This is a genomic window from Micromonospora sp. NPDC005298, from assembly GCF_040607375.1.
GTDB lineage: Bacteria > Actinomycetota > Actinomycetes > Mycobacteriales > Micromonosporaceae > Micromonospora.
Map to the genome: position 1 here is coordinate 1 of NZ_JBEXGP010000009.1, position 57,671 is coordinate 57,671.

Annotated in this window: 41 protein-coding genes (1 of these 41 running past the window's edge); 22 read left to right on the plus strand and 19 right to left on the minus strand. The window is 70.1% G+C overall.

The genetic code is table 11. The annotated features are described in order from the left end of the window. The coding region (locus tag ABZS77_RS16010) for a bifunctional 3'-5' exonuclease/DNA polymerase (RefSeq protein ID WP_354823123.1) at positions 1 to 1,367 on the plus strand (1,367 nt) is incomplete at its 5' end. 217 nt (positions 1,368 to 1,584) lie between these two features. Beyond that, on the plus strand, positions 1,585 to 2,178 hold the full coding sequence (locus ABZS77_RS16015; RefSeq protein ID WP_354823330.1) for an NTP transferase domain-containing protein: 594 nt from the start codon (positions 1,585 to 1,587) through the stop codon (positions 2,176 to 2,178). A 119-nt stretch (positions 2,179 to 2,297) separates the two neighbouring features. On the opposite strand, the gene ABZS77_RS16020 is transcribed toward ABZS77_RS16015, so the two are convergent. The 12 genes from ABZS77_RS16020 to ABZS77_RS16075 all read right to left on the minus strand — a co-directional run bounded on the left by ABZS77_RS16020 (position 2,298) and on the right by ABZS77_RS16075 (position 19,690). Beyond that, positions 2,298 to 3,707, minus strand: coding sequence for a GH1 family beta-glucosidase (locus ABZS77_RS16020; RefSeq protein WP_354823125.1), 1,410 nt, complete (start codon positions 3,705 to 3,707; stop codon positions 2,298 to 2,300). Further along, on the minus strand, positions 3,704 to 5,935 hold the full coding sequence (yicI, locus tag ABZS77_RS16025; protein WP_354823127.1) for an alpha-xylosidase: 2,232 nt from the start codon (positions 5,933 to 5,935) through the stop codon (positions 3,704 to 3,706). The genes ABZS77_RS16020 and yicI overlap by 4 nt, the downstream gene beginning before the upstream one ends. After that, a complete protein-coding gene (locus ABZS77_RS16030) occupies positions 5,932 to 6,804 on the minus strand; it encodes a carbohydrate ABC transporter permease (RefSeq protein ID WP_354823129.1) in 873 nt (290 codons plus the stop codon). The genes yicI and ABZS77_RS16030 overlap by 4 nt, the downstream gene beginning before the upstream one ends. A gap of 10 nt (positions 6,805 to 6,814) precedes the next feature. After that, positions 6,815 to 7,783, minus strand: a complete 969-nt coding sequence (locus tag ABZS77_RS16035) for a sugar ABC transporter permease (protein WP_354823131.1) — start codon at positions 7,781 to 7,783, stop codon at positions 6,815 to 6,817. A gap of 67 nt (positions 7,784 to 7,850) precedes the next feature. Next, positions 7,851 to 9,155 (minus strand): extracellular solute-binding protein, encoded by a 1,305-nt coding sequence (locus ABZS77_RS16040; RefSeq protein ID WP_354823133.1) that lies wholly within the window; start codon positions 9,153 to 9,155, stop codon positions 7,851 to 7,853. A gap of 78 nt (positions 9,156 to 9,233) precedes the next feature. After that, a complete protein-coding gene (locus ABZS77_RS16045) occupies positions 9,234 to 10,265 on the minus strand; it encodes a LacI family DNA-binding transcriptional regulator (RefSeq protein ID WP_354823332.1) in 1,032 nt (343 codons plus the stop codon). Positions 10,266 to 10,903: 638 nt separating this feature from the next. Then, the gene (locus ABZS77_RS16050) at positions 10,904 to 11,812 is read right to left on the minus strand and encodes an amidohydrolase family protein (RefSeq protein WP_354823135.1); all 909 of its coding nucleotides are present in this window, start codon (positions 11,810 to 11,812) and stop codon (positions 10,904 to 10,906) included. Further along, positions 11,809 to 12,618: a metal-dependent hydrolase gene (locus ABZS77_RS16055; protein ID WP_354823137.1), complete on the minus strand. Its 810-nt coding sequence runs from the start codon at positions 12,616 to 12,618 to the stop codon at positions 11,809 to 11,811. Before ABZS77_RS16055 ends, ABZS77_RS16050 begins: the two co-directional genes overlap by 4 nt. Before the next feature lie 103 nt (positions 12,619 to 12,721). Continuing rightward, positions 12,722 to 14,341 (minus strand): protein kinase, encoded by a 1,620-nt coding sequence (locus tag ABZS77_RS16060; RefSeq protein WP_354823139.1) that lies wholly within the window; start codon positions 14,339 to 14,341, stop codon positions 12,722 to 12,724. A 119-nt stretch (positions 14,342 to 14,460) separates the two neighbouring features. Further along, complete coding sequence (locus ABZS77_RS16065; RefSeq protein WP_354823141.1) at positions 14,461 to 16,191, minus strand: protein kinase; 1,731 nt, start codon at positions 16,189 to 16,191, stop codon at positions 14,461 to 14,463. A gap of 86 nt (positions 16,192 to 16,277) precedes the next feature. After that, positions 16,278 to 17,609: a glycosyltransferase family 4 protein gene (locus tag ABZS77_RS16070; RefSeq protein ID WP_354823143.1), complete on the minus strand. Its 1,332-nt coding sequence runs from the start codon at positions 17,607 to 17,609 to the stop codon at positions 16,278 to 16,280. Between the two features lie 137 nt (positions 17,610 to 17,746). Continuing rightward, entirely contained in the window at positions 17,747 to 19,690 is a 1,944-nt protein-coding gene (locus ABZS77_RS16075; protein WP_354823145.1) for an amylo-alpha-1,6-glucosidase, read from the minus strand. A 42-nt stretch (positions 19,691 to 19,732) separates the two neighbouring features. On the opposite strand from ABZS77_RS16075, the gene ABZS77_RS16080 reads away from it, so the two are divergent. From ABZS77_RS16080 to ABZS77_RS16105, 6 genes are all read left to right on the plus strand, one after another. Next, a complete protein-coding gene (locus tag ABZS77_RS16080; protein ID WP_354823147.1) occupies positions 19,733 to 22,441 on the plus strand; it encodes a glucosidase in 2,709 nt (902 codons plus the stop codon). A gap of 147 nt (positions 22,442 to 22,588) precedes the next feature. Further along, complete coding sequence (locus ABZS77_RS16085; protein WP_354823149.1) at positions 22,589 to 24,424, plus strand: BTAD domain-containing putative transcriptional regulator; 1,836 nt, start codon at positions 22,589 to 22,591, stop codon at positions 24,422 to 24,424. A gap of 275 nt (positions 24,425 to 24,699) precedes the next feature. Continuing rightward, entirely contained in the window at positions 24,700 to 33,294 is an 8,595-nt protein-coding gene (locus tag ABZS77_RS16090; RefSeq protein ID WP_354823151.1) for a DNRLRE domain-containing protein, read from the plus strand. A 97-nt stretch (positions 33,295 to 33,391) separates the two neighbouring features. Further along, positions 33,392 to 34,615 (plus strand): hypothetical protein, encoded by a 1,224-nt coding sequence (locus tag ABZS77_RS16095; protein ID WP_354823153.1) that lies wholly within the window; start codon positions 33,392 to 33,394, stop codon positions 34,613 to 34,615. A gap of 93 nt (positions 34,616 to 34,708) precedes the next feature. Then, positions 34,709 to 35,284 carry a hypothetical protein gene (locus ABZS77_RS16100; RefSeq protein WP_354823155.1) on the plus strand — a complete coding sequence of 192 codons (576 nt, stop codon included), beginning with the start codon at positions 34,709 to 34,711 and terminating at the stop codon, positions 35,282 to 35,284. A gap of 304 nt (positions 35,285 to 35,588) precedes the next feature. Then, entirely contained in the window at positions 35,589 to 36,734 is a 1,146-nt protein-coding gene (locus ABZS77_RS16105; protein ID WP_354823157.1) for a hypothetical protein, read from the plus strand. Here ABZS77_RS16105 and ABZS77_RS16110 read toward each other — a convergent pair whose 3' ends face one another. Further along, positions 36,735 to 37,118 carry a DoxX family protein gene (locus ABZS77_RS16110; protein WP_354823159.1) on the minus strand — a complete coding sequence of 128 codons (384 nt, stop codon included), beginning with the start codon at positions 37,116 to 37,118 and terminating at the stop codon, positions 36,735 to 36,737. Between the two features lie 158 nt (positions 37,119 to 37,276). Here ABZS77_RS16110 and ABZS77_RS16115 point away from each other — a divergent pair, with 158 nt between their 5' ends. The 5 genes from ABZS77_RS16115 to ABZS77_RS16135 all read left to right on the plus strand — a co-directional run bounded on the left by ABZS77_RS16115 (position 37,277) and on the right by ABZS77_RS16135 (position 44,509). Next, positions 37,277 to 38,158, plus strand: a complete 882-nt coding sequence (locus ABZS77_RS16115; protein ID WP_354823161.1) for an RNA polymerase sigma-70 factor — start codon at positions 37,277 to 37,279, stop codon at positions 38,156 to 38,158. A gap of 165 nt (positions 38,159 to 38,323) precedes the next feature. Continuing rightward, a complete protein-coding gene (locus tag ABZS77_RS16120) occupies positions 38,324 to 41,854 on the plus strand; it encodes a DUF4062 domain-containing protein (protein WP_354823163.1) in 3,531 nt (1,176 codons plus the stop codon). Positions 41,855 to 41,950: 96 nt separating this feature from the next. Continuing rightward, the gene (locus ABZS77_RS16125) at positions 41,951 to 42,574 is read left to right on the plus strand and encodes a TetR/AcrR family transcriptional regulator (RefSeq protein ID WP_354823165.1); all 624 of its coding nucleotides are present in this window, start codon (positions 41,951 to 41,953) and stop codon (positions 42,572 to 42,574) included. A 39-nt stretch (positions 42,575 to 42,613) separates the two neighbouring features. After that, positions 42,614 to 43,324 (plus strand): HAD family hydrolase, encoded by a 711-nt coding sequence (locus ABZS77_RS16130; protein WP_354823167.1) that lies wholly within the window; start codon positions 42,614 to 42,616, stop codon positions 43,322 to 43,324. 399 nt (positions 43,325 to 43,723) lie between these two features. Continuing rightward, positions 43,724 to 44,509 (plus strand): L,D-transpeptidase family protein, encoded by a 786-nt coding sequence (locus ABZS77_RS16135; protein ID WP_354823169.1) that lies wholly within the window; start codon positions 43,724 to 43,726, stop codon positions 44,507 to 44,509. Positions 44,510 to 44,535: 26 nt separating this feature from the next. Here ABZS77_RS16135 and ABZS77_RS16140 read toward each other — a convergent pair whose 3' ends face one another. From ABZS77_RS16140 to ABZS77_RS16150, 3 genes are all read right to left on the minus strand, one after another. Then, complete coding sequence (locus ABZS77_RS16140) at positions 44,536 to 44,811, minus strand: hypothetical protein (RefSeq protein WP_354823171.1); 276 nt, start codon at positions 44,809 to 44,811, stop codon at positions 44,536 to 44,538. A 47-nt stretch (positions 44,812 to 44,858) separates the two neighbouring features. Then, on the minus strand, positions 44,859 to 45,290 hold the full coding sequence (locus ABZS77_RS16145; protein ID WP_354823173.1) for a hypothetical protein: 432 nt from the start codon (positions 45,288 to 45,290) through the stop codon (positions 44,859 to 44,861). A 186-nt stretch (positions 45,291 to 45,476) separates the two neighbouring features. Then, positions 45,477 to 46,181: a VOC family protein gene (locus ABZS77_RS16150; RefSeq protein ID WP_354823175.1), complete on the minus strand. Its 705-nt coding sequence runs from the start codon at positions 46,179 to 46,181 to the stop codon at positions 45,477 to 45,479. Positions 46,182 to 46,280: 99 nt separating this feature from the next. On the opposite strand from ABZS77_RS16150, the gene ABZS77_RS16155 reads away from it, so the two are divergent. Together ABZS77_RS16155 and ABZS77_RS16160 are read left to right on the plus strand one after the other, a co-directional pair. Further along, the gene (locus ABZS77_RS16155; RefSeq protein WP_354823177.1) at positions 46,281 to 46,622 is read left to right on the plus strand and encodes a PadR family transcriptional regulator; all 342 of its coding nucleotides are present in this window, start codon (positions 46,281 to 46,283) and stop codon (positions 46,620 to 46,622) included. Further along, entirely contained in the window at positions 46,619 to 47,692 is a 1,074-nt protein-coding gene (locus ABZS77_RS16160) for a hypothetical protein (RefSeq protein WP_354823179.1), read from the plus strand. The genes ABZS77_RS16155 and ABZS77_RS16160 overlap by 4 nt, the downstream gene beginning before the upstream one ends. A gap of 102 nt (positions 47,693 to 47,794) precedes the next feature. Here ABZS77_RS16160 and ABZS77_RS16165 read toward each other — a convergent pair whose 3' ends face one another. After that, a complete protein-coding gene (locus ABZS77_RS16165) occupies positions 47,795 to 47,977 on the minus strand; it encodes a DUF397 domain-containing protein (RefSeq protein ID WP_354823334.1) in 183 nt (60 codons plus the stop codon). Further along, positions 47,971 to 48,714 (minus strand): DUF5753 domain-containing protein, encoded by a 744-nt coding sequence (locus tag ABZS77_RS16170; protein WP_354823181.1) that lies wholly within the window; start codon positions 48,712 to 48,714, stop codon positions 47,971 to 47,973. The genes ABZS77_RS16165 and ABZS77_RS16170 overlap by 7 nt, the downstream gene beginning before the upstream one ends. A 131-nt stretch (positions 48,715 to 48,845) precedes the next feature. On the opposite strand from ABZS77_RS16170, the gene ABZS77_RS16175 reads away from it, so the two are divergent. From ABZS77_RS16175 to malQ, 5 genes are all read left to right on the plus strand, one after another. Beyond that, complete coding sequence (locus tag ABZS77_RS16175; protein ID WP_354823183.1) at positions 48,846 to 50,132, plus strand: ABC transporter substrate-binding protein; 1,287 nt, start codon at positions 48,846 to 48,848, stop codon at positions 50,130 to 50,132. Beyond that, positions 50,129 to 51,115, plus strand: a complete 987-nt coding sequence (locus tag ABZS77_RS16180; protein ID WP_354823185.1) for a sugar ABC transporter permease — start codon at positions 50,129 to 50,131, stop codon at positions 51,113 to 51,115. Before ABZS77_RS16175 ends, ABZS77_RS16180 begins: the two co-directional genes overlap by 4 nt. 1 nt (position 51,116) lies before the next feature. Continuing rightward, the gene (locus ABZS77_RS16185; RefSeq protein ID WP_354823187.1) at positions 51,117 to 51,953 is read left to right on the plus strand and encodes a carbohydrate ABC transporter permease; all 837 of its coding nucleotides are present in this window, start codon (positions 51,117 to 51,119) and stop codon (positions 51,951 to 51,953) included. Positions 51,954 to 51,963: 10 nt separating this feature from the next. Further along, positions 51,964 to 53,172: a sn-glycerol-3-phosphate ABC transporter ATP-binding protein UgpC gene (gene ugpC / locus ABZS77_RS16190; protein ID WP_354823189.1), complete on the plus strand. Its 1,209-nt coding sequence runs from the start codon at positions 51,964 to 51,966 to the stop codon at positions 53,170 to 53,172. A gap of 149 nt (positions 53,173 to 53,321) precedes the next feature. Continuing rightward, positions 53,322 to 55,292, plus strand: a complete 1,971-nt coding sequence (malQ, locus tag ABZS77_RS16195) for a 4-alpha-glucanotransferase (RefSeq protein ID WP_354823191.1) — start codon at positions 53,322 to 53,324, stop codon at positions 55,290 to 55,292. Between the two features lie 9 nt (positions 55,293 to 55,301). Here malQ and ABZS77_RS16200 read toward each other — a convergent pair whose 3' ends face one another. Continuing rightward, positions 55,302 to 56,411: a winged helix DNA-binding domain-containing protein gene (locus ABZS77_RS16200; protein ID WP_354823193.1), complete on the minus strand. Its 1,110-nt coding sequence runs from the start codon at positions 56,409 to 56,411 to the stop codon at positions 55,302 to 55,304. A 140-nt stretch (positions 56,412 to 56,551) separates the two neighbouring features. On the opposite strand from ABZS77_RS16200, the gene ABZS77_RS16205 reads away from it, so the two are divergent. Further along, entirely contained in the window at positions 56,552 to 56,944 is a 393-nt protein-coding gene (locus ABZS77_RS16205) for a hypothetical protein (RefSeq protein WP_354823195.1), read from the plus strand. Positions 56,945 to 57,203: 259 nt separating this feature from the next. Further along, positions 57,204 to 57,671, plus strand: partial view of a TetR/AcrR family transcriptional regulator gene (locus tag ABZS77_RS16210; RefSeq protein ID WP_354823197.1) — the 5' portion only. 123 nt of this gene lie beyond the right edge of the window; the window shows 468 of its 591 coding nt (coding positions 1-468); it begins with the start codon at positions 57,204 to 57,206; its stop codon lies off the right edge, out of view.

Consider the following 57,671-nt stretch of genomic DNA (forward strand, 5'->3'; position numbering starts at 1 on the left):
CCCGGCAGCTCCCACCAGGTGCCCAGTCGTGGATGGTCCGTGTCACTGGTGTGGACGAGCTCTTCGACACCCTGCCCGGCCCGCCGGGCCCGGGCATCGAGGCACTGACCCAGGTGTACGCCGACCAGCTCTCCCGGGTCGCCGCGACCGAGCACCCGGGTCGGTTCCGGCTGCTGGTGGCCGCCGAGTCGGCCGGTGCGTTGATCGCGGCGGAGATGGGTGTCGCCGGGCTGCCCTGGCGGGCCGAGGTGCACGACGCGATCCTCGCCGAGCTGCTGGGTGAGCCGTCTCCGGTGGGTGGGCCGCCGCGCCGGCTGGCCGAGCTGGCGTCCCGGATCGCCGACGCGTTCGGTGTGCGCCGGTTGCACGCCGACTCTCCGGCGGAGCTGTTGAAGGCGTTCGCCCGGGTCGGCGTGGAGCTGCCCAACACAAGGGCCTGGGTGCTGCGCGGGGTGGATCACCCGGCGGTGCCGCTGGTGCTCGAATACAAGGAGCTGTACCGGATCTGGACGGCGCACGGCTGGTCCTGGCGCGAGCAGTGGGTGCGCGACGGGCGGTTCCAGCCGGAGTACGTGCCGGGCGGGGTGGTCTCCGGCCGTTGGGCGACCCGTGGTGGCGGTGCGTTGCAGATTCCGAAGGTGATCCGCCGGGCGGTGGTGGCCGACCCGGGCTGGCGGCTGGTGGTCGCCGACGCCGGCCAGTTGGAGCCGCGCGTGTTGGCGGCGGTCTCCGGCGACGCCCGACTGGCGGCGGCGGGCGGTGCCGGCGATCTGTACGCCGCGCTCGCCCGGGACTCCTTCGGTGGTGACCGGGCGCGGGCCAAGGTGGCACTGCTCGGCGCGATGTACGGGCAGACCGGCGGGGAGGCGGTGCCCGCGTTGGCGGTGTTGAAGCGCAGCTATCCGACCGCGTTCGGCTTCGTCGAGGCGGCGGCACGTACCGGTGAGGCGGGTGGGTTGGTGCGGTCCTGGCTGGGGCGTACGTGCCCGCCGGGCGCGGTCGGGTTCGGTGACCCCGACGACGCGCCACTCGACCCGGACGCGGCGGCCGATCCGCGCGGGCCCCGGGCGCGGGCCGCCCGGTCGAGAGGGCGGTTCACCCGCAACTTCGTCATCCAGGCCACCGCCGCGGAGTGGGCGTCGACGTTGCTGGCGACACTGCGCGCGGAGTTGGCCGGCAGCGCCGCCGAGCTGGTCTTCTTCCAGCACGACGAGGTGATCGTGCACGCCCCGGCGGGGGAGGCCGCCGACGTCGCCGAAGCGGTCGGTCGGGCGGGGGAGCGGGCGTCGGCGCTGCTGTTCGGTGCCACACCTGTGCGTTTTCCGCTGGATCTGTCGATCGTCGACTGTTACGCCGACGCGGCCTGACCCGTCGTCCGCCAGCGTCCCGCGATGCCGTGGCCGGGGTCGTCCTGACCGCCGGCGCAGGTCGCGGTCCGGGCTCCGATGCGTAACGGTTGCACTATTTCTCCTTTTCGCCCCGCCACCCGCGAGCCGCCGTCCTCGTTGCAGTGTCCGTAGGAGGGGCCGACCGGTCACGGTCGGTTCCGTGCTGGAGGGGGCGCAGCTGAACCGGATCGCAGCAATGATCATCGCCGCAGGCGGGGGACGACGGATCGGTGGTCCCGAGGCCCTGCTGCACCAGGGGGAGAAGCCCCTGGTCAACCAGATGATCGACACGATGACCGAGGCGGGCTGCGAGCAGATCGTGGTCGTGCTGGGGGCCGCCGCCGATCAGGTCCGGGAAACCGCCGACCTGGGCAAGGCCACCGTTGTGATCAACAAGGCGTGGGGCACCGGGGTCGGTTCGTCCATCCGGGCCGGCCTGGCCGCCATGGACGACGAGGGGATCGAGGCGGTGGTGGTGGTACCTGTCGACATGCCGGGTCTGACCGCCGCGGCGGTCCGCCGGGTCGCCGCGCTGCCGTACCCGGACGTGCTGGTCTGCGCCACCTACGACGGGCTGCGCGGCTACCCGATGCTGTTCGGCCGTCGGCACTGGCCCGGCATCGCCACGCTGGCCAGCGCCGACGTGGGCGCCCGCCCGTACCTGCTGGCGCACAAGGACCAGATCGTCGACATCGCCTGCGACTCGGTGGCCGACGGCAGCCGCGTCGACACCCCCGAGTTGATGGCCCTGTACGGCCTGACCGTCCCACCCCAACGCGTCGGGGTCTGACACCGCGCCGATCTTGCTGTCGCCGATCCGCGTGGAATGCCCCGTATGTCGGCGCAGAAAGTGCACGATCGCGTGAGGGGTGGCGGGGCCGGGCAGCCTTGCGGGCTGCCCGGCCGGGGTTACTCCGTGGGGTTGTCCAGCTCGCCGGTGGCGGCTAGGTGCTGGTACCAGTGGGCGCTGTCCTTCCAGGTGCGGACCTGGGTGTCGTAGTCGACGCGGATGATCCCGAAGCGGCGGTCGTAGCCGTAGCCCCACTCGAAGTTGTCCAGCAGCGACCAGACGAAGTAGCCACGGACGTCCGCGCCCTGCGCCCGGGCGTCGGCCATCGCGCCGATGTGCCGGCGCAGGTAGTCGATCCGCCGGTCGTCGTGGATCCGGCCGTCGGCCGACACCACGTCGTCGAAGGCCGCGCCGTTCTCGGTGATCATCATCGGCTGGCTCGGGTACTCGTGGCGCAGGCGCAGCAGCAGCTCGGTCAGCGCCGGCGGGTCGATGTTCCACCCCATCGCCGTGTACGGGCCGGGCTGCGGCAGGAAGTCGACGTGCTCGGCGGCCACCCACGGCGTCGACGCGGAGGCGCCGTGCCCGTCGGCGTCGGAGCGGGCCGACACCCCGTCCCAGGCGCGGACGAGGGTGCTGGAGTAGTAGTTCACCCCGAGCACGTCCAGCGGCACCGCGATCACCTTCTCGTCGCCCTCGCGGACGAACGACCAGTCGGTCACCGAGGCGGTGTCGGCGAGCAGGTCGGCCGGGTACTCCCCGTCCAGCATCGGGCCGAGGAACGCCCGGTTGGCCAGGGCGTCGATCCGCCGTACCGCGTCACGGTCGGCCTCGGAGTCCGACGCGGGCCGGATGACGTGCAGGTTCAGCGTCACCGACAGCTCGGCGGCCGGCGCCATCTCCCGCACCACCCGCCCGGCCAGGCCGTGGGCGAGGTTGAGGTGGTGCACCGCGGCCAGGGCCGCCGCCGGTTCGGTCCGGCCCGGCGCGTGTACGCCGGAGGCGTAGCCCAGGTACGCGGAGCACCAGGGCTCGTTGAGCGTGGTCCAGGTGTGCACCCGGTCGCCCAGCGCGCCGACGATGCCGGCCGCGTACTCCCGGAAGCGCAGCGCCGTGTCCCGGGACGCCCAGCCGCCCGCGTCCTCCAACTCCTGCGGCAGGTCCCAGTGGTACATGGTGGCGACCGGGCGGACGCCCCGCTCCAGCAGCCCGTCCACGAGGCGGGAGTAGAAGTCGATGCCGGCCTGGTTGAACCGGCCCGACCCGCCCGGCTGCACCCGGGGCCAGGAGACGGAGAACCGGTACGCGCCCAGACCCAGCTCGGCGATGTGGTCCAGGTCCTGCTGCCACCGGTGGTAGTGGTCGGCGGCCACGTCGCCGGTGTCGCCGTTCAGGGTCCGCCCCGGTGTGTGGCTGTAGGTGTCCCAGATGGATGGGCCACGGCCGTCCTCGGTCGCGGCGCCCTCGATCTGGTAAGCGGCGGTCGCCGACCCCCACAGGAAGCTCTCCGGGAAGTGGTGTTGCGTCATCGTTCCGTCCCCTGGATCTCGCAGATGTAGCCCGTCGAGGTCCCGGCGACCAGTTCGGCGCTGGCCGTGACGCCGTCGTAGCGCACCTCGAACTCGGCGCCCGGACCGTGCCCGGGTGACGGTACCCGTACCCGGGTCCGCTGCCCTCGTGCCGGTGCGTAGAGCCGCAGCCGTACGTCGTCGGCCCACTCGTAGTCCGGTCGGTCGGTGCGGGAGCCGAACGGGATGACCGCACCGGGGCGGGCGAGCACCGGCAGGCTGTCGTACCCGTGTTTCTCGGTCACCCACGCCGGTCCGGTGAGCTGCGCGCCGGTGGTCAGGTGCGTCCAGGTGCCGGCGGGCACGTAGAAGGTGACCTCCCCGTCGGCGCTGAGCACCGGCGCGACCAGCACGTCGGAGCCGAGCATGTACTGCCGGTCCAGGTACGCCGTGGCCGGGTCGTCCGGGAACTCCACGATCATTGGTCGCATCATCGGCGTACCGTCGCGGTGCGCCTCCTGTGCGGCGGCGGCGAGGTACGGCATCAGGCTGAGCTTGAGCCGGGTGAACTGCCGCAGCACGTCGACGGCCTCGTCGTCGAACTCCCACGGCACCCGGTACGAGCCGGAGCCGTGCAGCCGCGAATGCGAGGAGAGCAGCCCGAACGCGACCCACCGCTTGAACACGGCCGGGTCGGGGGTGCCCTCGAAACCGCCGATGTCGTGGCTCCAGTAGCCGAAACCGGACGCCGCCAGGGACAGCCCGCCCCGCAGCGACTCGGCCATGGCGACGAACGTCGACTCGCAGTCGCCGCCCCAGTGCACCGGGAACTGCTGCCCGCCGGCGGTGGCCGAGCGGGCGAACAGCACCGCCTCGCCCTCGCCCCGTTCGGTCTCCAGCAGGTCGAAGACCGCCTTGTTGTAGAGGTACGAGTAGTAGTTGTGCATCCGCTGCGGGTCCGAGCCGTCGTGCCACACCACGTCGGTCGGGATGCGCTCGCCGAAGTCGGTCTTGAAACAGTCGACGCCCATGTCCAGCAGCGCCTTGAGCTTGCCGGTGAACCAGCGCACCGCGTCCGGGTTGGTGAAGTCGACGAGCGCCATGCCGGCCTGCCACCTGTCCCACTGCCAGACCGAACCGTCGGGGTTGCGGACCAGGTAGCCGGCCTCGCGGCCCTCCTCGAACAGGTAGGACCGCTGGGCGATGTACGGGTTGATCCAGACGCACACCTTGAGGTCGCGTTCGTGCAGCCGGCGCAGCATCCCCTCCGGGTCGGGGAAGGTCGCCGGATCCCAGACGAAGTCCACCCAGTGGAACTGGCGCATCCAGAAGCAGTCGAAGTGGAACACCGACAGCGGCAGCCCGCGCTCGGCCATCCCGTCGACGAACTCGGTCACCGTCTTCTCGTCGTACGAGGTGGTGAACGACGTGGACAGCCACAGTCCGTACGACCAGGCGGGCACCCGGGCGGGCCGGCCGGTCAGCGCCGTGTAGCGACGCAGCACGTCCTTCGGGGTGGGCCCGTCGATGACGTAGTAGGTGAGGGTCTGGCCCTCGACGCTGAACTGGGTCTGGGCGACGACCTCCGAGCCGACCTCGAACGACACGTGCTCCGGGTGGTCGACGAACACCCCGTATCCGGCGCTGCTGAGGTAGAACGGCACGTTCTTGTACGCCTGCTCACTGGCCGTGCCGCCGTCGGCGTTCCAGATGTCGACGGTCTGGCCGTTCTTGACGAACGGGCCGAAGCGCTCGCCCAGCCCGTACACCGTCTCGCCGACGCCGAGCGCGAGCCGCTCGTGGACGTGCCGCCGGCCCTCGGCGTCGGTGACGACGCCGACGCTGCGCTCGGTGGACGCGGTGATGAGCCGGTCGCCGTGCAGGAACTCGACCCGCCAGCCGTCGACGAGCGCGACCCGGGCGGTGAGGTCACCGGTGGTCAACGTCGCGCTGAGACCGGTGATGTCGACGGTGACCGGGTGCGCGTCGCCGGTCGTCAACCCGAAGTGCGGCTCGCGGGGCAGCCCGCCGGTGTGGTGGGCGATGGTGACGCCGACGACGCCGGGGGCGGGGGTGAAGAACCGGACGGTGACGACGGGCCGGTTGAGGGTGTCGCCGCGTCCGGTGATCCGACCGGTCGGCGCGAAGACGGTGAACCCGCGCTCGTCCGGCTCGATCGACTCGACGGCGCCGGGTCGCAGGACACTGACACCGGGGCGCAGTTGCCAGTACCCGTCGGTGAACTTCACTTCTCGGCTCCTGCCGTGATGCCGCGCGCGAGGGTGCGCTGGAAGATGAGGAAGAAGAGGACGGCCGGCACCAGGCTGATCAGCGAGCCGGCGTTCGTGGTCGGAGCGTCCATCAGGCGGTCACCCTGCAACGACGCGAGCGCGACCGGGATGGTCTGCGTCTGGTTGTCGATGAGCATGACCAGCGGGATGAGGAACTCGTTCCAGGTCCAGATGAAGAAGAAGATGAGCAGGACGGCGAGGGTGGGTCGCAGGTTGGGGAAGACCACCCGCCACAGCACCGTCCACTTGCCGGCGCCGTCGAGCGCGGCGGCCTCCAGCAGCGAGCGCGGGAACGTCCCCATGACCGAGGCCAGCAGGTACGTGCCGAACGCGCTCTGGATCACGGTGAAGATGATGATCACCGAGAGTTGGGTGTTGTAGAGGCCGATCTCCTTCGCCACGTAGTACAGCGGGTAGATCAGCGCCTCCTGCGGCAGCATGTTGGCCAGCAGGAACAGCCCGACGATCCAGAGCCGGCCACGGACCCGTCCGATGCCCAGCGCGTACGCGTTGAGCAGGGAGACGGCCACGCCGAGCACCGCCACGGACCCGGCGATGAGCGTCGAGTTCCACAGCTTGAGCGGGAAGTTCACGGTGGTCCAGTACGTGCGCAGACCCCTGGTGTAGAACTCGGTCGGCCAGCTCAGCGGCCCGCCCGACGAGTAGTCACCTGGCGACTTGAACGCGTTGAGCAGCATGAACGCGAACGGCACCAGCATGACGAGCGCGCCGACGGTGACCAGGGCGAGCACCACCCAGCGGCTCGCGCCACGGCGGTGCCGGTCGCGGACGGGCCGACGGGCCGGCGCCGGGGCTTTGGTGATCATGACGGCCATCTCACAACCCCCGGTCGCGGCGCTCGCTGCGGGCCTGCATCCAGATGAAGAGCACGGCAACCACGACGATGATCACCGTGAGCACGGTGGAGATCGCGGAGCCGTAGCCGACCTGGAGCTTCTTGAAGAACGTGTAGTAGGCGAAGTAGGACGGCACGTTTGTCGCGTTGTCCGGGCCGCCCCGGGTCAGGGCGAAGATCGGCCCGAACACCTTCAGCGCCGCGATGGTGCAGGTCAGGGCCACCACGAAGGTCTCCGGCCGGATCTGCGGCAGCGTGATGGCCCGGAACCGGTGCAGCCAGTTCGCGCCGTCGACCTCGGCCGCCTCGTACAGCTCGGGGTCGACCCGCTGCAACGCCGCCATGAAGACGACCACCGGGTAGCCGATCTGCACCCAGATCATCACCGCCATCACGGCCGGCAGCGCGGTGCCCGGGTCGCCGAGCCAGTCGTGGCGCAGCGCACCCAGACCGACCGCGTCGAGCAGGCTGTTGAACGCGCCGTCGGGGCGCAGGATCCAACCCCAGACGATGCCGGCCACCACGACGGGCAGCACCTGCGGGAGGTAGAACGCGGCACGCAGCGCGGCGGCCGTGCGCGGCCTGAATCGGCGGCCGATGACGTCGAAGAGCACGGCGGCGAGCAGCAGCCCGAGCACCGTGGGCACCACGACCATCGCGACGATCATCGCGACTGTGTTGCGGAACGACGCCCAGAACACGTCGTCGTGCAGCAACTGCTGGTAGTTGTCCAGGCCCACGAACGTCGGGTCGCCGATCCCCGACCACTTGGTCAACGACAGGTAACCGGTGCCGACCAGCGGCGCGCCGATGACCAGGACGAACAGCACCGCTCCGGGGAGCAGGTAGAGCCAGTACGCCGCGTCGCGGCCGCGCGGCCGGCGGCGGGGTACGGGCGGGGTGGGGTTCGCCGCCGCGGGTGTGGCGGCGACGGTCTCGGAGACTGCCATGGAAGATCCTTCCCGGCGGGGCGGGCGGGCGTGCCGGTCGTACCGGTCACGCCCGCCGCTCGCCGTCTCACTTGCCGGTGATCTCCTTGACGCCGTCGGCGTACGGCTTGGCGATCGTGTCGAGCACCTGGTCCGGGGCCTTGGACCCGTTGATCAGGCCCTGGAAGCCGCTGACCAGCACGTCGTAGTAGCCGGGCACCGGCCAGTCCGGGTAGAAGGCCAGGCCGTCCTGCTTGCTGACCGTGTTGAAGTCCTCGATCAGCTTGCGGTCCTTCGGGTCGGTGATCTTCGCGGGGTCACCGGCCACCGGAACACCACCGTTGTTGCCGATCAGGTCCTGGATCTCCGGACGCAGGGTGATGTCGATGAAGTCGTACGCCAGGCTCTTGGCCTTGCTGTTCGCCGGGACCACCCAGATGTTGCCCGACGAGCCGGCGTGCAGGTTGTTGCCCGGGAAGAGGAACGTGTCCCAGTTGGCCTTCATCTCGGCCTTGAACCGGCCGTACCACCAACTGCCCGAGACGATCATCGGCGTCTTGCCGGCGATGAACGCGGTGCCCATGTCCTCGGCCTTGAGGCTCGCCGAGTCCTTGGCGACGTAGCCCTTCCTCACCCAGTCGGCGAAGGTGTCCGCGCCGTACTTGAGCGGGTCGGCCTTGAAGTCGACCGGGTTCTTGTAGAGCTGGTAGTTGTCGACGAACTGCCGGTCGGCCTTGGACAGGGCCAGCTGGTAGAAGAGCTGCCCGGCCGGGTACTCGGCGCCGGCCATGCCCAGCGGGGTGACGCCCTTGCCGACGAACGTGTCCATCGCGGCGGTCATCTCCGCCATGCTCGTCGGCACCTTGACGCCGTTGCGCTCGAACAGGTCCTTGTTGTAGTAGACCGTGACGTACTCGCCGTAGTTCGGCACACCGAACCAGTTGCCCGAACCCATGACGCCCTTGTCGCTGTACCGGGCGGTGGTCTGCAGGCTGGGGCTGAGCTTGCCGGCCCAGCCGCGCTTGTCGGCCTCGGCGCTCAGATCGGTGAGCAGGCCCTGGGAGGACAGCAGGCCGGCGGTGGCGTTGCCCTTGTTGTACTCCATGATGTCCGGGCCCTCGGACGAGTTGATGATCATGCCGGCGTTCTGCTGGATCTGCTCGAACGCCTTGCGCTCGAAGCGCACCTCGACGCCCGGGTGCTCCGCCTTGAAGATCTCGATGGCCCGGTTCCAGCCGACCCCCATGGCGCTGTTCTCGCTCTCGTAGTGCCAGAGCTTGAGGGTCTTGGCCCCGCTGTCGTCCTCGCTGTCACCACCGCCGCACGCGGCCACGGCGGTCGTCGCGGTCGCCGCCAGGGCGATCGCGGCGACGATCCGGCGGAATCGCTGCATTGCTATCCTCCTCGTTGAGTATCTAGCGGTACCTCGATGAGGCCCGTCGTCGCGTTGCAGCGCGGCGGCGGGCTGTTTTCACTTGTCGGCCCCCATGAGCTGGCGGGTCCGTGGTGCGGCGGTCGAACCCCGGATCTCCAGCGCACACGGCAGCAGTTGCTGATGGCGCGCGCCGCCCGGGCCGTCCAGGTGGCGCAGCAGCGCCTCGATCGCGATCCGCCCCAGCGCCGAACCGGGGGACGTCATCGCCGTCAGCGCCGGAGTGGCCAGCTCCGCGACCTGCGGCGACGTGACCATCGAGACGAGCGAGACGTCGTCGGGCACCGACAGCCCACGGCCCGTCAACTCGCCGAGAATGCCGAAGATCGCTGTCTCGTTCATGGCCAGCACGGCGGTCAGCTCCGGGGCCTGCGCGAACGCGGCAGCCAGCGCGGCCCGCCCGCCCGCGGCGCTGTCCTCGGCGGCGATCATCACCGGCTCCAGGCCGTGGTCGGCCATCGCCGAGACGAAAGCGTCCCGGGTACGCAGCGCGGGACCGTAGCCGGTGGCCAGCGTCGCGGCCGAATGGTTGACGTAGACGATCCGTCGATGCCCCAGGCCGACCAGGTGCGCGACCGCCTCCCGCACGGTCTGCTCGAAGTCGATGTCGACGTACGAGAGCTCGCTGGTGTCGCCGGTGCGCCCGATCAGGACCAGCGGCACCTCCGCCTCCTGGAGCACGGTGACCCGCTCGTCGGCGAGCTGCACCTCCATCAGCACGACACCGTCGAGCATCCGCTGGGTGGCCAGCCGGCGCAGGTCGTCGAGGTCACCGCCACCGACCGGGGAGAGCACCAGGTGGTAACCGGCGGCGCTCGCCGCCGCGGCGGCGCCGGTGACGAAGGCGGTCTCGGTCGCGCCGAGCCCCCGCTCGTCCATCGGCATCAGCAGGCCCAGAATCCGGCTGCGCCGGCTCGCCAGGCCACGGGCCATCGCGTTCGGCTGGTAGTGGAGCTCCGCCATGGCGGCGAGCACCTTGTCCCGGGTGGCCTGGGAGATCGGGCGGGCGCCGGTCAGCACGTACGACACGGTGCTGACCGAGACCCGGGCGAGGCGGGCGACGTCGTGCATGGTGGCCACGCGCACCTCCTCCAGTCAGGCGTGGGACCGCTCCCGAAACGGCGTCGAAGCGTTTCGACGAAGCGGTTCGACAGGACGCTAGGCCACCTGTTACGGGGACGTCAATAGCCGATGTCGAAAAGACGTCCGCCCGCCCGAATGCCCGTGCGCGTGCCCGGCTCGTGCGCCTGCCCGGCCCCGTGGTGTGCCCGACCCGTCGGCGTGCCCGGCCCGTGCGCGCCGTGCGCATGCACGTGCGCGCCCGTGCGCAAGGGCGCGTGCGCAAGTGCGTGCCGCTGTCCGTGCGCTTTGCCCCATTTGGGTGCCCTGCCTGCGCTCGTGCGTCCCCCGGCCCGTTCAAGATCGTGCTCGATCCTGGATTTAGTGGCTTCCGAAGCGCGCGAGGCCACTACATCCAGGATCGAGTGTGATCTTGGATGGTGTGCGATGTGGGGTGTCCGCAGTTCGGGGTGTTGCGCGATGCGGGCGCGAGGGCGAGGCGCGAGGCACGAGGGGCGGTGTGGGGCGTGTGCGGACGTCGTTTGAGGTGACAGCCCGGACGGGGGCGCGCGGGCGTTGATCCAGCGCGAGCCTGCGGGTGACCCGCGCCAGGGGGGTGGCCAGGCCCGTGGATCGGAGCGGCAGCGACGTCAGGAGAGGCCGAACAGGGCGGCGGCGCTGTCCCAGCAGAGCGCCCGCAGCCAGTCGTCGCCGAGGTCGAGCCGGGTCAGGCCGGTCAGTTGGTCCGCGTACGGGTAGGGGATGTTGGGGAAGTCGCTGCCCAGCAGCACCTTGCCGGCGAGGCCCAGGTCGCGTAGCCGGGGCAGTTCGGCGGTGGGGAACGGAACGAACTGGTCGAAGAACGGGGTGAACGCCATGGTCGTGTCCAGCCGGACCCGTTCGTACGTCTCGGCCAGGTCGAGGAACGCCCGGTAGTCCGGTGCCCCGAGGTGGGCCACCACGGCGCTCAGGCGGGGGTGCCGGGCGAGCAGGGCCGCGAACGGCTCCGGCCCGGTGTGCGTGGTCCCGACCGGGGCGTGCCCGGCGTGCACCACCACCGGCACCGCCGCGTCGGCAAGCATCCCCCAGACCGGGTCCAGCGACGGATCCGTCGGCGCGAATCCACCCACCTGCAGGTGCACCTTGAACAGCCGGGCGCCGTCGGCGAGTGCCGCCTCGACGTACCCGACGACGTCCGGCTCGGGGAAGAACGTGGCCGAGGGCAGGCAGCCCGGGGTGTCCCGGGCGAAGTCCAGCGTCCAGCGGTTGAGGTCCGCCGCCAAGCCCGGCCGGTGGGCGTACGCCAGGGCGCTGAACGCCCGCACTCCGAGCCGGCGCAGGTGCGCGACCCGCTCGGTGTCGCTCCACCGGTAGCGGATCGGCCATTCGGTGCCGACCAGGGGGCCGGCCGCGTCGAAGTACGCCCACACGCGGCGCAGCAGACGCGGCGGCAGGAAGTGCACGTGCACGTCGGCGAGCCCTGGCAGGCCCAGTGTCCGCCAGATGTCCGGCACCCGCTGGTCGGCCTCGGGTGGGGACTGCGTCGCCGGTCCGGTCATATCTCGATGTTGAACCGTTGCAGCACCGACGGCGCGATCAGGCCGGCCGTGGCGAGCCCCGCCACGACGGTCAGGACGGCACGCAGCACAACCACCTCGGCCTTGCTGCCGGTACGCAGGGCGATGCTGTTCGGCAGGCCGATCATCGTCCACATGCGTCGTTTGATGGGGATGGGCCACAGGATCGGCACACCGGCTCGCGTGATCATGTCGCCGAGGATGTGCACGAAGCAGCCCACCCCCAGGGCGGTGCCGATCAGGGGGTAGCCCCGCCCGCCGGGCAGGTTCGCGAAGGTGAACCAGGCCGCCCCCGCCGACGCGAGGGTGATGATCACCCAGCCGGCCCGCTCGGCCCACTCGTCGAACAGCCCGCGCAGGGCCAGGCCGAACATGAAGAACAGGATGGTGATCACCGCCCACTTGCCGTACGCGGCGCACAGCGCGGTGGTGCCCCACCCGACGAGGACCGTGAACGGCAGGGTGTGGGTCAAGGTCCGGTGCCCGTTGTTGCGGCGCGGGTCCTTGCTGAGCTTGGTGGCGTAGTAGACCCCGAGGGAGACCTTCTCCATCACCTCGGCGGCGAAGAGCGAGAAGACCCCGAAGGTGCGGGCCACGGTCGCGCCACCCTGGTTGCGGGTCACCTTGCCCGACATGTCGAGGTCGGGAAAGAGGGCGCCACCGGCGCACACCGCGGTGCCCACCGCCAACGCGAGAGGCGACTGGTGGTAGTCGGCGAACTGGTCCAGTGCCCAGGACCCGGCCAGCCACACCGCCGCGCCGGACAGCGCGTGCGACGGTCCCATCATCTCGGCTCACCCTCCCCAGGGATCTTGAGCGCCCAAAACTACGCCACTGTAGTCAGCGTCGGCGCCGCAGGGGCATCACCCGGACGGTCCACAGGGGACGGTGTCAGAGGGCTGGGGTGAAGCTCTGCCGGATCATCGGCAAGTATGCCGCGTTGACCTGCCAGTCGAACTCTTTTGTCAACCACGAGACGGTGTACGACCGTTCGGCCGACGTGTTGGCCAGCAGGCGAAAGCTGTGCACCTGCTCGCCGGCGGCGTTCTCCCAGCCGCACTCCCACACCGCACCACCCTCGAAGATGTCCATGGCGGAGATGTCCACCCTGCGGTAGCCCGGCAACGCCTCGCCGCGGGTGAGCCGAGCCTCCTCGGCCTTCCAGTACGCCAGCGGGTCGTCCCGTGGCGGCCCCGCCTCGACGCTGAGCACCCGGGCCCCGTCGGCCTCACGGAAGCACGTCGCCGCGCCCTCGGTCCAGCGCGCCCAGCCCACCGGCGCGGCGATCCGGAACCCGGTCGGGTCGTCGTGCCACGTCCAGCCCTCACGGAGCCCGTACCGCCCGTCGGCCGCCGGTGACGACGACACCACCGGAGTCGCCGTCGGGGGAGGAGGCGTCGAGCAGGGGAACGCGACCGGCCGGGCGGTGGCCGCGCCGCCGCCCGAGCCCGACGGCGGTGTCCGCTCGGCGTCCCGGGTCACCAGGGCCACCGTGACGCCGCCGGCGATGACCAGCGCGCTCGCCGCGCCCGCCAGGCCGATGAGCAGTCGACGCCGGCCGGCGGTCCGGCCCCTCGGACGGGCGGCCGGCCGGGGTGGGCCGTCGAGCGGGTCGACCGGAGTCTGCACCAGGCTCCGGCCCGCGTCGCGTACCGCCGCCACGGCCGAGGAACGGGCCGGCTCGGCGGGCTCGCCGGGATCGGCCGCGGCCCGGCGCAGCAGCGGCTCCGCCTCGGCTGCGGTCAACCGCCGCCAGGGATCACGCTGCAACAGGCCGGTGAGGACCGGACGAAGCGACCCGGCCCGGCGCATCGGGTCCGGCGGTTCGGTGGCGAGCGCGCTGAGCGTCGCCATCGCGCTCGACCGGGCGTACGGCGACTGCCCCTCGACTGTCGCGTACAGCGTCGCGCCCAGCGACCACAGGTCGGTACGCGGGTCGGACACACCTTCGCGGGCCCTCTCCGGTGCGACGAACTGCGGTGAGCCGAGCACCGTTCCCGGGCCGGTCATCGACCCGTCGCCACCGTCGAAGGTGGCCAGCCCGAAGTCGGTGAGCACCACCCGCCCGTCGTCGGCCACCAGCACGTTGTGCGGCTTCACGTCACGGTGCAGCACCCCGGCGGTGTGCGCGGCCCGCAGGGCGGCGAGCACCGCCAACCCGATCCGGGCGGTACGTTGCGGACTCAGCGGCCCCTCGGCGCTGAGGATCTGCTGCACCGAGCGGGACGGCACGTACTCCATCACGATCCAGGGGCTCTCCCGGTCGTGTACGACGTCGTAGATGCGGACCACGTTCGGGTGGTTGAGCCGGGCGGCGGTGCGCGCCTCGCGCAGGGTCCGTAGCCGCACCTGCTCGCGTTCGGCCTCGGCCAGCCAGGACGGCGGCACGACCTCCTTCACCGCGACGTCGCGGTGCAGCATCTCGTCGCGGGCCAGCCACACCCGACCCATTCCGCCGGTGCCGACCAGGTCGAGCAGCCGGTACCGACCCGCGATCAGCAACTGCTGCACGGTCGCTCCCCCTCGGTCACCCCGAGTTACACGATAACCACCAAAGTCGGTTTTCTCATCCGCTGACCGGCCTCGCTCCACGCCGGACCGTGGTCGGGATCATGACCAAACGGTGCAGGTCAGGAGGGTGGTCGGAAACTCTTTCGGACTGTCGTCCAGTCGGTGTCGGCCCGGGTCCAGTCCCTGTCGTCGGTGATCCAACCCAGCGTCCAGCGGCCGGCCGCGACGACCTCCTGCCGGGCGTGCAGCCACACGCCGTACGGGGCCGTCCAGCGGGACTCCCACTCCGCCCCGCCGTCGATCGCGGCGAGCCGGATCTCGTCGTACCCCGGCAGGGCCCCGGCCCTGGCGGCCTCGTCGCGGGCCGCGCGCAGCCGGACCACCGGGTCGGCCGTGTCGCCCAGGGCGACGCTGAAGGCCCGCCCGGTCGCCGGGTCCTGGAAGCAGGCCACGGCGCCGTCGCGGGAGTGGTACCAGGTCGCCGGTACCGAGACCCGGAAGCCGGTGGTGTCGGCGTGCCAGACCCAGCCGGGTGGCGGCCGGAACCGATCGCCCGGCAGCGGTGCGCCGGCCACCACCGGCGCGCCCGTCACATGCGGGCGGACACATTCGAAGGGCGGCGGGGGTACGTCCCCACGCCCCACCGGCGGCGGGCCGGGCCGGTCGGGGCCGCGCCCCGGCCCACCCGGGTAGCCCGGCCCGTCCGGGGGATCGTTCGAGGGTGTCGCGGCCGGCCGCCCGGCGGTGTCGCGTGGCGCGTCACCGCCGATCGCCACAGTGCTCCCCACGCCGGCGGCGGCAGCCACCAGCAGCGCCACGGCGACCAGGGCGCTCCGGCGGGCGACCCGACGCCCACCCGGTTCGGCGGGTGCGGGGGCGTGGGATGCCGGGTCGGTGGCGGACGCGTCGGGCTCGGGCAGCGGGATGGTGGCGTCCTGGTCGGCCGGGTCCTCGGCGTCGGCGGGCCGGACAGCGGACACCGGGTCGTCGCCGCCGGACGCCACCTGCGGACCGGGGTTGCCGGACGCCGCGGGCGTATCGGTGGGGGCGTCCGCCGCGTCGACGAGCAGCCGGCGGGCCGCGGCGTGGTCGAGACGGTCGCGTGGGTCGCGGTTCAACAACCCGGCGAGCACCGGCGCGAGCGGCCCGGCGTGCGGGGCCGGGTCCGGTGGTCCGGCGGCCAGCGCGCTCAGGGTGGCCATCGCGGTGCTGCGGGCGTACGGGGAGCGGCCCTCGACGGCCGCGTGCAGGGTCGCCCCGAGCGACCACAGGTCGGCGGCCACCGTGGACGCCCCCTCGGCGGCCCGCTCCGGGGCGACGTACTGCGGGGAGCCGAGCACCATCCCGGGGCGGGTCATCGCGCCGTCGCCGCCGTCGAAGGTGGCCAGCCCGAAGTCGGTGAGCATCACCCGCCCGTCGTGCGCCATGAGCACGTTCTGCGGCTTGATGTCGCGGTGCAGCACCCCTGCGGTGTGCGCGGCGTGCAGTGCGCCGAGCAGCGCCAGGCCGATCCGGGCCGCCCGGGTCGGCTCCAGCGGCCCTTCGGCGTCCAGGACGTCCTGGAGGGTGCGCGACGGGACGTACTCCATCACGATCCAGGGGCTGTCCTCGACCGGTACGACGTCGTAGAGCCGCACCACTGCGGGATGGATGAGCCGGGCCGCCGCGCGGGCCTCCCGCAGGGTGCGCGCGCGTAGCTCGGCCCGTTCGTGGTCGGCCAGCCAGCTCGGCGGCACGACCTCCTTGACCGCGACCTCGCGGTGCAGCATCTCGTCGCGGGCCCGCCACACCCGACCCATGCCGCCGCGACCGACCAGGTCGAGCAGGCGGTACCGACCGGCGATCAGCACCTGCGCACGCTCCTCCTCAGCCGCTGTCCGGGCTACACCCTAACCAGCGGGATCGGGAGTCACCTATAGGTCGTCTGACGTATACCTCAGCAGGCGGCGTGGTCGGCGGCGAGCAGGTTGCCCTCCGGGATGGCGATCCGGGTACGCCCGCCCGCCAGTTGGGCGGCGGCCCGCCGGGCCTGGAGGGGGCCGTGCTCCCGGCGGGCGCCGGCGTAGCTGGCGGCGGTACGCGCCGCGATCGTGGCCCAGCCGTACCGCTCGCCGACCATGGTGCGGGCCCTGCGGGCCAGCCGGCGCGCGAACACCTCGTCGCCGAGGAGTTGGCCGACCGCACCGGCGAGGGCGTCCGGGTCGCTGTGCGGGAACGTCACACCTGTCACGCCCGGCTCGACGATCTCGGCGAGGCCTCCGGTGCGGGCCACGGCGAGGGGCGCGCCGGCGGCGGCCGCCTCCAGCGCCACCATGCCGAACGGCTCGTAGAGGCTGGGCACCACTGTCGCGTCGGTGGCGCCGAGGACCGCGGGCAGCTGGGTGGAGTCGAGGAAACCGGTGAAGCGGACGGTCGAGCTGAGCGACAGCCGGCGGGCCTGGGTCTCCAACTCGGCGCGGTACGGGCCGTCGCCGGCGATCAGCACGCGCAGCCCGGGGTGCTGTTCACGCAGCCGGGGCACCGCGTGCACGAGGTGCTGGACGCCCTTCTCGTAGACCAGCCGCCCGGCGTACCCGACCAGCGGGCCGCTGCCGGCGAACCGGGCGCGGGCCGAGGCGACGGCACGCGGCCGTGCCCGCCAGGCGCGGTCGTCGACGCCGTTGGGTACCACGTCGACCTGCGTGCCCGGGATGTCGAACAGGGTGGTGACCTGGTCGCGCATGTACCCCGAGCAGGTGATCACGCGGGTGGAGGAGCCGCTGAGCCAGTGTTCGACGCCGTGGATGGTGCGGTTCATCTCCTCGGGGAGCCAGCCCTGGTGCCGGCCGGCCTCGGTGGCGTGGATGGTGGTGACCAGGGGCAGGTCCAGGTGCTGGGCGAGGGTGATGGCGGTGTGGGCGACGAGCCAGTCGTGGGCGTGGATGACGTCGTACGAGCCGGCTTCGGTGGCGCGTAGGGCGGTGCGGGTGAGGGTGTGGTTGAAGGCCATGGTCCAGGCCAGCAGGGAGCTGGTGGCCAGGGGGAAGGTGACGGGGTCTTCGGGGGCGCGCAGGATGCGTACGCCGTCGGCGTACTCCTCCAGGGGTGCGCCGTCGGTGTGGCGGGTGACGACGGTGACCTCGTGGCCGGCGGCGGCGAGGGCGACGGAGAGGGCGTGCACGTGTCGGCCGAGGCCGCCGACGAGCACCGGCGGGTACTCCCACGACAGCATCAGCACCCGCAGGTGCCGGGCGGGGTGAATGTCGATCACGTGGGCGTCGGGTGACATGCGGCCCCCTTTGAGTTGTCCCCGGGCGCGCGCCGACCGACACCGGAGTCGGTGTCGCCGTCGCGTCTGGATCGGGGCCAATCCTGCCGGGGCCGAGATAACCAGCGGCGACACCGCCGTTGCGGTCGTGTAAAGCGCTACTGGCCCTTTCGGCGTACCCGCAGCAGCTCGGCCACCGACCATGCCTGGAAGGGGCAGCCGGTCGCGGAGTGCGGCGCGACGCCGTCGGCCGTCTCGCTTACCGAGCCTAGTCCATATTCGGTCAGATGGGCCTCAATACCGATGAATACATCATCGACCGACATCTTGCTCCGGCTGCATGCGTCCACGTACGGCCCGAGCAGCCACGGCCAGACCGTGCCCTGGTGGTAACCGCCGTCCCGCTCGGCGGGACCACCCCGGTGCCGGCCCACGAACTCGGGCGAGTCCGGTGCGAGACTGCGCGGCCCGAGCGGGGTGAGCAGGCCCGCCGCCACCCGCCGCAGCGTCGGCTCGTCGGGCTCCAGCGGCGCGAACGGCAACGACCAGGCCAGCAGCTGGTTCGGTCGCAGCGCGTCGTCGTCGTGCAGGGCAGCGCCGCCCAGCGGGTACGCCGGCGCGGGCGCGTCCAGCACGTCGTGCAGCCAACCCGTCGGGGCCGGGAAACGGTCCCGGAACGAGGCGACCGCCTGCCCGTGCCGCCGCCACAGCTCGGCCGCGTCCTGCCCGGCCAGCTCGGTCAGCTCGGCGAGCCCGGCCAGCCCGTTGATCCACAGCGCGTTGACCTCGACCGGCTTACCGGTACGCGGGGTGACCGGCACCCCGTACACGCGGGCGTCCATCCAGGTCAGCGCGGTGCCCGGGGCGCCCTGGGTGAGCAGCCCGTCGGCCGGGTCGACGGCGATCCCGTAGCGGGTGCCGGTCGCGTGGGCGTCGACGACCCCCCGCAGCGCGGGCAGCAGCTCGTCACCGAGGTCGGTGTCGCCGGTGACCGTGACGTGCCGGCTCACCGCGTGCAGGAACCACAGCGTGCCGTCGACGGTGTTGTACTCCACCCGCCCGGTGTCGGCCGTGTTGGCCAGCATCCCCTCGGAGAGCGTCGCCGCGTACGAGCGCAGCAGCTCCCGACCCTCGTCGGCGCGGTTCGTGCGGAGGAACAACCCCTCGTACGAGATCATCGTGTCCCGCGACCAGGCGCCGAACCACGGGTACCCGGCCACCACGTCGACAGTTCCGCCACCGGGCCGCACCACGAACGCGTCGGCGGCCAACGCCAGGGTCGCGTCGACCGGGTCGGCGGGGCGGGCCGCCGCCACCACCTGCCGGTTGCGCCGCCGGGCCGTCGCCACGATCTCCTCCGCCCTGGGCGGCTCCTCGTCGAGCCGACCCGCCCAGGCGCGTACCGACACCGTGTCGCCAGGGCGCTCCAGCTCACCGGTGAAGCGTCCCGCGTACCAGAGGTCCTCGTCCGGGTGCAGACCCCGGTGGGCCTCCTCGCGGTGGTGCACGCCCAGCCACCACTGCCCCTCCGGCGTCCAGCCCGGACCCGCCAGCCGGTACGCGCCCTCGACCACCGCGCCGTCGGCCACCGCCTCGACCTGGGGTGTCGGGCCGTCGGCGCGCCGTTCGCCGTGCGCGTCACGCCAGGTGCAGGCGGCGGACAGCTCCAACCGGACCGGCCCGCCGGCGACCAGCCGGTGCACCACCGCCACGCAGGAGCGGCCCGGCAGCATGGCCAGCTCCCGTTCGATCACCACGGCGCCGATCCGCCACCGCCACCGGGGCAGCCCGTCGACCAGGTCGAAGCGTTCCAGCAGCTCGAAGCCGCGCGGATCGACGACGCCGGAGGACCACTCGTGCGCGCCGAGCCGCACCCGCGCGCCGGACGGCAGGGTGACCGCCGGATCCAGACTCACCAGTCCCACCTGGCGGGACGCGGGGGTTTCGCCGGGCACCACCAGCAGGCCGTGGTACCGGCGGGTGCGCAGCCCGCTGACGGTGCCCATCGCGTACCCGCCGACACCGTCGGGCACCAGCCATTCCCGGCTCGCCGCGCTGCCCAGATCGCCGCACACCTGCGGGCCGAAGTGAATGTCGATCAACTTTCCTCCACCGGCGGCGGGGTGTAACACGCCACGACGAGAATGGCCGCTGTGGTCAAGTACCGCGGCGGCGTCAAAGATGTGCACGTGATCACTGACCGTTCGTCCTCCGACGCCTCGCCACCCGACGCCGAGCGGCTCCGGCTCGCCCAGGCCGACTCGGGTGAGCGGGATTGGCGCGCATGGGGTCCCTATCTGTCCGAACGGGCGTGGGGGACGGTACGGGAGGACTACAGCGAGCACGGTACGGCCTGGGACTACTTCCCACACGACCATGCGCGGTCCAGAGCCTACCGGTGGAACGAGGACGGGATGGCGGGCGTCTGCGACGAACGGCAGACCTTCGCGTTCGCCCTCGCGCTCTGGAACGGCAGGGACCCGATCCTCAAGGAGCGGATGTTCGGCCTCGGCGGCGACAGCGGCAACCACGGAGAGGACGTCAAGGAGTACTGGTGGTATCTCGACAGCACCCCGACGCACTCCTGGATGCGCTGGCGCTACCACTACCCGCAGGCCGCCTTCCCGTACGACGAACTCGTCGCCGTGAACGCGCTACGCGGCCGGGACGACACCGAGTACGAGCTGGTGGACACCGGGATCTTCGACGACGACAGGTACTGGGCGGTGACCGTCGACTACGCCAAGGCGTCCCCGACCGACCTGTGCATGGTGATCACCGTGGCGAACCGGGGGGACCGGGCGGAGACCCTGCACGTGCTGCCCACCCTGTGGTTCCGCAACACCTGGTCGTGGGGCATGCCCGGCGGTGACCGGATTCCCCGGCTGACCGGCGAGGGCACCCGGCTCGTCGGTGAACACCGGGTGCTCGGCCAGCTCCTGCTGGAGGGCGACGGCGCCCCGGTGCCGCTGCTCTGCGACAACGACACCAACGCCGAACGGCTCTGGGGGCTGCCCGGCCGGTCGCCGTACCCGAAGGACGGCATCAACGACCACGTGGTCAACGGCGCGGCCACCGTCAACCCGGCCCGGGAGGGCACCAAGGGCGCGCTGCACTACGTGCTCGACGTACCGGCCGGCGGGCAGCGGCAGATCCGGCTGCGGTTGACCCGTACCGCGTCCCCGCCGGCCGCCGCCCCGCCGCCGCCGGCCGACCTGGGTGCGGGGTTCGAGGCCGTGGTGTGGGCCCGGCGGGCCGAGGCGAACCGCTTCTTCGCCGGGGTGATCCCGCCGGCCGCCACGCCCGACGAGGCGCTGGTCGCCCGGCAGGCCATCGCCGGGCTGATGTGGGGCAAGCAGTTCTACCACTTCGACGTCAAACGCTGGCTGGAGGGCGATCCGGGCTCGTCGCCGCCACCGGCCGGACGCCGGCACGGGCGCAACAGCGCCTGGTGGCACATGACGAGCTTCGACGTGATCTCCATGCCCGACCCGTGGGAGTACCCCTGGTACGCGGCCTGGGACCTGGCCTTCCACTGCGTGAGCATCGCCCGTGTCGACCCGGGTTTCGCCAAGGACCAGCTGCTGCTCCTGCTGCGCGAGTGGTACCTGCACCCCAACGGGCAGATCCCGGCGTACGAGTGGGCGTTCGGCGACGTGAACCCGCCGGTGCACGCCTGGGCGGCGTTGAAGGTGTTCGAGATCGACGGCGGCCGGGACTTCGAGTTCCTGGCCCGGGTGATGCACAAACTGCTGCTCAACTTCACCTGGTGGGTCAACCGCAAGGACACCGGCGGCAACAACGTCTTCGAGGGTGGTTTCCTCGGGCTGGACAACGTCGGGCCGTTCGACCGCTCGGCGGCGCTGCCGGTGGCCGGTGTGCTGGAGCAGTCCGACGGCACCGGCTGGATGGCCATGTACGCGCTCAACCTGCTGGACATGGCGATCGTGCTCGCCGAACACGACCGGACCTGGGTGGACACCGCCACCAAGTTCTTCGAACACTTCGCGTATATCGCCGCCGCCGCGTACGAGCAGGGGTTGTGGGACGACGAGGACGCCTTCTTCTACGACGTGCTGCGCCTCGCCGACGGCACGAAGGTGCCGCTGAAGGTCCGTTCGGTGGTCGGGCTGCTGCCGCTGGCCGCCACCACCCGGCTCACCGCGAAGACCCTGCACCGGCTGCCGGAGCTGGGCGCGCGGCTGCGCTGGTTCCTCACCAACCGCCCCGAGTACGCCCAGGTGATCGGCACCCGCCGGCTCGGCCCGGACGGACGCCAGCAGCGGCTGCTGTCGATGGTCGGTCCGGAGCAGGTGGTCCGGCTGCTCGCCCGGATGCTCGATCCCGACGAGTTCCTGTCCGACTTCGGCCTGCGGACGCTGTCCCGCGCGCACCTGGACAAGCCGTTCTCGGTCACCCTCGGCGGGCAGGAGTTCTCCGTCGGCTATGAACCGGCCGAGTCGACCAGCGGCCTGTTCGGCGGCAACTCGAACTGGCGTGGTCCGATCTGGATGCCGACGAACTTCCTGCTGATCAGCGCGCTACGCGACTACGCGGCGTTCTTCGGCGACGACCTCCAGGTGGAGTACCCGACCCGCTCCGGTGTGAAGCGCACGTTGGACGAGATCGCCGACGACCTCTCCGCCCGACTGATCTCACTGTTCACGCAGGACGACTGGGGGCGGCGGCCGATCTACGGCGCGTGCCGTATCTTCCAGACCCATCCGGACTGGCGGGACCTGGTGGCCTTCCCCGAGTACTTCCACGGCGACAACGGGGCCGGGCTGGGCGCCTGGCACCAGACGGGTTGGACGGCCCTGATCGCCGACCTGATCCTCACCCTGCGCCGCTGAAAGCGCCCACGAGGGGGCATTCGTTACATGGACACCCCGTGCGGAGGCATTGATATTCGTCACGCTCGTGCCTCGTCGTTCCGGGTTGTTACCCGCCTACCGCCCACCTAGCCTGAGCCCGCTCAAGTTCAACGGGGGAGCGGCGCTATGCAACTGCAGATCAGGCTTCTGGGCACTGTGGAGCTGTGTGTCGACGGTCAGACCGTCACACCCGGCGCGGCGAAACGGCGAGCGGTCCTCGCCGGCCTGGCCATGGAGGCGAACCACGTGGTCTCCCTGCCCCGACTGGCGGAAATGGTCTGGCCGGAGAGCCCACCGGCGTCCGCCGTGGCGAATCTGCGCACCCACGCGGCGGTACTGCGCCGCACACTTCGCGACCGCCTGATCGCCCGACCCAACGGGTACGAGTTGCGGCTGGTGCCGGGCGAGCTCGACGTCGCCGAGTTCCAGCGACTGGCAGGCGAGGGTCGTGCCCTGGCCGCCGTCGAGCCCGCCGACGCCATCGCCACGTTCAGTGCCGCCCTGGCCTGCTGGCACGGGCCGTCCGGTGACGGCCTGCCCCGGGGCACCGCGCTGGACAACCGCTGGACCAGCCTGAACGAACAGCGGCTCCAGGTGTTCGAGGAGCTGGCCGCCGCGCGGCTGGCCGCCGGGCAGCACGGTCACCTGCTGCCCGAGCTTCGGGCACACCTCGCCGCTCATCCCCTGCGCGAGCGTGCCTGGGGGCAGCTGATGCTGTCGCTCTACCGCTGTGGGGACGTGCCGGCCGCACTCACCGTCTTCCGGCACGCCCGGGCGACCCTGCACGAGCAACTCGGAATCGAGCCCGGCGAGGAACTGGTCGGCCTGCACCGGGCGATGCTCGACCGTGCGCCGGAGTTGGCGTACGTCCCGGTGGCCGCGCCGCCCGTCCCGGCGCCACCCACGCCGGCTCGACCCGCCCCCGGCTGGGCGGTGCCTCGCGAGCTTCCCGCCACTCCGGCGACGTTCGTGGGCCGTACCCGGGAGACGGCCGACGTCGTGGCCGCGCTCAACGCCGCGACGCCGGCCGCCGTGGTCGTCGCCGGCGCTGCGGGCAGCGGCAAGACCGCCCTGGCGGTACGCGCGGCGCACAGCGTCGCCGGTGACTTCCCGGACGGGCAGGTCTTCGTCGACCTCGGCTACGACACCGCGATGACCCCGGGCGAGGTGCTGGCCCGGGTGTTACGCGCGCTCGGCGTCGCCCCGGCCGACGTCCCCGCCAACACCGACGAGCGGGCCGGCTGGTTCCGCTCCCTGGTGGCGAGACGGCGACTGCTGCTGGTCGTCGACGGGGTCACGCGGGCGGCCCAGGTGCGACCGCTGCTCCCCGCCGGCCCCGGTCCGGCCCTCGTCGTCGTCGGTCAGCGGCACCTCAGCAGCCTGGACGGCGTACGCCGGGTGACGCTGCATCCGCTCGACGGGGTGCCGGCCCGCGACCTGCTCGCCGCCTTCGCGGGTCCGGAGCGGCTGGTCGCCGACCCGGCGGCCACTGTGGAGCTGGCGCGCCTCTGCGCCGGGTCGGTCCTGGCGCTGCGGATCGCGGGCAGTCGCCTGGCCGGGTATCCGGCCATGCCGGTGGCCGGTCTGGTCACCCAGTTGCGCGACGGGTCGGACCGGTTGGACCTGCTGGCATACGAGGACCTTTCCGTGCGGGCGAGCCTCGCCGCCGGTGTGGCGGCGGTCCGGTCCGACGACGAGCTGGCCGGGCGGCTCCTGGAACTGCTCGCCACCCAGCCGGACCACCCGGCCCTGCTGGACCGGGCCGCGGCGCAGCTCGGGGTCTCCATCCAGCGGTTGCACCGGGCCCTCGAGGGCCTGGTCGACGCGTACCTCGTTCATCGCGCCGCCGGTCGCTACACACTGCCCGCACTGGTCCGCGACTACGCCGCCGAACTGGCGCTGCCGCCCACGCCGACGGGCCCACTGAGCAAGCGACGGGTGCATCCGCCGGCGGCGGCATGACCCACGCCTGACTAGCCGGTCCGCCGTCCTCACGGGGACGGTGCCAGAAAGTATGCGCGCGGTATGCGTCCCGTGGAACGGTGCGTTCGCGCTGCTCCACCGGGTTAGCGGAGCCAAACCTGGAAGGTATCGGGGAGATAGTCGGCTGAGTATTCCTCGTTTCTAGCCTTCACCCGTTGTGCCTACGAACGGGCGGAGGGTTACGGGTGAAACGACGATCACGAGGTCCCCTGATCGGGGGACTGGCGCTGGTCATGGTGGCAACGCTCGGCGGGATGGAGGTCCTACCGGACCGCACTCCCGAGCGAGTCGACCAGGTGGCCGAGGCGAAGGACGACGCGGGCCTGCTCTCCCGGCTGGGCGGTGCCGCCCGGCAGTTGGTGAACGGCGGCCCGCGCGGCGTGGAGCCGGAGGTCATCGGCGCCGGATTGTCCGTGACCGAGCAGCCCCCGGCGGCGAAGAAGCTGCCGGCGCCGAAGCGGGTGCGGGAGGTCCCGAACCGGCGTACGGCCAACGGGCGGGTGTTCCAGCTCTCCGACGGACGGCTCCAGGCCGAACTGTCGGCGCTGCCGCTGAACTACCGGGACGCCAAGGGCCAGTGGCAGCCGATCGACACGCGGGTCGTGCCGGCCAACCGGGGCGGGTACGTCCAGCAGAACGCCACAAACAGTTTCACAAGCCTCTTCGGGGGACGCACCGACAACCTGGTGCGCTTCGAGCGGGACGGCCGCGCGGTGCAGTTGGGCCTCGCCGGTGGCGAGCGGGCCGCCGCGCCGACGGTTGACGGCTCGACGGTCACCTACCCCGGCCTGGCCGACGGTGCGGACCTCGTCTACGACGTCACCGCCGGCGCGCTGAAGGAGAAGATCGTGCTGCGCCAGGCCCCGCAGGGTCCGGTGTCGTACACCTTCACGCTCGACACCAAGGGTCTGGTGGCGCAGCAGCGGGAGGACGGCTCCATCGCGTTCGTCAGGCCCGAGGGCGGTGACCCCGAACTGGTCATGCCACCGGCGTACATGTACGACAGCGCCAAGACCCCGGTCACCAGCACCGCTGTCAGCCAGCGGGTCCAGCAGACGTACGGCCAGACCACCGTGACCGTCTCGGCGGACGCCTCGTGGCTGCGCGACAAGGCCCGGACGTACCCAGTGGTGATCGACCCGACCATCAAGATCCAGCCGGTGCCGATCGACGGCCAGGACGTACAGATCTCCTCGGGCGCTCCCACCACCAACTTCAACAGCACCTACCAGCTCAAGGTGGGCACCGGCAACGACGCGACCTGGCGTTCGCTGCTGAAGTTCGACGTGAGCCAGATCCCGGCGAACACGACGATCGACGACGCCGAGGTGATGGTCTACTACGACCAGAGCCTGGACGGCATCTACGCCAACGACGTGCCGATGGAGGTCCAGCGGGTCAAGACGAACTGGACCGAGGGCTCCGCGAACTGGAGCACCATGAGCGCGGCCGGCGACACCTCGCTGCCCGGCACCATCGTCACCGTGGACGACGGCGACACGAACGCCACGGCCAAGGGCACCTGGACCGCCTCCACCAGCAACCTCACCGCGTACGCGGTGGGCCAGGACTACCGGACCAACAGCGACGCGACCACCGGGGACACGTACACGTACACGCCGACCATCACCGAGGCGGGCGAGTACAAGGTCGAGGCGCACTACGTGGGGGCGTCCGACCGGGCGGATGTCGCGCCGTACACCGTGTACCACAAGGGCGGCACCAAGATGGTGCCCGTCGACCAGCGGACACCGACCGGTACGGGCGGGTGGACCACCCTGGGCTTCTACCAGTTCGACGCCGGCACCACCGGCAAGGTGGTGCTCGGCGACCAGGCCAACAAGGCCGTCATCGCCGACGCCGTGCGGTTCAGCAAGAACGGCGCCCTGAAGGAGGCGTCGCACTCCAGCACCTGGCTGTCGTTCCCGGTGCGGGGCCTCGTGCAGCAGTGGGCGAGCGGCACCCAGCCCAACTACGGCGTGATGCTGAAGGCCAAGAACGAGTCGCTGGCGAAGCAGGGCGGCGCGATCTTCGAGGCCTCCGAGTACGCCTACATGAACGACAGGCGGGACTACAACCTGCCGAAGCTCGTCGTCACGTACGGTCGGCCCGGTGTCGCGGTGAACCCGCCGACCACGATCACGTCGACCGGCGCGGTGCTGGACTGGCCGAAGTACAAGGACCCGGACGGGCAGACCGGCACCGCCGACGACGTCGTCGAGTACCAGGTGCACCGCAGTCCGAACCAGACCTACACGCCGAGCGCGGCGACGCTGATCGCCCCGGTCTCGACAGGCACGTTGTCCTTCCAGGACACAACCGCCACGCCGACGCCGGCGGACAAGACCAACCCGATGGACCGGCAGTTCTACTACTACATGGTGGTGGCCAAGACGGCCGACGGGCAGCTCGTGGCCGGGCCGACGGTCCCCGCCATGCTGCCCAAGGCCGGTCAGATCACCAAGGTGTTCCGGACCGGGGTCACCGACACCAGCCTGTCGAAGAAGCTGCCCACCACAAACGTCAACGTCTACGACGGTGACCCGTACGTCGGCGTGGGCAACAACTCGCCCACCTACGGCGTGACCCGTGGCGTGGTGAAGTGGTCCTCCCTGGCCGGGGCGATCCCCACCAACGCCCAGGTCACCGGCGCCCAACTGCGGATGTGGAACGTCTCCCTCCAGCCGGGCACGGACCAGTCCCAGTACGTCGACGTCTACAAGCTCAACCGGGGCTTCACCGAGAGTTCCGCGACCTGGAACACCTACGACGGCACCAACGCGTGGACCACGGCCGGCGGTGACTTCGACACGTCGTGGAAGGCCGGCTTCAACGGCTTCACCAACGACCCCGAGTGGGAGACCTGGGACGTCACCACGCCGGTGAAGGGCTGGGTCTCCACGCCCAGCACCAACAACGGCCTGCTGCTGCGAATGCGTGACGAGGTCAACCAGAACGCTCGGGCGATGATGCTCGCCTCCGAGGCCGAGGACCCGATCTTCGAGCCGACGCTGGAGGTCACCTATCTGGAGCAGACGCCCGAGTCGACCTACTACGCGGCGAAGACGCCCACCAACCTCGCGCCGGCGTCGACCTACACCGCCCCGGTGTCGGTGTCGAACCCGACCCAGGCGACCTGGAAGACCACCGACTGGGAGCTGGCGTACCAGTGGACCCGGGCCAACGGTGAGGCGGTGACCGACGCCAGCGCGATGGTCGCCACCCCGCTGCCGGCGGACATCCCTGCCGGCGGCACCGTGGACCTGACCGCGCAGGTGAAGACCCCGGCCAGCACGGCCGAGGGCAACAAGCGCACCGACTACGTGCTGAGCTGGCAGTTGCGCAACAAGCTGACCCAGCAGTGGCTCTCACAGATCGCGCCGATCGCGGCCCTGCCGCAGAACGTGGCGGTGGTGGAGCCGACCTCCGACCAGCTCGGTCTGGAGAAGTTCTACTCGTACGTGGGGAAGAACACCGGTGCCGGCGGCACCCTGATGAACAACCTGTACTCCGGCAACACGGTGTGGTCGTACGACGCGTTGAGCAACCCGTCGCGGGGCCTGTCGACGTTCGTCCGGATGTCCTACAACTCGTTGGACACCTCGGACACCGTCGCCGGGTACGGCTGGTCGTTGCAGGCCTCGTCGCTGATGCGGTTGGGCAGCCCGCTGGACTTCCACCCCAACCCGAATCCCACCAAGATCACCATGACCGATGGTGACGGCACCAGTCACTGGTTCACCTGGGACTCGGCGACCTCCACGTGGAAGAGCCCGAAGGGCGTGCACCTCTACCTGGAGAAGATCACCACCTCGGACTGCAAGCCGAACACGCAGGAGCCGAAGGCCTGGCGCCTGACCAAGCCGGACCGCACGCAGTTCTGGTACGACTGCGAGGGCTTCCTCACCAGCACGGTGGACAAGAACGGCAACACGATGACGTTCACCTACGAGGAGCGGAAGTCGAACAACAAGCCGACCAAGTTCCTCCGGTACATCACCGACGCGGCTGGCCGGAAGACCCTGACGATCGACTACTACGCCAAGGGTCAGACCTACGACTACATCAACGACACCACCTGGGCCCGGGTGTCCGGGGCGACCAACCTGACCAACCCGAAGATCATCGACCACATCTCGCAGATCACCGACATCTCCGGTCGGAAGATGACCTTCGCCTACACGGACAAGGGTCTGCTCGGCGAGCTGATCGACGGATACGGCTCCAGCGGCACCATGGGCGCGCCGAAGACGTTCAAGTTCGCCTACGACATGACTCAGGGCAACAAGAACGTCAAGCTGGTCAAGGTCACCGACCCGCGCGGCAACGCCACCGAACTGCGGTACTTCTCGCCGTCCGCCGGGGACGACCCGACGTGGCACTGGCGGACCAAGAACTACACCGACCGGAACGACAAGACCAACCTGACCCAGTTCGCCTACGTCGACCCGGACGCCACGAGCAACATCCGCACGACGGTCACCGACGCGGAGAACCACTCCACCGTCTACCTCCAGGACGGCTACGGCCGGCCGATCGAGACCACCAACGCGAAGAACCAGCTCACCAAGCTGGAGTGGGACGGCGACCACAACGTCACCAAGCTCACCGAGGACAACCAGGCCGTATCGACCTGGGCGTACGACGCCAAGACCGGTTACCCGACGGAGATCAGGGACGCCGAGGCGGTCAAGAACGGCACGGCGGGCACGGTGCTGACCTACCAGCGCCAGCTCAACGGCTACGTCGCCGACCTCACGGAGAAGACCAGCCCCGAAGGCCGAAAGTGGACCTTCGGTTACGAGCCGGACGGCGACCTGTCCTGGGTGGCCGACCCGATCGGTAACACCACGACCGATCCGGACGACTACAAGACCGCGTACACGTACGACGCGTGGGGCCAGATGTTGACGGCGATCGACGCCAAGGGCTACTCCACGGTCTACAACGGCTTCGACTCGAACGGTTACCCACAGACCATCACGGACGCGGACCAGAAGCAGACGAAGTTCGTCTACGACGGACGCGGCCAGGTCTTGAAGGTGACCGACGCGCTCACTCACGACACCACACAGACGTACGACACATTCGGTCGTCCGCTGGTCAGCAGGGTGGCCAAAGACCAGGCAGCCAACGAATGGATCACCATTCCTGCGCCGGTCTACGACGATAACGACAACATCATCAAGTCGACCGCAGCAAACGGCGCGGTATCAAGTGCGCAGTTCGACGCGGCGGATCAGATGGTGCACGCCTTGGCTCCGCCCGACCTGACCAACGGTCCGGTGCGGAAGACTTCCTTTACCTACGACAAGGTGGGCAACCTCCTCACCACCACCGAGCCCCTCGGCAATCTCTCGCCCGAAGCTGGGGACTTCACCACGACCAACCACTACGACTCCATCTACCAGCTGACGTCGGCGACGAACGCCGTCGGCCACACCATGAGCTACGAATACGACCGCGTGGGAAATGTGGTCAAGGTCGTTGACCCTCGCAAGAACGCCACTGCCGACACTCAGGACTTCACCAGCAGCTACGTCTACGACTTCGCGCATCGCCGGACCAAGACCACAGACGCGGCGGGCAAGTCCGCCACCATCGCCTACGACCGGGATGGTCTGGTTACGGCAACGACGGACGCGCTCGGTGTCACGACGGAGATCACCCTCGACGCGAGGGGCAAGCCGGTCCAGGTGAAGGTGCCCCACAAGAACGACAACGGCACCATCACCTACCGCATCACGAAGGCGGAGTACGACCGGGTCGGGAACCAGACGAAGCTGATCAGTCCGCGGGGTGTCGCCACCGGCGACGATCTGGACGACTTCTCCACGGTCAAGGTCTACAACAAGTTGAACCAGCTGGCGGAGACCCGGACCGCCTACGACAAGGACGACACGCGCTACACCACCGCAGACGTCACCACGTACACCTACGACGCAGTCGGTCGCCTGGCGACCCTCAGCATGCCACCGTCGTCGGGCGAGTCGGAGCGCAACAACACCGACTACACCTACTACGACAATGGTTGGACCAGGACGAGCACTGATCCCCTGGGCATCAGCACCTCCTACGACTACACGGAACTCGGCAAGCAGAAGGCACGCACGCTGACCCCGGCAGGGGAGCCTCGCACCTCGTCGTTGAACCGGACCATGACCTGGTCCTACTACCCGGACGGCAAGCTGAAGTCGCGCTCCGACGATGGCGTCCCGGTGGGGAAGCAGTCCGTTGTGGTCGACAACTCCGACTTCAACAACGTCAGCGCCAGCGGGACCTGGACCACGGCCAACACAGCCACCGGCAGGTACGGCACCAGCTACGCCACCCGCCCAGCGGGAGCCGGCGCGAACACGTTCACCTGGCAGTTGAACGTGCCGCAATCCGGCACCTACGAGGTGTTCGCCCAGTATCCACAGCTGAACGGGGCGGCTGTCGACGCCAAGTTCACGGTCAGCCACAGTGGCGGTGCCGCCACGAAGACGGTCAACCAGAGCGCCAACGCCGGTACGTGGGTGAGCCTCGGCTCCTACAGCTTCACGGAGGGCAACACCCACAAAGTGGCGCTGTCCGACCAGGCCAGCGGCACGGTGATCGCCGACGCGGTCAAGCTTGTCCGCGACAACTCCGCCGATATCGACGACGAAGCGCACAGTTACGCGTACACCTATGACCCCAACGGCAACCTGAAGACCGTCAACGACACCTCTCGTGCGGCGAGGGTCGACCTGTTCCAGGTCGACTACACCGGTCTGAACCAGGTCAAAACCGTAATCGAAAGCAAGGCCGGTGCGGTCAAGAACAGCACCTCTTTCACGTACAACGAGAACAGCTCACCGCTGACCACCACACACGACAAGCAGTACGCCAGCTACACCTATGACCCGCGTGACCTGGTGTCGCAGGTGGTGAACGGCACGTCAGCGACCGATCCGAAACGCAAGACCACGACGTTCGCCTACACCGACCGTGGCGAAAAGTCGACGGAGACGAAGGGCAACGGCAACACCGTCGGCTACACGTACTACCTGGACGGGCTGCTGAAGACACAGGTCGAGAAGAAGTCCAACGCGACGTTGGTCTCGGAGCACTCGTACACCTACGACCTGAACGGCAATCGGGTACAGGACGTCGCGAAGAAGATGAACGCCGACACCCACTCGGCGTACCTCAGCACCATCAGTGGCTACGCATACGACCCACGCGACCGGTTGTCGCGCTTGACGAGGACGGGTGACGGTGCGGACACCGAAACCTACATCCACGATGCCAACAACAACGTCATCAGCCAGACCATCAAGAATGCCACGACGACGTTCAATTACGACCGGAATCGCCTGCTCACCGCCAGTGCGGGCGGGGCGACCTCGTCGTACAACTACGACCCGTTCGGCCGCCTGGACACCGTGACGGCCGCTGGCACGGTCATCGAGCGCAACGTCTACGACGGCTTCGATCACATGATCGAGAACCGCAAGAACACTGGCACCGGCACGTCCATTACCAAGTACACCTACGATTCGCTCGACCGGACGGCCACCAAGACCGCCAACGCTGGCGGCGCAAAGGAGAAGACCACCACCTTCAACTACCTCGGCCTGTCGAACGAGGTGCTGGACGAGGAGGTCGTCGGGAAGATCACCAAGTCGTACCAGTACTCACCCTGGGGCCAGCGGTTGTCCCAGATCACCCACAACAGTGACGGCACCGAACAGAAGGCCTACTACGGATACGACCCACACACAGATGTTGAGCAGCTGACCGACGACAGTGGTGACACGAAGGCCACGTACGGATATACCGCTTACGGGAAGAACGACGATTCGCAGTTCACCGGAGTCGACAAGCCGGATACGGCAGATCCGACCAAGGAGCCGTACAACGCCTACCGGTACAACGCCAAGCGGTGGGATCAGACCTCCGGCTCCTATGACATGGGTTTCCGGAACTACGACCCAGGCCTGAACCGGTTCCTCTCCCGAGACAGCTACAACGGGGCTCTCTCGGATCTCAACCTGAGCCTTAACCCGTACACGGGCAACCGGTACGCGTTCGGAGGCGGCAACCCGATCTCGATGATCGAGCAGGACGGCCACACTCCGTACGTGGACGACGCCGAGCGCGCGTCCATGAAATCCTGGATGACTTATTACTACCAAAACGTCCAGGATGTACCAAAAACCGGAAAAATGGACGCGGAATACGGGTACGGGGTCACGAACAAGACGCTGTTCGGTGCGGCTTCCGTTTATGACAAGGACGGCAATCTCCTCGCCTCAGAAGACAATATCCGAAGTGGGGGTGGCACGCTTCCTGGGGAAGGGTCGAAGGTTCAGCAGGACAAGCACGTGGAGAAGCGGGCGATCGACTGGTTCGACCGGCAGGGCAAGCTGCAGCCCGGCAACACTCTGGTGATCGCCGTCAACAAGGAGGGCGCACCGCCGTGCTCGCGTGGTAAGAGCTGTGACAATGCAATGCTCAAGGCCGCCCAAGCCAAGGGGATCCGCATCATCTACCTCGAACCAGGGAAGACGCCGGTGGTCTACGGTGGCGAGAACGCTAATGCGCACATCAAGCCCGCCTCGCTGCCGATTCCCAAGCGTGCGATCATCTATAAGCCGCCCACCGGCGGTGGAGCGGAGGTCGAGGTCCCCCGTGGACCAGGAGGAACTGGTGGCAAGACGGCAGGGGCAATGGGTCTTTTGAGTGTCGCTGGCGATATTTACTTCATCTACAAGGCTGGTGGCATCTTCGCCCAAAACCAAGAGTCCAAGGACTACGTGATGGACATGCTCTGCGAATTCGGAAACAAGTTGTACTGCCGGGTCGAGATGCCGACCGCGTAAGCCTTTCGCACTTCCTTATGATGGCCATCTAGGCCGTCCGGTAAGGGCCCGCAGTGGATACTGCGGGCCCTTACCGATGATCTGCTAGGATTCCGCCATGCCTCAATGGTCAGCTTTCAGCCGTGAGTTCGATTGGTCCTCAGTGAGCCACGCATACGGTCCGGCCATCGAAGTGCCGGGCCTGCTTCGCGCCTTGAGGTCGGGCAAACAATCGGTCCGGCAGCAGGCCTATAGGGATTTGGCTGACCTGATGGTCGACCAGGGCTCACGCTCCGCAGCCAGTGTCGCCATCGTCCCCTTCCTGATCGACGTGGTCGCCGATGCCGCGGCACCTGACCGCTTCGCTGCCTGCCAGGTGCTGGCAGCCATCGCGGTGGGAGATGAGAGTTCGTGGCTGAGCGACCCCGTCGACCCGAAGGAAATGCGGTCGGAGGTTGCTCGCCGCGCCGGGATGACCAAGGAAGAACTGGAGGACGATCACCGCGCCTGGATCGCGTCAGCGCGCACCGACGAGGAGCGGGATGCGCGGACCCGACGGGCCGAGTGGCGGGATCTTGAGGCTGAGCGGGACGAGGAACGGTGGTCTATCGAAGCCTATGACGCGGTCCGTGCCGGGGTGCCGGTATACCTAGAGGCTCTGGATGCGCCCGAGAAGGCCTTGCGGTTGCATGCCACGTACCTGCTCGCCTGGTTCCCCGAGGAGGCCAAGAGCATCACCCCGGCCATGACCCGCCTGGTCCGGGAAGAGCCGGATCCGATCGTGGCGGCGGCCGCCTGCGTTGCGGCTGGCCTTGCCGGCGTCAAGGGCGACGCCGCGCTGATCGAAGCCCTGTCAGCACGCCGGGCCAGTGGCAATCGGGGCGAGGCGTGGTCAGCCGTTCTGGGTCTGTCGCGGATCGTCACCCATCCCGACCGGTCGCTCGTCGCCGACCTCTACTCCTGCTTGTTCGGCGCGACGGGCCCTGTGCCGTACTGGCCGTTCCTTGAGGGCGACATGTCGGCGATGGCGGCCTTGACGATCCGGGATCTCGGCGCGGATGTCGCTCAGGACCGGGTCGCAGTTCTTGCTGAGCGGATCACGAACCTGACCACTCCTGGTGACTCATTCACGCTGCTGACCGCCACCCTGGACGCGGCGTTCCCGAACGGGCCGATGCCAACTGGCACCCCATTCGACGATCTTGATCAGAATCAGAAGACCGCACTGTTGTCGCTGGCTGATTCGCGCGTGCTGGAAGGTGGTTCGATGGTGTCCATGCTCCTCGGTCGTTACAACCTGCCCCAGACCGCGGCTGCCCTGCGCGCCTACTGTTCCCGGTAGCCGGGAGTGCCAATCACGAGGTTCTGGCTGGGGATTAGCTGACGGCAGGATGGCGCCCCACCAGTGCTCGGGACGATGAGGTAGGTGGGTTCGATGGTTCCAAGGTTCTCAATGGGTGAGTCGCTCCAGGAACTCAGTGGGGAAACCACCTTGTGGATCGTCGGCGTCAACCTTGATCTCGTCTCGGGCTACGCGCTCTGGGGAGGGGGTGACCCGGACCGGTTCCTGACGGACGGTGGCAGGCTCGTCCTGACGCCGACAGTTGAGAGACTGATCGAGGAGCTTCCTGGATCAGGACCGCATTCGTTTCGGGACGACGAGCGGTTTCAGACGTTCCGCAGGCAGGTGAGGCGGGCCTACCAGCCCGGCGCGGAAGGGGGCGACGAGAGCGGCGTGTACGACTTCGCCGCGACTCTTCGCGCGATTCGAGAGCGAGAGGTGCTGTACGCGCCCCATTCAGGGATGGCGGCGGACTGCCTCGGCGCCGCGCTCGATCTTGGTCGACAGTACGGCGAGGGCTCCGTGGGCTACCGAACAGCTCGCTTCGGCGTCCTGGATCGTCTTTACCGGGCGACCTGGGGTGAGCTGGAAGAGGACCATCTCGATTATGTGGAAGTTGAGGCTGCGTTCACCCAGCTGATCGACTGGATCGAGAGCACCACCAGATGACGACGCGTCCGTCGAGCACCGCGATCTGCTCTCACGGCAGTTGGGTTGACATCGCGAACGACACTCCCGGTCGGTGCTGGAGATGCGCTGGAGGCTTAATGGTTGGGGTTGTGTGAAGCGCGCTTGGTCGGAAGCGCGGCAGCGGAATGCTGACAGCGATCATTTGCGGTCGGCCGACGGATGACCGTCCTTGGTCTCGATCCGGTCCAGGTCTGGCGACAGATCGAGCGGGCGCGTTGACCTGACCCGGGCCATCCGCTTCGCTCTGCGTGGGCGGGTGGCGCTCGGAAACGGGGGCACTGCCATGGATTCTGCGGAGGCACCGGCACGGCGGCGGTCGCGACGGATGGCGGCGGCGGGCGCGGCGATCGTCGTGTTGGTGGCGGCGGGTGTGGTCGGGTGGCGCGTCACGATGGCCGAGCGGGAGGAGCCGTTGCGGCCGGTTGCTGCCGGGGTCGGGGAGGTGTTCACCGATTTGCCGGCCCATCTGCCGAGGCCGACGCAGGTGACGGCCCTGCCGACCGATCGTGCGGCGGGTCCGGGCGCGCTGATCTACCACCGGAAGATCAGCAACGGCAGGTACGACCCCGGCGGTCGTTCGTTCGAGCAGCACGACGTCTACCTGGTGACACGGTCGGGTGAGCAGTTCCGGATCGGCCGTACCCCCGCCGACATGGGCCCGCTGAACCTGTCACTGTCACCCGACGGGCGGTGGCTGGCCGCCAAGCGCGACGATCGGTGGCGGATCCGGGACCTGTCGGGCACGACGGAGTACGAGGTCGAGGTCGGGTACGAGCTGTGGCTCTGGTCCACCGACGCCCGGTCGGTGCTACTCGCCGAGCCGAGCGCCACCGGTCGGACGTTCGCCAGCATGGCGCTGCCCGGCGGTGGCGTACGCCTGCTGGGCCTGCCCCTGTCCGCCCTCGGCGGCGAGGTGGCGTTCATCGCCGGCCGGGAGGTGGCGGTGTACGACGCGAACCCACTGGACAGTGTGTCCGCGACGCGGGATCTGACGCTCTCCCTCCGCGACGTGCTCACCGGCTCGTCCCGGCAGCTCACCGTGATCAGGGCCGGTCAGCTGGGGCCGGGCGAGGCGGTGGGTCCGATGGTCGGCCTGTGGCGCGCGGGCGGAGACCCGCCGACCATCTGGATGGAGGTGGGCCGACCCGACCTGGTCCCCGCCGACCTTCCGGAGGCGCCACTGGTGGCGCCGTCGGTGGCGCTGCTGGGTGTGGACGTGGCATCGGGAGCCCCGACGACCAGGATCGAGCTGCCCTCCACCGACGGGCGGCAGGTCTGTCTGGGCGTGGTGGCCGACGGCGTCGCGCTGCTGCGCTCAACCGCTGGCGGCACCGAGCTGGTCGTCGTCGACCCGCGCCGCGACAACCGCCGTGTCGTGACGACGTTCCCCGAGGCGGTGAGCGTCCTGGTCCCGGGAGCGCGGGCGTAGTCACCCGGTGAAGGGCTCGGGTCCGAGTCGGCCCCAGGCCACGTAGGCGGCCACGGCGAGATAGACCGCGTTGAGCACGATGAACCTGGCCTCGCCGTAACGGAGGTGGGTGATCATCGCGCCGATCATCAGCAGGATCCAGCAGATGGCGGTGACCGGCACCATGACCGGTGCGATGTCGAGCACGGCGGGCAGGATCAGGCCGACGGCGGCGAGGATTTCGAGGATGCCGAGGGTCTTGACGAAGCCGACGCTGGCGTCGCCGGTCCACCCGCCGCCGTTGTTCGCCGCCAACTTCTCCTTGGGTACGAATGTCTTGGTGATGCCACCGGCCAGAGCGACGGCCGCCAGCAGTCCGGCGGCGATCCACAGAGCCACGTTCATCGGGGTTCCTCTCGTTCGGGTCGCCCACAAGACACCGCCGGTCCGAGCGCTGTGACCGGTCGACGGGTGACGGGTCGCACAGGAGCGCGGTGTCACAGGAGGCCGTGCTGTGGTGTCTGGTGGGCGAGAAGGTGACGTCGAGTGGCAGGAGCCCCGTCATGAGCGCAGAACCCGCCGTCGACGCGTTCGTCAGGCACCGCGATCTGCTCTTCACCGTGGCGTACGAGATGCTCGGCTCGGCCGCCGACGCTGAGGACGTACTCCAGGAGGCCTGGCTGCGGTGGGCGGACGTCGCCCTCGACGCGGTGCGCGACCACCGCGCGTACCTGGTCCGGATCGTCACCCGCCAGTCGCTCAACCGGCTGCGGACGATCGGCCGGCGCCGGGAGTCCTATGTCGGCTCCTGGCTGCCCGAGCCGCTGTTGACCACGCCCGACGTCGCCGACGACGTCGAGCTGGCGGAGCACGTCTCGACGGCGATGCTGCTGGTGCTGGAGACGCTCGCGCCGACCGAGCGCGCGGTGTTCGTCCTGCGTGAGGTGTTCGAGTTGGGTTACGACGAGATCGCCCACACCGTCGGGAAGAGCCCTGCCGCGGTCCGCCAGATCGCCCACCGGGCGCGGGCGCACGTGGCCGCGCGTCGGCCGCGCGGGGCGGTGTCCGCGGCCGAGGCCCGACGTGCGTTGGAGGCCTTCCGGCGGGCGGTCGAGATGGGCGACGTCCAGGGTCTGCTCGACATCCTGGCACCGGATGTCGTTCTGCTCGGCGATGGCGGTGGCATCAAGCAGGCCGTGCTGCGACCCATCGTCGGAGCGGACAAGGTGGCCCGTCTGATGGCGTCCCGCACGGTCGAGGTCGCCGCACTGTCCCTGCATCCCGCCCAGGTCAACGGCTACCCGGCGCTGATCGTCCGGATCGACGGCGAACTCGACACGGTCCTGACGCTGCGCATCGACGACGGCCTGGTGAGCGGGCTCTACGCCGTCCGCAACCCCGAGAAGCTGTCACACATGCGACGGGAGACCGCGCTGAGTCGCTGAATCCGGTAGCCCGTATGGGCTGTGCCCGCCATTGAAGATTGGCTCCGACCAATTGTCGGGACACCCGAGGCGACCCGGAAGGTTGGTTCGGCCCGCCGGTTTTCCCAAACTTCGAACTGAAGCCACAGTAACTGGCCGGTTGGCGGACCAACTACCGTGATCGGTATGGCAGGCCGGCGACCACGGTTGTTCATCAGCAGCGCCCAGGGTTACCTCAGTCGATACCGAAGTGCCGCCATCGAGATGGCGTCCCGGGTCGGGTTCGAGCCGGTCTACATGGAAGATTTCGGTGCCCTGTCACCTCCTCCCATCGACGTCTGCCGCGAGGGCGTCACCAGCAGTGACGTGCTGCTGTTGCTGATCGGACACCGGTACGGTTCGCGTCCGGCCGGCGAGTCGCGGTCGTACACCGAGATCGAGTACGACTGGGCCAGTGATGGCGGACTGCGCGTGCTCGCGTACGTCGTCGACCCGGATCATCCGTGGCCGCCGAAGGAACTCGACCGGTCCGACGAGGACAGGTTGGCTGTGCGGACCTTCGTCGAGAGGGTGGCGTCCAGACACACACTCGACCGCTTCGGGGAGGTCGGCGACTTTCGCGCGGACCTGGCGGTCGCTCTCATGCGTGAACGGGACAGTTTGGTCAACTCGGAACGATGGGCGGCCGTCGCGGGATCGGCCGCATCGGCGCGGCTCGCCCCGGCACTGGCCGCCTATCCCAGCTACACGGGCGCGGCGCATTTCACCGGCCGGTCCGGAGAGCTCGCCCTCCTCGATTCCTGGTGTGCGGGTGAGAGTGGGCCGGTACGGGTGCTGGAGGCCATCGGGGGTACCGGCAAGTCCGCGCTCGCCTGGACCTGGCTGACGACGAGTGCCGTGGCCGGCGCTCCGGGCTGGGCTGGTCGGTTCTGGTGGAGCTTCTACGAGGGGTCGTCCTCGGTGACGCACTTCCTCGTCGAGTTCCTCGCCTACGCCCAGCCGCACCGCGACACCTCCGCGCTGACGTCGACGCAGCTCGTGAGCGCGGTCGAGGACGTCCTGGAGTCGTCGTGCCACCTCCTGGTGCTGGACGGGGTCGAACGACTGACGCAGGCCTACCACCACCTCGACCCCTCGAAGGTGACCGACGAGGACGTGGCGGGCACCAGACACGCGCGACCCAACGCGGTCATCGACGTCGCCGCCTACGACCTGTTGGCCCGCCTTCCACGGGCGAAGTCGTCCCGCATCCTGATCACCACGCGCCTGACGCCCGACGCGTTGCTCGGTCTCAGCGGTCGGCCCGCCGCCGGCGTGACCGTGCAGAAGCTCGGTGGGCTCGGCCCGGCGGCGACAGCCGCGCTCGTCACGGAGTTGGGTGTCGCCGGTGAACCGGAGGCGATCGCCCGCTTCTTCGGCAAGCTCGACCACCACCCGCTGGTCATCGAGATCGTCGTCGGACTCGTGAACAACTATCGTCCGGCACCTGGCGACTTCGACGCCTGGAGCAACGACCCGCTGCACGGAGGTGCCTTCCGGCTCTCCGAGTTGGAGTTCGTACATCGGCGCGCGCATGTGGTGGCCGCGGCACTCAAGAACCTGGGTCAGGGGAGCGCCCGGGTCCTGCGGTACCTGTCCGCCCTGTCCAGCGCCGCCGACTGGGACCTGGTCCAGGATCTCAACCCCTTCCTGCCCGCCAAGCCCCGACGCCGGCCACCCGACCTCAGCGCCCTCGGACCCCGCCCGCGGCTGACCTGGATGCCACCTGGGCCGGAACGTGCCGCGGCCCTCGCCGAACGGGACCGTTGGGACGCGCAGGCACGTGATCTGAAGGAGGCCGCCGATCGGGCGTATGCAGGGGCGCTGAGGACCTGGTCGGCTTCCCGGGGGACCCGGCTCGCGCTCGTCGAGCTGGAGAACGCCCTGCGCGACCTCGAGGACCGGGGGCTGCTGTGGTGGGACCGGGTGACCAACAAGTACGACCTGCATCCCGTGATCCGGGCAGCCGCGCACGAGGGCATCGACGCCGACGGTCGACTGGACGTGTCCAGCCGCATCGTCGACCATTTCGCCACCTGGCATCCGCCGGCAGACGTCCGCACCGTCGAGGACCTCGCACCGGCGATCACTGCTTTCCGGGCTCTGGTCGACGCCGGTGACATCGAGGCGGCACTGCGGGGCATCGCGGGGCACCTGTCGCTGCTCCTCGATCTCGGTGCCTTCTCGACAGTCGTCGAACTGCTTGAGCCGTTGGGAGACGTGCCCGACGACTGGTTTCGCCAATACCTCATCGAGGCTTATGCGGCTCTCGGCAATGTGACCGAGTCTCTGGCCTACCACGAGAGAAGCATTGTGGAGGCGCTGGCCCAGCGCAACGCGATACTGCTCGGTATCTCCATCTCGAACGTCTCGCGTCACATGAGCGATGTGGGCCGCTTCGCTCAACGGGCGAGGGCGCTCACCCTCCTCGAACAGCTGCTGAAGGCCACCGGTGAAGATGGGGGAGACAAGGCGCGCATCCTCACCCAGCGCGCGGAGGACTCACTCCGGCTGGCCGACCTGGACAGGGCCGCCGCGCTCCTGACCGAGGCGCGGGCGTTGCCGGGAAATCCGTACGACCGTGGGTTCGCCCGCCTCCTGGACCACCTGGAACTCACCCTGCGGCTGCGCAGGGGGACCCTCACGTTCGACGATCTCGCGCGTGCCGAGAGCAGCGTCCGGTCCATCTACGATCGGGCCAATCTGCTGGGCCTGCGATTCGCGCTTGCGCAGAGCACAGGGGATCTGGAGGTGGCCCTGGATGCGGCGAGCGAGATGGTGCGCCTCCACCGCGATGCGGGATGTCCACACAGCGCGGCGCTGGTGGCGTGGGCGCTGGCCGCGTTGGGCCGACCCGAGGCGCCACAGGTTCTCGACGAGGCCCGGGCCATCGAGGATCGGCTGGATCCGTGGTGGCGGCAGTCGGGCTACATCGCCGACAGTCTGATCCTCCTCGGTCGTGCGGAAGAGGCACGGCCGTACGCGCTCCGCGCCTACCGGTCGGCCCAGGCTGACGGCCCCGGGTTCCACGATGTCGAGCAGGTGGCCGGGGCGGTGGCCCGTCTGGAGAAACTCGGCGAGGCGCTGCCCGACCCTGAGCCCCGGCACGCTGTCCCCTTCGAATGGGAGCCTGCCTTCCACGACTTCGTCGCCTCGTTCAACCAGTTCGATCTGGCCTTCCTGCGGCCGTACATTCGACGGTCGGGTGTCGACGCCTCCGTCGCCGCAACCTGGCCCGACCCGCTCGACGGCTGGCGGGAATGGGCCGGTGCCGTCGCCAGGGACATCGTCGGCGACGCGGTCGACGAGTCCGCCGCGGTCCAGGCGCAGCTCGGCAACTCCCTGGAGATGCGAGTCGGAGAAACCCTGGCGGCGACTCTCGGGGCGCACGGACACGCCGAGTTCCAACGACTGCAACTCGTCGACTTCGAGACCATCGAACGCTTCATGAAGGAAGGTCTCACCGACCCCGCGTGGGCGGCCGACATCTATGCCGCGCTGGCCCAGCCCAGGGAGGCGGTGCCCGCCGCTGTCGTGAACGTCGCCACGCAGTTCTGGCTGACGAAGCACAGGTCGCACTACCGGCGCTTCGTCGAGTCGGTGCTGACAGCCCTGAGGGCCGCGGTCATCGCGGAACTGCCCCCGCCTCCCGGACGTACCAAGACGGGCGGGCGGTGACGCCGTTCGCGTTGACAGGCTCGCGCGAACCTCCGCGACAGTCACCAATCCGTCACCGGACGACTGCGGGCGGTGTTCGCCTCTACGCTCGTGTGCGTGTCCGGACCTGCCGAGAAGGCCACCGAACAGGACCGACGCGACCTCATCGTCAGGGTCGCGCGAGAGCTGGCCGAGACGGAGGGTTGGGCGGGGGTGAGCACCCGCCGGCTGTCCGAGCGGGCCGAGATCGACATCGGGGACATCTACCGGCACTTCGCCGATCTGGAGGCGCTGCTCGCCGCCGTCGCGGTGTGCGCCTTCGCCGATCTGGCCGCCGACCTCGCCGAGGCGCACGCGGATGCCACCGAGGAACCCGAGGGCGCCTGGCCGGCGGTCGCGGCCGCGTACCTCGACTTCGCGTACGCGAATCCGGAGGTCTACGACGCGATGCTCGCGCTGACCCCCGACCTGGCCCTCGGCGTGGACGGGGTGCCGGCCGCGCCGCGTGCGGTCTTCACCGAGCTGCGGGCGGCCCTGGCCCCGCTCGCCGAGGGGCGTGATCCGGACACCCTCGCCGAGGTGGGGTGGAGCCTGCTGCACGGCGTCGTGATGCTCACCCGGGGCGGCCGGTTGCGACCCGAGGGGCAGGAGGAGCGCGAGGCGATGATCGCCGAACGGTTGCTGCGGTGGCCCTGCCCGGCGGGCGGGAACTCGGTGGGGGCTTCGGCGGAGATGCCCTAGAGTTCCGGACCGCAGTGGGCATGATCGCGAGGGGGCGGCATGACGGTGGACGTGACAGCCCGTCGAGGGGCGCAGGTGCTGATCTTCGACGCGGACGACACCCTGTGGGAGAACAACGTCGTCTTCGAGCGGGTGATCGACGACTTCCTGGACTGGCTCGACCATCCCACTCTGGACCGGGCGCAACTGCGGGCCGTCCTGGACGACATCGAGCGCGCGAACACGGTGGCGCACGGGTACGGCAGCAAGGTCTTCCTGCGCAGCCTCGCGGACTGCCTGGAGCGGCTGCGGGAGCGACCGGCCACCGACGCCGAGCGGCAGGAGATCGACCGGTTGGCCCTGGCACTCGTCGAACACCGGGTGGAGTTGATGCCGGGCGTGGCCGACGCGCTCGACGAGCTGGCCGGCCGGCACGAGTTGCTGCTGCTGACCAAAGGGGACCGGACGGAGCAGCAGCGCAAGCTGGACGCCTGCGGCCTGCTGCACCACTTCTCGGCGGCGCACATCGTCGCGGAGAAGAACCCCGACACGTACCGGTGGCTGGTCCGGGAGCACGGCTTCACGCCCGGCAGCGCCTGGATGATCGGCAACTCTCCGAGGTCGGACATCCTGCCGGCCAGGGCGGCCGGATTGAACGCGGTGTTCATCCCGAACGAGAACACGTGGGTGCTGGAGGACGACGAACTGGATCCGGCCGACGGCGGCGTGCTGCGGCTCGCCGCGTTCCGGGACCTGCTGCGGCACTTCTGACCGCCCGGCGCGCCCGAACAGCGTCCGCGATCATGGTCGCGTTACGCCGACATGCCTGTTTTCCACCTTGGGATCAGTCACGCCGTGGGCCGTCCGACATGGCTTGTCCAGCCCGCCGGGAGCCGCCTAACCTGGGCCGGCGCTCACGGCCCTTCGGGGTGTGCCGGGGGCGTGGCGGCGTTCGGTGGGTGAGCACCGTGGAGCTGAGTGCACGGCGGTCGGATTCCCGGTCACCCGCGCGTGGTGTCGTGCCACGCCCGCGCGGCAGGGTGCCGGAGCTGTCCGCTCCCATGCCGGACAGCCGAGGGTCAGGGCCGGGTAGTTGCGGACCCGGTCCTGATCCGGCTGCCGCCGGTCACGGGGCAGATAGCGGGCCGGTCAACTGTCAGGATGGGCGATATGAAGCGTAGAAACCTCCTCCTCGGCGCCGCGGGTCTGGCGGTGCCGGCAGTGCTCGCCCCGACGGCCCCCGCGCAGGGCGTGGGTCGACCGTCGGCGCCGGCCGTGGGGCGGGTCTCGCTGTCCAGTCCGCGCCTGCCGACCCTGCCGAACCACCGGCTGGCCGCCCGGTTGGCCCTCCTACCGGCCCAGACGCGGCAGGCGATCATCGTCAGCGCCACGAGTTTCACCACCACGTACGCCACCCTCGAGGCGTACGTGCGGGTCAGCAGCGGCTGGCAGCCGGCCGTGACGCCGATGCCCGCCCGGATCGGCTCGAGGGGGTTCAGCGACAACCACGTGGAGGGCGTGCCCACCACCCCCACCGGCATCTACTCGATCGGCCCCACCATGTACGGCATCGCCGCGAACCCCGGCGTGCGGTATCCGTACCACCGGCTGGTCAGCGGCGACTGGTGGAACGAGAACCCGTCGTCCCCGCGGTACAACACGTTCCAGCAGAGCTCGACCAACCCGGGCGGTGCCAGCGAGGCGCTGTGGCAGGAGACCCCCGATTACACGCACTTCGCGGTGATCACCTACAACATGCCGCCGAACGTGCCGACGCCGATCCCGAACGCGGGCAGCGGCATCTTCCTGCACCAGTTCGGCACCAGCAGCGGTAACGCCACCGCCGGCTGCGTCGCCCTGGCACACGACCACCTCGTCGACGTGCTGGCCTGGCTCGACCCGGCGCTGTCACCGCGGATCATGCTCGGCCCGTACGGCCAGCTCGGCCGGTACTGACCCGGGTTACCGACGGGGTCTCGCGCTCAGGAGCCGTCGCCTCGGACGATCGCCACCGCCACCCGGCAGAACTCGTCCATGTCCGGGTTGAACCCGGCCGCGATGTCGGGATGCAGCCCGGACCGCGTCTCGTCCAGCAGCCGCTGGCAGACCTGCTCGACCGGCTCACCGGCGTAGTCGCCGCGGACCCGTTCGATCGCCGCCTGGAGCGCCGAGGTCAGCTGGTCCTCCAGCGGGCCGCGCAGCTTCTGCTGCACGGGGTCGAGCCCGCGCGGGTCGAGCGTGACATGTGGCTCCGACATCGGTGCTCCCTTCGTCGGCGTCCGCGATACCCCATCGCGGACGTCGGTCAAACCCCGGTCGGTACGGCGGCGACCCGCACCTGGTACGAGAAGTCCTCCGCCGGCTGCTCGTGGTACGACAACCTGCGGATCTGCCGGTCGTCGTCGTAGAGGGCGACGTCCACCAGGACGCCGAGGTGGGACAAACCGATGCTGGACACCCGCTTCTTGTCCTGCAACACCGCGCAGACGCCGCCGAGCAGGGTGCTGGCGTCGGACGTGCGGTGCCCGGGCGGGCAGCGCAGCACCAGGTCGACCTCGACGGGCCCGGCCAACGGCGTCCAGCCGGTGCGCTGGGCGGCCGTCAGGGCGGCCTGGAGCAGGGTGCGGACCCTCGTCGCCTGCCGGTGCCCGGCGGCGAAGATGGACAACGCTTCGGTCTTGACCGGTGGCAGGCCGCTCACCTCGAACGTCAGGGCGAGAGCGCGGGTGTCCTGCACGACGGCACCTCCTCGTTGGGACGATCCTGCCGAACGGGGGGAGCGGCGGTGGGACGATCCCGCGATTACCAACCGATCGGGCAGGCTGGGGTCGGCCGGAGGCGTGTCGACGGCGGCGGCGAACGCGCTGGCTGCGGCGCTGGGGAAAACGCTAGCGGACGCCGCCCGCGCTGGGTAGTCGGTCGTTCACCCGGTGGGACGTGGTGCGAAGGCGCAGAACTCGTTGCCCTCCGGGTCGGCCAGCACCCACCAGTGGTGGGCCGTGTCGACCGGATCCCGCAGCAGGGTCGCGCCCGCGTCGAGCAGCGCGGTCGGTTCCGGGTCGACCATCTCGACGTCCCAGTGCATGCGGTTCTTGACCGTCTTGGGCTCGGGCACCCCGGCGAACACCCAGTAGTCCCAGGGGAACCCGGCCGCGCCGACGACACCCGCGTGGGTCCCCTCGTCCTCGACGGTGCCGCCAACCACCCCGGCCCACCAGGTCGCCTGCGCAACCGGGTCGGTCGAGTCGACGACCAGCTCGAACGGGCCCGGCCGGGTGCCCTTCCGGGCCGGGAACCCGCAGAACTCGTTGCCCTCCGGGTCGCTCAACACCCACCAGGTCGCCTCGCCGCCCGGCTCGCGGACCAGTCGGGCGCCGTCCGCGAGCAGCGCCGCCGGGCCCGCGTCGGCCAACCGCAGATCCAGGTGTACGCGGGTCTTGTCGACCCGCGGCTCGGGCACCCGGTTCACCCAGATCGACTCGGCGTCGGAGCGGGCGGAGCGGCGATCGACCCGGGTGTCGCCGTCGCCGGCGTCGGCCACATCGCCATCGAGCATCCTGGCCCAGAAGCCGCCGAGTGCGAGCGGATCGTCTGCGTCCAGGCAGAGATCCTTGAATCGGGCCAGCATCGTTTCATCATGCCGGGTCCGGGCCTACCTGTCCGGCAGGAAGGTGGCACACCGCACGCCATCCTTGACGTTATATAACGTCGCACGTACTATCCAGGCGTGCATGAATCCACATTCCTCATCCTCACGGCTCTGGCCGGGCAGCCGTTGCACGGCTACGGGGTCGTCCAGGCGGTCGAGGAGTTGTCGGCGGGCGACGTGAAGCTGCGGCCCGGCACCCTCTACGGCGCACTCGACCGCCTGGTCGAGCAACGCCTGATCGAGGTCGACCGGGAGGAGGTCGTCGACGGGCGGCTGCGCCGCTACTACCGGCTCACCGAGGCGGGGGCGGTCGCCCTGCGAGCCCGGGCCGAGCGACTGCGTCGGCATGCCACGGCGGCCGAGACCCAGCTGGGCAAGCGCCTCGGCGGTGCCCTGGCCTCCGGCACGGTGATCGCATGACCGCCGCCGAATGGTCGAGCGAAGACCGCAGTCTCGAACGCCACTACCGGAAGTTGCTGCTCGCCTACCCGGGCCGGCACCGGCGGCGGTACGGCAGCGAGATGATCACCACGCTCCTGGAGATGGCGGTCTCGGGCCAGCGCCGTCCCCGGCCCGGGGAGGCAATGCACCTGGTCGCCAGCGGCCTGCGCCAGCGGCTCCGGCTGCCCGCGCGCGGGCCGCTCCCGGTGATCGCGGCGGTTCTCCTGGCCCTGACGACGGGTGCGTTCGGTGCGGCCGCCGGGTCCTGGGCGGGCTCGCAGACGTTCGCGGAGCTGCCTGACGACGCCGCGGTCGCCGCCCTGGCCGAGCGGGCCAGTGGGTCCACCGACGACACCGTCCAGATGCGCATTCCGTCGCCGTGGCAGGAGGAGTCGATCTCGACGACCACCGTTGTCGGCGGCACCTGGGACGCCGAGCAGGCCCGGCAGCGGTTCGCAGCCGGCGGGTGGTCGGTCTCCGACATCGCACCGACCGACGGGCGGGCGGTCACGTACAACCCCGACACCAGATCCCGCGTCGACCTCCCGATGCGCAACTCGACGTTCAGCGCCAGCTCGGGCGGGTTGACACTCCAGGTGCGGGGCTACCTCACCGCCGACCGCGGCTCGGTCCACGTCATCGGTTGGTCAGAGAGCAGAGCATCGTTCCTGCCGTTGATCGTGACGGGCACCGTGCTCGGACTCATCGTCGGATGGCTGATCGCGGCGGCCCTCGCGTACCGGATCGTGGAGGCGTCGGCCGAGCGGCGGCGTACCGCCGCCGGGCTCTGGGTCGGGGCACTGGTCGCGCTCGCCCTGCCGGCGGCAGCCCTCTACGGCAACGTGCTGCGGGCCTTCCGGGACCACGGCGACGTCGGCCCGGTCTTCACCGTGCACAGCGCGTTCACCCCCGGCGCCTACTACCCGTTCGGGCCGACCTGGCAGATCCTCGCCCTGACCATCGCCGGGGTCGTGCTCGCGGGCGCCGCGATCCTGCTCGCCCGCCCCGGCGCCCAGCCCGGAGCGCGGACAGCGGTGGTAGCGAGCTGAAACTCCGCCGCTGTTGTCCGACTCCCGGGCCGGTAGGGCGTGATCGAGCCCGGGGAACGCGATGAGAAGGCCCTGCGGGTGGGGCCTTCTCATCGGTTGTGGTCAGTGCTGCTTGGCGTACCCGACGAAGGCCTTCCAGGCCGCCGGGTCGACGCGCAGGGTGCCGCCGTCGCGGTCCTTGGTGTCGCGCACCAGCACCACGGTCGGCAGATTGTCGGCGACCTCGACGCAGGACCCGCCGTTGCCACCGGACCGGGTCGACTTGCGCCACTGTGGGGTCAGCATGCCCATGACTTCGCCACTTCCTTGATCAGCTCGGTTGACTGCCGGCGGGGGAGCGCCTCGTTCCGCACGATCTCCCACGTCTTCGCCAGCTTAGCGACGTCGGTCGGTGCATCGACGAACTGCGCGGTGAGCTGGTTGTCCGCGTGAGCCACCCGTTCACCGTCGGGCATCTCGGCGATGATGAACTGCCCCGCCAGCCCCAGATACATCCCAGCATCCACCGGCACGATGTGCACCTGGATATGCTCCGCCGTCGCCAACTGGGCGAGGTGTTCGCACTGCTCGACCATCAGACCCGGCTGGTCGAGCACCGGCCGGCGCAGCACCGCCTCGTCCAGCACGGCGATGAGCTGCGGCGGGCACGGGCGGTGCAGGATCGCCTGGCGCTCCAGCCGGGAGGCGACGATGCGGTCCACGTCCTCGGCGTCGAACCGGCCACCGGCCAGTGTCGCGCGAGCGTACCGCTCGGTCTGGAGCAGACCCGGCACGTACGCCAACTCGAACCAGCGCAGCGTCGTCGCCTCCCGCTCGAACTCGATCCACTCGCGCAGCCAGGCGGGCTCGGCGTCGAGCCGGGCCAACCCCTCCAGCATGCGCAGGAAGCGCCCGCCGGTCTGGTGGTGGTGATGTGGCCGGCCCAGGGCGGCCGAGTCGATCAAGCGGCGTCGGGGCGTGGGGCACAGAGGGCCGGTGGCGGTGCGCATACTCGCCGTGACCGCCAGGTTTCGCGACTTCACGGGCGGGGCAGAGTAGCCGTTACAGAGCGTTCGCGCCGGAGTTTTCGCAGCTCACCGGCTCGGAGGCGTCTCGCCGTGCGCCGGGGCACGGATGCCCTCCCCGGTCTTTCGCCGAAGAGAGGGGGAGGGCGATGACGGACCCCGAAACGGCTCGGCACCGACGTCGACCGGTTGCCCGGCTGGGGGCGGCGGCCGCCGCGCTGGCGCTGGTCGCGCCGCTGGCCGCGTGCGCCGGTGACGACAGCGGCGGCACGCCGACGATCAACCTGTACTACCCGCCGGAGCAGAACCTCCAGAAGGTCGTCGACGACTGCAACGCGCAGGCCCAGGGCCGGTACAAGATCGAATACCGGGTGCTGCCGCGACAGGCCGACGACCAGCGGGTGCAGATGGTGCGGCGGCTCGCCGCCGAGGACCCCGGGATGGACGTCCTGGGTCTCGACGTCACGTGGACCCAGGAGTTCGCCAGCGCCGACTGGATCCGGGAGTGGACCGGCCAGGACAAGGCCGAGGTCGAGCAGGGCACCCTCGCCGGGCCGCTGGACACCGCCCGCTACGAGGACAAGCTCTTCGCCGCGCCGAAGAACACGAACGTGCAGCTGCTCTGGTACCGCAAGGACCTGGTGCCGCAGCCGCCGACCACCTGGGACCAGATGATCAGCGCGGCCCAGCAGCTCAAGGACCAGGGCAAACCGCACCAGGTGCTCACCATGGGCGCCCAGTACGAGGGCCTGGTCGTGCTCTACAACACCCTGGCCGAGAGCGCCGGCGGGAAGATCCTCTCCGACGACGGCAAGAAGGCCTTGATGGACGAGGGCACCGTCCGGGCGCTGGAGCAGTTGCAGCGCTTCGCCACGTCGGGCGTGACCTCGCCGTCGTTCAGCAACGCCACCGAGGACCCGGTCCGGTTGGAGTTCCAGTCCGGCTCCGGCGCGTTCCAGGTGAACTGGCCGTTCGTCTACCCGGCCCTCCAGGAGGCCAACCCGGACCTGGCCAAGCAGGTCGGCTGGGCCCGCGTGCCCGGCATCGACGAGGGCACCCCCAGCAAGGTCACCATCGGTGGGGTGAACCTGGCCGTCAGCTCGTACTCCAAGCACCCGGACCTGTCGTTCGAGGCGGCCCGCTGTCTGCGCAGCGCCGAGCACCAGAAGTTCTCCGCGATCAACGACGGCGTGCCGCCGACCATCGAGGCGGTCTTCGACGATCCGGAGATGACCGAGGCGTACCCCATGAAGGACACCATCCTGGAGGAGCTGAAGGAGCCGGCCACCCGGCCGCTGACCCCCGCCTACCAGAGCATCTCCACAGTCATGTCAGCCATCCTGTCCCCGCCGTCGGCGATCCGTCCGCAACAGACCGCCGACGAGCTGCGCGGCGCCATCGCCGACGCCCTCGAATCGAAGGGGGTCCTGCCGTGAGCATCAACGCCACGCCGACCGGTGCGGACACCGCCGTCGAGGAGACCGAACGGCAGGCCGCCGTACCCGCCCAGCGTACCGGCGGACGTCGCAAGGCACCGCTGAGCGAGAACAAGAAGGCCGAACGCAAACTCGGCTGGCTGCTCTGCGCGCCTGCCGCGCTGGTGATGGTGGCGGTGACCGCGTACCCGATCATCTACTCGGTCTGGCTGTCGTTGCAGCGCTACGACCTGCGCTTTCCCGACCAGCGCGAGTTCATCGGGCTGGAGAACTACGTCACGGTGCTCACCAACGAGTTCTGGTGGACCGCGTTCGGCGTGACCATGCTGATCACGGTCGTCACCGTGGCCGTCGAGCTGGTGCTCGGCATGGGGTTGGCGATCATCATGCACCGCACCCTGGTCGGGCGCGGTCTGGTGCGCACGTCGGCGCTTATCCCGTACGGGATCGTCACGGTCGTGGCCGCGTTCTCCTGGCGGTACGCCTGGACGCCGGGCACCGGCTACCTGGCCGACCTGTTCAGCGACGGCGCGCCGCTGACCGAGCGGGCCAGCTCCCTGGCGATCATCATGCTCGCCGAGATCTGGAAGACGACCCCGTTCATGGCGCTGCTGCTGATGGCCGGGCTGGCGCTGGTGCCCGACGACCTGCTCAAGGCCGCCTCCACCGACGGGGCGACCGCGTGGCAGAAGTTCACGAAGGTGATGCTGCCGGTGATGAAGCCGGCGATCCTCGTCGCGCTGCTGTTCCGCACCCTGGACGCGTTCCGCGTCTTCGACAACATCTTCGTGCTGACCGCGGGTGGCAACGAGACCTCGTCGGTGTCGATGCTCGCCTACAACAACCTGATCCGGGGTCTGAACCTCGGCATCGGCTCGACGATGTCGGTGCTGATCTTCATCACCGTGGCGATCATCGCGTTCGTCTTCGTGAAGTTGTTCGGTACCGCTGCCCCCGGCAGCGACGACTCCGAGAGGCGCTGAGATGGCTGTCGAAACCACCACGCGGGCGAAGCTGCGCTGGGGTCTGCTGGACGTCCTCGTGGTCGTCTTCGCACTGGTCCCCGTCCTGTGGATCGCCTCGCTGTCGTTCAAGACGCCGGCCACCCTCACCGACGGGAAGTTCATCCCCCGGGAGTGGACGCTCGACAACTACCGGACGATCTTCGACACCGACCAGTTCGTCCGCGCGCTGATCAACTCGATCGGCATCGCCCTCATCGCCACGCTCATCGCGGTGGTGCTCGGCGCGATGGCCGCGTACGCGATCAGCCGGCTGGACTTCCCCGGCAAGGGCCTGCTCGTCGGCGTCTCACTGCTCATCGCGATGTTCCCGCAGGTGTCGCTCGTGTCCCCGCTGTTCGAGATCGAGCGTCAGCTCAAGATCTTCGACACCTGGCCCGGCCTGATCCTGCCGTACATCACGTTCGCGTTGCCGCTGGCGATCTACACGCTGTCGGCGTTCTTCAAGCAGATTCCGTGGGACCTGGAGAAGGCGGCGAAGATGGACGGCGCCACCCAGGCCCAGGCGTTCCGCCGGGTGATCGCCCCGCTGGCCGCACCCGGCCTGTTCACCACGGCGATCCTGGTGTTCATCTTCTGCTGGAACGACTTCCTGTTCGCCATCTCGCTGACCTCCACCGAGCGCTCCCGCACGGTGCCGGCCGCGCTGTCGTTCTTCACCGGCGCGTCGCAGTTCGAGGACCCCACCGGGGCGATCTGCGCCGCCGCCGTGGTGATCACCGTTCCGATCATCCTGTTCGTCCTCTTCTTCCAGCGCCGCATCGTGTCCGGCCTGACCTCCGGCGCAGTCAAGGGATAGGTGAGTAGTCATGGCTGACATCGTGCTCGACAAGGTGAGCAAGAGTTTCCCGGACGGGACCGTCGCCGTGCAGGACGTCGACCTGGAGATCGCCGACGGCGAGTTCGTGATCCTGGTCGGTCCCTCGGGCTGCGGCAAGTCCACAACCCTCAACATGATCGCCGGCCTGGAGGACATCAGCTCCGGCGAGCTGCGCATCGGCGGCCAGCGGGTCAACGACAAGGCCCCCCGGGACCGGGACATCGCCATGGTGTTCCAGTCGTACGCCCTGTACCCGAACATGACCGTGCGCGAGAACATGGCCTTCCCCCTGCGACTGGCGAAGCTGGACAAGGAGACCATCAACTCCAAGGTCGAGGAGGCGGCGAAGGTCCTGGAGCTGACGTCCCTGCTGGACCGCAAGCCGGCCAACCTGTCCGGCGGTCAGCGGCAGCGGGTGGCGATGGGCCGGGCGATCGTCCGCCAGCCAAAGGCGTTCCTGATGGACGAGCCGCTGTCCAACCTGGACGCCAAGCTGCGGGTGCAGATGCGCACGGTGGTGTCCCGGTTGCAGAAGAAGCTCGGCACCACCACCGTCTACGTCACCCACGACCAGACCGAGGCGATGACCCTCGGCGACCGGGTCGTGATCATGCGCGGCGGCGCGGTGCAGCAGGTCGGCCCGCCGCAGGAGTTGTACGACCACCCGCGCAACCTCTTCGTGGCCGGCTTCATCGGCTCGCCGTCGATGAACTTCCTGCACGCCGCCGTACAGGACGGCAGCCTGCACACCGCGCTGGGCGACGTGCCGCTCGGCGACCGGGTGCGCCGTGAGCTGGAGGCCGCCGACGCGCCCCGCGAGCTGATCCTCGGCATCCGGCCCGAGCACTTCGAGGACGCCGAGCTGATCGACGACGACACCCGCCGGAAGGGACTGGAGTTCGAGGCGCCCGCCGAGATCGTCGAGTCGATGGGCTCGGACAAGTACGTCTACTTCACGGTGGAGGGGGAGAAGGCCAGCGCCGCCGAGCTGGAGGAGCTGGCCGCCGACGCGGGCGCGGCCGACTTCGCCGGCGCCGGTGGCAACCTCGTCACCCGGCTGTCCGCCGAGTCCCCGGTCGCCGAGGGGCAGACCCGCCGGGTCTGGTTCAACCTGGAGAAGATCCACCTGTTCGACCCGGCCAGCGGCCGCAACCTGACCCTGCACGAGGGACGGGCGTCCGGCGCGCTCGCCGACTGACGACCCACCATCCCGCGATCTTGCAGCTTCGGTCGCCGACCTGGGCGGGTATGTCCGCTCTGTCGGGACAGAAGTGCAAGATCGCGGGAGCGGGTGGTGGCGGGGCGTGGCAGGGTTGGGGCGGGTTGCGTCGTGAAGCGGGGGGATCGATGGATCGGCGACTTGTCGCGTTGGCTGACGCGCACGGAGTGTCCACCTGGTACGAGGACTGGCGGCACCGCCGCGTCGACGTCGCCCCGGAGACAGTCGTGGGTGTCCTCGGTCTGCTCGGTGTGGACGCCACCAGCCCGTCCGCCGTCGCCGACGCGCTCGCCGCCGTCCGCGCCGTCGACAGGGCCGCGCTGCCGCCGACCGTGGTACTCACCCACGGCACCACCCGCGCGCTGCCCGGCCCCGGCGTGGTGACCCTCGAGGACGGGAGCCGCCGGACCGTCGACACCGAACTGCCAGGTGACCTGCCGCTGGGCTGGCACCGACTGGCCTGCGCCGGACGCGAGGCGACACTCGTCGTGGTACCCCGCCGGCTGCCGGCGCCGCCGCCCACCTGGGGCTGGATGCTCCAGCTCTACGCGCTCACCTCGGAGCACTCGTGGGGCATGGGCGACCTGGGCGACCTGGCCGAGTTCACCGGCTGGGCCGGCACCAACGGGGCGGGGCTGGTGCTGCTCAACCCGCTGCACGCGGTCGGCCCGTCGCACCCGGTCGCCGCCTCGCCGTACTCACCGGCCAGCCGGCGGTTCGTCAACCCCCTCTACCTGCGCGTCGCCGACACCGCCGCGTACCGGGCGGCGGACCCGCCGACCCGCGCGATCGTCGACGCCCTCCGCCCCGACCGTGGCGACCTGATCGACTACGACGAGGTGTGGGCCACCAAACGGCACGCCCTGGAGCTGCTGCACCCGTATGCCGGGCCGGTGGACCTCGACGCGGACCCGGCGCTGACCTCGTTCGCCACCTGGTGCGCGTTGGCCGAGCGGCACGGCAACGACTGGCGGGCCTGGCTGGCCGAGCTGCACCACCCCGACGCGCCCGCGGTCGCGGAGCAGCGCCGCCAGCTCGCCGACCGCGTCGCCTTCCACGCCTGGCTGCAACAGCTGTGCGACGAGCAGCTCGACGCCGTGACAGCGGCGGCCCGCGCGGCCGGGATGCCGGTCGGCGTGGTGCACGACCTGGCCGTCGGTATCGACCCGGGTGGCGCGGACGGCTGGCAGCTCGCCGACGTGCTGGCCCAGGGCGTACGCGTCGGCGCCCCACCCGACGACTTCAACCAGCTCGGGCAGGACTGGGGGCTCGCCGCGTGGCGACCGGACCGGCTCGCCGCCACCGGCTACGCGGCCTACCGGGACATGCTGCGCCGTACCCTGCGGCACGCCGGTGGCCTGCGGGTCGACCACGTCGCCGGGCTGTGGCGACTGTGGTGGGTGCCACCGGGCGGTGGCGCGGCCGACGGCACCTACGTGCGCTACGACGCCGAGGCGATGCTCGGCATCCTCGCGCTGGAGGCACACCGGGCCGGCGCGGTGGTCGTCGGCGAGGACCTGGGCACCGTCCAGCCGGAGGTGACCCGGGGGCTGCGGGAGCGCAACATGCTCGGCTCGACCGTGCTGTGGTTCACCCGCGACGACGACGGCGACTTCGTCGCGCCGAGCCGGTGGCCCCGCAACGCGCTCGCCACCATCTCCACCCACGACCTGCCGACCGCGCCCGGGTTCCTGGCCGGTGAGCAGGTGCGGGTACGCGACGAGTTGAAACTGCTCAGCACCGACACGGCGGTCGAGCGGGCGCGGGCCGCCGAGGAGCGGGAACGGTTGCTGGCGATGCTGCGCGCCGAGGGTCTGCTGCCGGACGGCGAGCTGTCGTCCGACGACGAGGAGGTGGACGACGAGGAGGTGGTGGTGGCGATGCACGCCGCCCTCGCCGCCAGCCCGGCGCGGCTGCTCGGTGTGTCCCTCTACGACGTGCTGGGCGAGGTGCGTCAACCCAACATGCCCGGCACCGTGGACGAGTATCCGAACTGGCGACTGCCGCTGCCGGCCACCGTGGCGCAGATCCGCACCGACCCCCGGGTGGCCCGGATCGCCGCGTTGCTGACCGAGGCCCGGCCGCGGCCGGCGCGCTGACCTCGTCGGTCAGGCCGGCCACTCGAAGCGGGGCGGCAGGCCGAGGAAGTCCGCGTACCGGCCCAGGGCCTGCTCCACGCGGGCGCGTCCGGTGGCGGCCAGGGGCGTCAGCGGCTGGATCGTCACGGTGACCGTGGACCGGCCGATCCGGCGCTTCCACACACCCACCACCCGACCGGCGTGGACCACGGTGGCCTGGAAGATCCCGTTGTTGCCGGGGACGACTGCGCTCTGGTGGGCGGGGTCGAGCATGAGCGTGCGGTCCCGATAGCCCAGCAGGTACTCGTCGAAGCCGGGCAGCGCGAGCAGCTCGTCCTGCGGACTGCGTGGCGCGTCGGTCGACGCCGCGTCCACGTACATCGGCTGGCCGTCGACCCGTACCGTGCCCAGCGCGTCGCCGGCGGCGCTCAGACCGCGTCGCGCGTCGGTCAGGGTGAGGCCGGTCCAGCCGGCGAACTCGCGGTCGGTGACCGGGCCGTGCCCCCGGACGTAGCGGTGGGCGAGCACCGCGAGGGCCTCGTCCCGGTCGAGGCGGCGCGGCGCGGGCGCCCACTCGTCGAGCAGCGCGAAGGTCTGCTCGGTGCCGACGTTCGGGGCCAGGCAGGTCACCCCGCGTACGCTCGCGAACCACAGCAGGTGGTAGCCGCGCTGCCCGTCGGTGCTCAGCCCCGCCTCGCGCAGGGTGGCCAGGCACTGCGCCCGGGTGAGTCGACCGCCCCCGGTCAGCGCGGCACCGAGGACGTCAAGCGCCCGGTCGACGTCGGCGTCGGTGAGCCCGAGCTGCGCCCGGCGGGTCGCCGCGCCGGCCAGCGAGCGGACGCCGGTCACCTCCAGCATCCAGCGCGCGTCGGCGGGTGGGACGAGGTGCACGGTGCCCCGCATCGGCCAGGTGCGTAGCGCCTCGCGCCGCTCCAGCGCCGCCTGCACGTCGGCCACCCGGCACCCGGGCAGGCGGGCGCCCAGCGACCAGAGCCCGCTGGCCAGGTCCTGCGCCTGCATCGCGCCGAACCACCCGACCACCTCGGCGACGGTGCCCGGCCGGCCGCCGGGGTGTGGGCGCAGCAGCAGGCTGGTCATCCGCAGTGCCAGCGCTTCGGCTGCGCTGAGATCGGCAGGCATCGCCACGCCCCTCTCCGGTGACCGGGCCGCCAGCCTAGGTGACGGCACCGACAGAACGTGCCGGCGTGAGGCGTAACGGTGGTCGAGCTGGGAAAGCGGCCGGCCGGAAGTACGCGCGCCGCGCGTGGGAAGGGAGTCTCATGACTGCCGCAAGCGAGCCGGCCCGGGGTGCCGGCACATCGGCCGGGTCCCGGACCCATCGGGGGGACGCCCGCGCGAAGACGAGCGCGGCCGCCACCTTCGCTCTGGTCTTCGGCGTCGCCGGTCTGCTCAGCGTGCTGACCGCCATCCTGGCCTGGATCGGGCTGGTGCTGGGCATCATCGGGATCATTCTCGGCATCGTCGGCCTGAAGATGAGCCAACGGCCCGGGGTGACCGGTCGGGGCGTGTCCATCGGTGGCCTGGTGTTGAGCATCCTCGCGGTGCTCATCGGTCTGGGTCTCGCCGCAGGCATCACCACCTTCGTCAACAACCAGGGCGCGGTGGACCGCCTCCAGCAGCAGGTCGACGACCTGCGCGACAAGCTCGACTGACGGTGGGCCCGGTGGTGGGGCCACGGTGTTCCGCCGACCCCCCACCGGGCCGACTCGACCCGTCCGACCGCGTCGACCCCGGTGGTCAGCGCGGCGCACGTGGTGGTGCGGAACGAGTAGCGCGATCGGGCTGACGGACCGGACCGGGGCCTGTGGCGTCGGCGACGAGGGTGGGTGTGGGCAGGATGCTCCCGCCTCCGCTACAGTCGAAGCGGATCCCTGATCCGTTTTGTCCGCCCGCGCGAATGAAGGAGAGCCGGTGTCGGCGACCAGCCAGTCCCCGGAGGTGCCGGCCCGAGGCAGACGGGCCGACGCGGTGCGCAACCAGCAGGCGCTGCTCAGCGCCGCCGCCGCGGTGTTCGTCACCTCCGGTGTCGAAGCCCCGATCCGCGAGATCGCGGCCCGGGCCGGAGTCGGCATCGGGACGATCTACCGGCACTTTCCGACCCGGGCGGATCTCGTCGTCGCCGTCTACCGGCACCAGGTCCAGGCCTGCGCCGACGCCGGCCCCGTGCTGCTGGCCAGCGCCGACTCGCCGTTCTCCGCGCTGCGACAGTGGGTCGACCTCTTCATCGACTTCCTGGTCACCAAACACGGGCTCGCCAACGCGTTGCAGTCGGACACCGGCGGCTTCGACGCGTTGCACACCTACTTCCTCGACAACCTGGTGCCCGTCTGCGCGCAACTGCTCGACGCCGCGGCCGACGCCGGCGAGATCACGCCCGAC

Bases quoted from the DNA above. Each gene is read 5' to 3' on its own strand.
- ABZS77_RS16035 (WP_354823131.1), bottom strand. From the start codon at position 7,783: ATGGCAGTCTCCGAGACCGTCGCCGCCACACCCGCGGCGGCGAACCCC.
- ABZS77_RS16090 (WP_354823151.1), top strand. From the start codon at position 24,700: ATGGAGGTCCTACCGGACCGCACTCCCGAGCGAGTCGACCAGGTGGCC.
- ABZS77_RS16185 (WP_354823187.1), top strand. From the start codon at position 51,117: ATGGCTGTCGAAACCACCACGCGGGCGAAGCTGCGCTGGGGTCTGCTG.
- ABZS77_RS16175 (WP_354823183.1), top strand. From the start codon at position 48,846: ATGACGGACCCCGAAACGGCTCGGCACCGACGTCGACCGGTTGCCCGG.
- ABZS77_RS16085 (WP_354823149.1), top strand. From the start codon at position 22,589: ATGCAACTGCAGATCAGGCTTCTGGGCACTGTGGAGCTGTGTGTCGAC.
- ABZS77_RS16200 (WP_354823193.1), bottom strand. From the start codon at position 56,411: ATGCCTGCCGATCTCAGCGCAGCCGAAGCGCTGGCACTGCGGATGACC.
- ABZS77_RS16050 (WP_354823135.1), bottom strand. From the start codon at position 11,812: ATGACCGGACCGGCGACGCAGTCCCCACCCGAGGCCGACCAGCGGGTG.
- ABZS77_RS16040 (WP_354823133.1), bottom strand. From the start codon at position 9,155: ATGCAGCGATTCCGCCGGATCGTCGCCGCGATCGCCCTGGCGGCGACC.
- ABZS77_RS16080 (WP_354823147.1), top strand. From the start codon at position 19,733: ATGGCCGCTGTGGTCAAGTACCGCGGCGGCGTCAAAGATGTGCACGTG.
- malQ (WP_354823191.1), top strand. From the start codon at position 53,322: ATGGATCGGCGACTTGTCGCGTTGGCTGACGCGCACGGAGTGTCCACC.
- ABZS77_RS16140 (WP_354823171.1), bottom strand. From the start codon at position 44,811: ATGTCGGAGCCACATGTCACGCTCGACCCGCGCGGGCTCGACCCCGTG.
- ABZS77_RS16100 (WP_354823155.1), top strand. From the start codon at position 34,709: ATGGTTCCAAGGTTCTCAATGGGTGAGTCGCTCCAGGAACTCAGTGGG.
- ABZS77_RS16205 (WP_354823195.1), top strand. From the start codon at position 56,552: ATGACTGCCGCAAGCGAGCCGGCCCGGGGTGCCGGCACATCGGCCGGG.
- ABZS77_RS16095 (WP_354823153.1), top strand. From the start codon at position 33,392: ATGCCTCAATGGTCAGCTTTCAGCCGTGAGTTCGATTGGTCCTCAGTG.
- ABZS77_RS16070 (WP_354823143.1), bottom strand. From the start codon at position 17,609: ATGTCACCCGACGCCCACGTGATCGACATTCACCCCGCCCGGCACCTG.
- ABZS77_RS16030 (WP_354823129.1), bottom strand. From the start codon at position 6,804: ATGATCACCAAAGCCCCGGCGCCGGCCCGTCGGCCCGTCCGCGACCGG.
- ABZS77_RS16160 (WP_354823179.1), top strand. From the start codon at position 46,619: ATGACCGCCGCCGAATGGTCGAGCGAAGACCGCAGTCTCGAACGCCAC.
- ABZS77_RS16055 (WP_354823137.1), bottom strand. From the start codon at position 12,618: ATGATGGGACCGTCGCACGCGCTGTCCGGCGCGGCGGTGTGGCTGGCC.
- ABZS77_RS16130 (WP_354823167.1), top strand. From the start codon at position 42,614: ATGACGGTGGACGTGACAGCCCGTCGAGGGGCGCAGGTGCTGATCTTC.
- ABZS77_RS16015 (WP_354823330.1), top strand. From the start codon at position 1,585: ATGATCATCGCCGCAGGCGGGGGACGACGGATCGGTGGTCCCGAGGCC.
- ABZS77_RS16165 (WP_354823334.1), bottom strand. From the start codon at position 47,977: ATGCTGACCCCACAGTGGCGCAAGTCGACCCGGTCCGGTGGCAACGGC.
- ABZS77_RS16105 (WP_354823157.1), top strand. From the start codon at position 35,589: ATGGATTCTGCGGAGGCACCGGCACGGCGGCGGTCGCGACGGATGGCG.
- ABZS77_RS16150 (WP_354823175.1), bottom strand. From the start codon at position 46,181: ATGCTGGCCCGATTCAAGGATCTCTGCCTGGACGCAGACGATCCGCTC.
- ugpC (WP_354823189.1), top strand. From the start codon at position 51,964: ATGGCTGACATCGTGCTCGACAAGGTGAGCAAGAGTTTCCCGGACGGG.
- ABZS77_RS16120 (WP_354823163.1), top strand. From the start codon at position 38,324: ATGGCAGGCCGGCGACCACGGTTGTTCATCAGCAGCGCCCAGGGTTAC.
- ABZS77_RS16115 (WP_354823161.1), top strand. From the start codon at position 37,277: ATGAGCGCAGAACCCGCCGTCGACGCGTTCGTCAGGCACCGCGATCTG.
- ABZS77_RS16020 (WP_354823125.1), bottom strand. From the start codon at position 3,707: ATGACGCAACACCACTTCCCGGAGAGCTTCCTGTGGGGGTCGGCGACC.
- ABZS77_RS16045 (WP_354823332.1), bottom strand. From the start codon at position 10,265: ATGCACGACGTCGCCCGCCTCGCCCGGGTCTCGGTCAGCACCGTGTCG.
- ABZS77_RS16135 (WP_354823169.1), top strand. From the start codon at position 43,724: ATGAAGCGTAGAAACCTCCTCCTCGGCGCCGCGGGTCTGGCGGTGCCG.
- ABZS77_RS16110 (WP_354823159.1), bottom strand. From the start codon at position 37,118: ATGAACGTGGCTCTGTGGATCGCCGCCGGACTGCTGGCGGCCGTCGCT.